This is a genomic window from Tropicimonas marinistellae, from assembly GCF_001509585.1.
In the GTDB taxonomy this organism is placed as follows: Bacteria; Pseudomonadota; Alphaproteobacteria; order Rhodobacterales; family Rhodobacteraceae; genus Tropicimonas; species Tropicimonas marinistellae.
Map to the genome: position 1 here is coordinate 57,045 of NZ_LNCI01000012.1, position 54,471 is coordinate 111,515.

Here is a 54,471-nt window from a genome sequence, read left to right on the forward strand (position 1 = left end):
CGGGTCTGCACCTCGGATGTGCATGGCGAGAAACGCTTCACCTCCACGATCGCCCGGCGGCTCGACCAGCTGGGGGCGCTCACCAAGGGCCAGCGCGAGACCGGCTCGCAAGGGATGTTCCGCGAGGAGGACAATCTGGAAAGCCCGATCGCCCGGGCGGCGCTTCGCGGGTACTACGCCGATCTGGCCGCCGGGCGCGCCGGGGCGATGAGCTACGAGCAATTCGCCGACTGGACCGCCCTGAAGCTCATCGATCAGGACGGCGTGCTGCTGGAAGAGCTCCCGCCGATCCAGCGCTTCCTCAACCGGGTGCTGGCGCTGCCGATCCATTTGCAGAACGCGCTCTTCGCCGAGTTCATGTCCCGGATCGCCGACCAGACCGAGCGGGCGCGGGCCGCCGGCACGCTCGATCTCGGCGTCGAGACGTTGCGTGGCGAACGGATCGAACGGGTCTCGACGGAGGATCTCTGGACCTGTCCGCGCTCCGGGGCGGTGACACGCATCATCGGGCTCGAGGTGACAGACCCCGTCCATGTCCTCTCCGCCGATGAGGTTCTGAATCGGAATCCGGACAAGCTGCCGATGATCAATCGCGCCTCCGGGCGCGCGGCATTGATCTCTGCTCGGCCGATGCAGATGTATGACGAGGAGATCGTCACGCTGATGCGCAAGGTGACCCGGCCCACCGGGTCGACCTATGTCGAGGAAGGGAGGTTTCAGGCGTCCGCCTGGGAAGAGATCAAACCGTCTGAGTTCTGCCGCCTCTGGAACGAGGAGGCAGACAGCCTCCCCAAAACCACCACGACCAAGCTCTATCTCCTGACCGGGCTCTTGCTGCCGATCTGGAAGGACATCCCCTCGGGCAACGAGCGCATCTACCGCGTCACGCCAGAGGGGCAGGCAAGCATGATCGGTCGCACCGTCAGCGAGGACGGTGCCGCCGCGCTCAGAGCCCGGTTCATGGTCGGCGCCCCGAAAACCCCGCAGGAGATGCTGACGGCCGCGCTCGGGTCCACCGCGCCGGTCGATCTGGGCCGGGGTCTCACGCTCACCCGCCGCCGGGTCGCCGGTGCGATGCGCCTCGAGATCGACGGGGCCGACCGGGGCACGATCGACGGGCTGAAGGCCTTGGGGTGTTTCACCGAGATCATCGCCTTCCAGCTGCGGGTCTTCGTGCCGCACGGGGAGGGCGTCGATACCGCCGCGATCCTGGGCCGGATCGTGGGGGATGGGTCTCCGACGGCGGCAGATCGCGCCGCCTGAAAGGGAAAGTGGGCTCTTGGTCCGGGGAACGCGGAAGGGGTTTTGCCCGTCCGCGTTCCGGCGCCGTGGCGGGTCTCAGGACTCCCCGGCGTTTCCTCCAAACTCAGGCACAAGGACGAGACCCATGACCGATCTCCAGATCAACTTCGCCGAGACGATGGCAAAATGGCAGGCCGAACGCGAAGCCGTTAACAAGGCCGCCAGGGGCGAGCTGCTCCCGCAACTGCGCGCCCTTGGCATCGCTGAAATCGTCGCCGAATACGAAGGCTATGGCGATTCCGGCAATATTGAGGACGTGACGGTACAGCCGGCGGGCATTGTGCTGCCGAACGACCTTATGACCAAGCTCGAAGACTTCGCCTGGTCTGTCGCCTATCACCAGCATCCGGGCTTCGAGAACAACGAGGGCGGCTATGGCACCCTGACCTGGGATATCGCCGCCGACAGCATCACGCTTGATCATGCCGACCGCCATGTCGAATGCACCCACAGCCATGACGAGGGGCTTTGACATGGCCCATCCCCTGCATCATGCCGAAAGCTCCGCCCGGAAGTATGGCGGTAAGCCCTCCGACTATCAGTGCCTGCATGAGTGGTTCGACCAGAGCAAGGAGCACCTCGCGCTCTTCGTTCACAGAGCCCATCGTCATCACGCTCTTGGAGTGTTCGAACTGGAACGCCAGTTCGGTCGAACGCTGACCAATAGCGCGGGCAGGGTCATTCCGGCCCGCTGGATCGGCGAGCAGCATGTCCGCGAGGATTGTCAGGGCCGCATCCCGTCGCTTGCCGACTGGCTTATCCGCATCCAGCCCGAGCCGTGGATGGCCAATGGCCGGATCGATTTCGATCCACCCGGGATTGTCGGCGATCCGCGGGTCGCGTGGATGGCCGAGGTGGCAGACGGCAGGACGATCCTCGGCCTCAAGGACTGGATGGAGGCGCGGGCGCCCACGGCGCCGTCGTTCATGAAACAGGAGATCGCAGAAACCGGGGAGGTAACCTGAATGGCTTCCGTAACCATCATAACGCAGCTGCATTGTGCCGCCACCGGCACGATCGACCTTCCCGAGGGGAAGACCTGGGGTGATGTGACCGACTGGTATGTCAAATGGGGTCGAGCCCACCTTACCTTCAAAGGCGGAGAAAGGGAGGAGATCGACTGCAATCCGGACATCGGGGATTCCATCGACTGGAAGCGGCCCATCCACGCGGAAATCTACGCGAACGACGCCTCCGGCGAGCCCGATTTTAGCGTCGTGCTGGATGAGAGGGGTTGATCATGCAAAATGTCCGCGGATTCTACGATTGCAGCACCGCACATCTGCCCGAGCCGACGGCCCAGGCCATCGACAGCGGGCTCTTCGCCAAATCGCCGACCATGCAGAACGAATTTGGCTGGCTGTTTTCGGTGCCCGAAAGGCTCGCCGATTTGCCGCCCGCGGTAGGCTGCGACGCCTTCAAGACCGTTATGGCGTTGGCGATGGATGCTGGGTGCGACTACGTCCTGTTCGATCGGGACGTCCCACCCGTCCCCTATCTCGAGGTCTTCGACTGGTAGATCGAATGCGGTTGCACAGAGGCCCGATCGGAGGATCGGGCCTCTCTTTTTTCCAATGCCAACACTGAAATGGAGATTCAGATGAACATTGCGGAGATCAAGGCCGCCGTGGATGCCGGCAATGCCGTCCACTGGGCGAACGACGGGTATCGGGTTCACCGGGATTGCCTCGGCCAGTATCTCATCACCTTTGTGCGGAACGGCAGCACCATTGGTCTGACCGACCGGAGCGGTCGACGGCTGAACGGGGCCGAGGCCGACTTCTTCATATCTGAGGCGAGCAAGGATGCAACGACAGAGCAGGGGAGGGAGGTGCGTGGGGCGACGTCGGACACCCGCTCGGGCGTCGGGCCGGGCTGACAGGCGGGAGAGAAAGGAGAGAAGGCTTTTGGTTTTGCGATCCCATGAGGGGTCGAAAAGCAATCCCGCGCGCTCTGGCAGGAAGCCGGGCAGCGGCAAACCCGAGGAGAAGACCCATGTTCGCAGGAACCCTGACCAAAAACGCCGAGACCGCCACCGCCGCCTATGCCGGCATGATCCATTCGACCCGGTTCGACATCGCGATTCAGCTCGAGACCCGCACGAAGATGTCCGAGCGGAGCCCGGACTATGATGTGACCGCGGTGAATAAGTCGGGCCGCAAGGTGCGCATCGGCACGGCCTGGAACGAGACCGGCAATACCACGGGCAATCCCTACATCTCGATGCAGATCGATGTCGGCCTCGGGCCGTTCCGCGTCAACGCCGTGCAGACCAAGGAAGCCCGCGAGGCAATGACCGGCGAATTCGAGATCATCCCGCTGGTCTCGAACGGCGCCATGAAGTCCGGCTCGATCTCGGGCGAACTGACCGCGATGGATGCCGATAACGCCTTCGCCGGCTACATCGCCAACATGATGTTCGACCTCGACTTCATGCTGATCGAGAACAGGTTCAAGACGGAAGAAACCCATCCCGATTACCGGATCGAGGTCAGCTCGCCGCGCGGCCACCCGATCCGTGTGGGTTCGGCCTGGATGGCGAAAAGCAACCGCACCGGGAACGACTACGTCTCGCTCCTCATCAATACGCCCGATGGCGATTTGAGGGTGAACGCCGTGCAGAACGAGGAGCAGCGCGGCGGCCAGACCTTCTCGATCATCCCCTTCGTCGAGAGCGCCGGCCGGGAGCGGTCGGACAACACCGGCCTCGCCCTGGTGGGCTGACACACAGCATTACCGCAACGAAAGGGCGTCCCGGGCAACCGGGGCGCTTTCGTCCGTGCAGGCCTGATCCTCCTCCCCGGAAACAGGTCTGACGGGGCGGTGCCGGTCCTGTCTCCGACCGGCCCGCGCCTCCTGTCCGCAAGAGGCAGGTCCCGTGAGGGGAGCCGCGGATACGCGGCTCCCCTCTTTTCGTTTCACCCCATCAGTAGGACTAAACGCATGTTCAATCTCACCCATCCCAAGCTGGTCACGCTCGCCGAGGCCGAAGGCTATGCCGATGTCGCGGACTTCCTGGAGGACCACGCGCTCGAAAGCATCGTGCCCGCGATCTGCATGGCGCCCGATTGCGACCACGCCGCCGATCTCGAGCCGGATCAGCGTGCGGGCTTCTGCGAGGCCTGCGGCCGCGCCTCCATGAAATCCGGCCTCGTCATCGCCGGCATGATCTGAGCGTCGGGGGTTGCCATGACAGTCTACAGATACACGACCCCACGCACCCGCCTGACCTGGTCTGACGTCAGCGAGTGGGTCGATGCCGCCCATCGGATCGGCAGTCGCCAGTTGAGTGCGGCGCGCAACAGGGCCTACGCCGCCCATGCGGCAGCTCTGCCCCGAGACCTCATCGACCGCGAGACGCATATCCCATCGCTGGAAGCGGCGCTTCACCTCCTCAAATACGGACATCCCAGCCTCGCCCGGCCACAGAGAGGCCATCGCGCCGGCCACCCGACCACGCCGGTCATCATGGATCTGATGAACCGTCTCGCCGTCCTGAAACGCCAGGACCAGATGCCCGCCGGGGACAACTGGACCGCCTTGTTCGGAGGCTCCGATGCGCATTCCGGCTGACATCTCCGACATGATTGACCGCGGCGCCCTTGTGGCGATCAACCATTCCGGCGGCAAGGACAGCCAGGCCATGACGATCCGGCTGATCGAGGCCGGCATCCCGCGCGACCAGCTCCTCATCGTTCACGCCACTCTTGGCGACGTGGAATGGCCCGGTACGATCAGCCATATCCGGAAGACCACGTTCGGGCTGCCACTGGTGATCGCACGACCGCGCCGGTCGTTCTTCGAGATGGTCCGGGCACGGGGTATGTTCCCATCCCCGCGATACCGCCAATGCACGTCCGACCAGAAGCGCGGTCCGATCGAGCGCGAGCTGCGGCGCTATCTCGCGGCCAACCCCCGCTTCGCCGGGCAGATCGTCAGTGCGATGGGGATGCGCGCCGAGGAGAGCGCCGCACGCCGCAGCCGTCCTGTCGTCAGCTTGAACGCCCGCAACAGTGTGGCGGGCCGAACCTGGATCGACTGGCTGCCGATCCATGGCCTGACCCGGCGGGAGGTGTTCGGTGCCATTGCCGCCGCAGGGCAGGAGCCGCATTGGGCCTATGGCCGCGGTATGTCGCGGCTGTCCTGCAGCTTCTGCATCATGTCCTCGCTCGCCGATCTGCAATGTGCCGCGCGGCTGCGACCGGACCTTCTCGCCACCTACATGGCTCTCGAAGACGAGATCGGCCACACCCTCCGTCCCGATGGGACGAGCCTCCGCGAAACCCTTAGCCGATTGGACGCAGCATGACCCATCACGATCCCAATCAGATCACCGAACGGCCATCGTCCGGGTTTTCCGAGGCCGAGATGGTGACCATCGACGCCGCCCGCACCATTCTGCGCAGGCATGCCCGTTCGACCGCCGCCTTGCAGTCCTGGACCATGCTGACCGACTATCTGGCTCTCAATGCCGTCCATGAACGGGTCGAGGTGTTTCGTGTGCTGCTGCTGGACCGGAAAAACAGGCTGATCCGCGACAGGGTCATGTCCCGCGGCAGCATCGATCACGTCCCGGTCTATGTCAGCGAGGTACTCCGCTCGGCCCTCGTTCTTGACGCCTCCGCTATCATCATGTGCCACAACCACCCCTCGGGCGATCCTGAGCCAAGCCAGGCGGACATCGAGTTGACCGGCAGGATCGTGGAGGCCTGCAAGGTGATGGAGATCGTTGTCCACGATCACATCATCGTCGGCTTCGGGCGGGAGAAGAACGCGTTCAGCATGCGGGCCGCCGGGATGATGGGCGATTAGGTCAGCGGGTTTTCCGGTATCATTCCCTTGCGCTCCTCACATTGATCGATGCGGCCCATTCGTCCAATACCTCATCGGTACTCTTGATGATCCTGTCCCGTTCCGGCTGGAACTGGCCCTGGGCGGCAACGTCGCCCACCAACGCTGAACGCGCTTCCTCCTCGCTGATCCATTCCAGGCGCTTGTGAAGGCGTTCGATTTCCGCGCGAAATCTCTCATCATCGGCGTCTGCCATCGTCCATGTTCCCCTCGTTGTCTGTCTGTTGCGCAACCTGCCGTGCGTAGCGTTCGAACGGCGCAGGAGTTGAATCTTCACCCCACCTCTGCTATATGCTGTCTCGACAGCGATGCTGTTGGCGACCCGTCATGCCGCGTGCAGGGCGAGCGTCGCGGTGACCCGAACCTCAAATGGTTCGGTTGCGAGCCGCTCCTAGAAACCGCCCTCGGGGCGGTTTTTTCGATTCAAAGCACCCGGATCCCATAGTTCTCATGTAGTCCTTTCGCATTCTCTTCGCCGCGGTGAATCCACATGCGCGCATAGGCGACCACGTCCGCGAGCTGCAGAAGACGCGATGCTGCGGAATCGATCTGGCTGATGCGGTTCACAGCCTTGAACCGCCCGTCATGCTGGCACGCCTCCGAAATCATCCGCTGGCACTCGGGGTCCGTGTTGTGGTGGTTCAGATCGAGGATGAGTTCCACGTTGCCGACGCCCTGACCGCGAATCCTGTTCAGCTGCCGGAACTGCCCGATGGCGACCTTGACGGTTTCAATGACATTTCCGGCGTAGATCGCCGGCGCCGTACCCTCGGTGACCGTTCCCAGCCTGTTCATCAAGATCATGCTCTTGGGCCTGTCCGTCTGGGCATATCGAGCCAGAAGGCTTTGCAGATACTCCCGGCTCAGGTTCGCCGCATGCAGCTCGTTCGCATTCGGCTCCAGCAAATCGCTCAAGGATTTGTCCGCGCGTCCACACTTCCGTGCCCAAGCCATCACGCATCCGAGCGCGAAGCCGGGTTCGCCGGCGGTTCCGCATTCGTCGATGAAACAGAGGATGCGCTTATTCTGTGCCGCCATCGCCCTTGGCCTTTCTGGCGCGGGCGCTGGCCCTGGCGCGCGGCGTCTCGGTCAGGGCCCGTGCTTCTTCCCGCTCCTTCCGTTCCTCCTCGAAATCCGGCTCAAGTTTCTTCAGCTTGTTGATCAGCCCTGTCAGGTGGTACCGGTTCGGCCCGTAGTCGCCGGCGCTGGTCTTCCATTGCTCGCGCGTGACGAGCCCCGCCTCCTCGAGCGCCTTGATGTTGATCCTGATCGTCTGCTCGGTGATGCCGATGCGCTTGGCAAGATCACGCTTCGTCGGGAAGGGCGGGCGGAGCGGATCGTAGTAGTAGCCGAGCAGTTGGACGATGATGGTCAGTTGCGTGGGCGTGATCCCCAGCCGGTTCTGCGCGCGCAGCAGGATGTTCGGAACGCCGGTATATCCATGCGAATAGACCTTCGGCCCGAAGATGCGTTCGGTCGAGGATTTTTCCGGCGCCGTCTTGCGCGTCTTGCTTGTTCTGGTCGTGGTTGTCTTTGCCATTGCGGGCCTCCTTACCATTCGATCTACGGAGGCTTGGGCGTCGTCTCAATGGCTTGGCCGGGCCTTCGGGTGGCGCATTTTCCACCCCACCCGAATTTCGGTATTCCGCTACTCCCGGAGTCGCGGTGATTGGAACACGCTGCTTAGGTGTACGACATCCCGCCGGAGGTGGGGTTGATAGCCCACCCTACCCGTGGGGTGGAAAACCTGTCAACGCGAAGTGGCAGGTTTCGCGCTGTTTTCGGTTCGTTGGGTAACGATTTCAAGCGTAATCGCCCGGCCAATACGGGTCAACGTCCATCCCGGAGGGCGCGTCGCCGTCGATGTAAATTCCATTGTGCCCGCCGACCGCGTCCACGATCGCATCAGAGATCGTCCATTTCAGATCGGGAACCCAGAGCCTGTCTTTCACGGTCACGGTGTAGGTCGCGCCGGCTTTGGTGTCGCACCAGATGGTTGCGAGGCGCCGGGACATGAGTTCGGGCATGGCAGCGACGATGCGCTTCATATCCTCCAACTCGCGAAGGACCGCCCATCTGCTCTCAAGCTGCACCCCCTTGTAGGTGAAGCCCGACACCGGTGCCTTCTGCCCGGACGCCGCCCGGTCTATCTCGTTTTGCCGGTGAAGGGCTTCCGCCAGGTTTGGCGGCATTTCGATGCCATCAACCATGGCTCGGCCTCCTGTTTGTTCCCATCTTGTTCCGGACGGTCTGATTGCGCAATCGAAACATGACGGTTCTGAACGCTTATGAAGCCCGCGACGTTGAACGTGGCGCCCCCTGCCTTTCAGCCTCCCCCGCTCGGCTGCGCGTGTCGCGGTGGAGATATCGGCCCCTGGCCGATCGCGCATTCGGCCATGCGGCCTCACCGCGGCGCAGCACCCGGCATCCCGCTTTGCCCGTCTCGCGAGCACGTCGCTCCCCGGCCGCTCTGCCGGATTGCGCTCTGGTCTGTTTTGGCCGGAGGCCAAAACCATCCCGCCGCTCCATCCGTCTCCCGCGTCCGGTCGCGCCGTTTGCCTGCTCGCGTCGGGCAAACCTGCCGTCAAAACACACACACATGAGTGCGGAAGCATATCCTCCGGATGGCCCCCAAATCAGCCCGCCTCAAGGATCGCAAAACTTTTCGGCGAGGGCGGCGGGGGTTGGGGGCGTCGGTCCAGTGTTTGATGGCGCGCCTGTGGTGAGCGACGCACCCGGAAAACTTTTGCGCCCGGCAAGCCGGCGGCTGCGCCGTCCCTGACCCGGGCAGATTCGGAAACCAGGCATTCGGCCATGCCACCACACTCACGTGGTGGTTCCCCGAACATCTGGAGACACTGACATGGCTTACGAGAACGCGAACGCCTACGAGACCATCGAACTTTTCGGCCTGACGGAGAAGGACGCGGAGCTGCCGATCCCCGAGGATCACATCCTGACCGACAGCATCATCCGCGAGAGCTTCGAGGCGCTGCTCGGCCAGCTGCGCGGCACCGGTCTCGAGACCGAGATCGAACCGCTGGCGCACGGTCTCGCCACCATCCTGCAGCGCCGCAAGGTCGCCTTGGCGAAGGAGCTGGACCGGACGGCCGACAAGATCGGTGCCGTGGCAAAATCGCACGACGGATCGGAGATCGCGGAGACCGCGCTCGAAGAGGCGCAGGCCCGCTTCCTGCAGCTGAGAGAGATCGTCGGCGCCATCGAAGTGATGAGCGAGGCGGCGGCGGAATGCTACGAGGTCGAGACCGGTCACGCCTTCATCCCGGCCGCGGGATCCCGGGCAAGCCTTCGCGCCCAGGAGACCGGAGCCATCTTCGAGGCAAGGCAGCTCCTGGAGCAGCATGATCGGGAGACCGCCGCGAAGTCGAAAGTCGAGGGGGTTCCCCTGATCGTCTCGGGCGCCACGGACTGGACCGATATCGACGTCATCTTCTCGACGCTCGACAAGGTTCGGGAGCGGATCAGGCAGAACCGCAATCAGGAGATCTTCCTCTGCCACAAGGGCGGCAAGCATGGCGCCGAGATGATCGCGGCCCGGTGGGCCCGGGTGCGCGGTGTCGCGCAGGCGCGTTTCGATCCGCGCTGGTCCGCACATGGGCGGGCGGCACCGTTCAAATGCAACGACGAGATGCTGGACGACAAGTTCGCCGCGACCGGGGTCGTGCTCTTCGGCGGCAACGGGGTGGCACTGAACCTCGGGCAGAAGGCCGAGGCGAAGGGGCTGACGGTCATGCGGGTCGCGGACCCGGCGAAGAAGACCGCCGAAGCGTGAATTGAGAGGGTCGCCTTCGGGCGGCCCTTTTGTCGTTTTCACGGGCCTGTCCGCAAACTGACGGCCTCCGCCGCCCGGCTGCGCATGTTGCGGTGGAGATATCGGCCTTTGGCCAATCGCGCATTCGGCCAAGGTCCTCACCGCGGCGCAGCGCCCGGCATCCCGGTTTGCCCGCCTCGCGAGCACGTCGCTCCCCGGCCGCTTCGCCGGATTGCGCTCCGGTCTGTTTTGGCCAGAGGCCAAAACGATCCCGCCGCTCCATCCGTCTCCCGCGTCCGGTCACGCCGTTTGCCTGCTCGCGTCGGGCAAACCTGCCGTCAATCACACACACATGAGCGCGGAAGCATATCCTTCGGATGGCCCCCGAATCCCCCCGCGTCAAGGATCGCAAAACTTTTCGGTGAGGGCGGGGTGCGTGGGCAGGTCAGTCCAGTGCGCGCCGTCGCGCTGGCGGCGGCGGCGCGCCTCGAAAACTTTTGCGCCCGGCAAGCCGGCGGCTGCGCCGTCCCTGACCCGGACAGATTCGGTGAACCAGACATTCGGCCATGCCACCACACTCACGTGGTGGTCCCCGAACATCTGGAGACGAGATCATGGCTTACGAGACCAAGACCGAGGACGACCTTTGCCGACATTGTGACCGCATACGCACTAGGCAGCCTGGAACGGCCGCCGGGAGGGACCATCACGATGATGGCGGTTATACCGTCCCCTGCACCGCCTGCGGCAAAGACGCGTTACGGACCGACTGGGAAACCATCGATGGCGGGAGCGTCAACTTTCACTGGCGGGAGGTCTGCACGCATTGCGGGCATGTCAGCGAGTCTCTCTTCGCCTGAACGTCACGGGTCATCAGGCGGCTCCGTCGCCCGGTGACCCTCGACTTTTCACCCGTATGTGAGACGACTGCGACACCATCCACAAGAGCAGCCCCGCCCGGCCCCTGGCCGGGCGGGGCTGCTCCGCTTTTCAACTGGCCATTGTCCCTCGGTCAGATGCAGATGACATGATGGTCGGCGGTCATCGGGTTTCCGTCATGACGGGCCCCTGCCGGCGGTTGCACCGCCGTCACCGCGCTCGCAGGTTCCGGCCGTGCCGGCCTCCACCCGGAACACGAGACTTCTGCCACGCTGAGCGGCATACCCCGGCGGCGGTCTCCTTGCGGAGCCAGCCGGCGGGGTTGCCCTCATGCGCGCCAGCAATCCCGCGATCCGCCCATCCGGGTGCAGATCGCTGGGGCGGGCGCAGCGCGTCGACCGCGCCACCCGACGACGTCGACCCGTCCGGGCCGACAACCCTGCTGTCAGACCCGAGGCTGTATCACCGCACCGGATCGCGAGACCGCGATCGGGAAGCCTAGCTTGAGGCTGAAGATCGCGACTGTGCCGATCGGGCGTACGCGAACCATCCCGCCGCCACGTTGGATGAGAGCGGCGCGGACATGGTCATGTCTGACATAACTCGACAGGACCGAAAGCGGCAGAGGAGCGGGGTGCACATTTGGGTCTCCCCTCTTTGCTCATAGATGTGGATCGCACGGGGTCGGGCGGTCCGTGCCCTCCGCTTCGCTCCGGCAAACACAAATACGGTTTCCACGCGCGGGGCGCGCGGACCCTCCGCATTTGCGTTTGCGGACCTCCCTTGTCCCCCGTGCCGGTCGATCCCCATCGCAAAGAGGAGAGACCCAAATGACGAACCACTACGTCGCCACCGTTCCCGTCAAATTCACCGACAGCGACGGCAAGGAACGCACCCGCTTCCAGCGCGTCGGCGCGATGTTCCGCAACACCCGCAACGGGGACGGCTCGGAGTTCTTCAGCCTCAAGCTCGACTTCCCGGTCGCGGTCCAGGAGCTGGTGATGTTCCCGCCGAGCTCGAAGGAACCGCAGGAGTAATCCGCCTCAAAGATGGGCCGCCCACGGGCGGCCCTTTCCCCGTTCCGGGGAAGGCGTCAGGACCGAAAGCGGTCCTGACGGGGGATAAGAGAGATCGCCTGGAACAGGTCTGCCGGCCAGCCTCAAGGGGGCCATCCGGAATAACAGTCGGGCTGAAGCCCGCCGGTTTTTCCGGCAGAGATTTGGGTGCCCAAATCTGGCCGCCCTTGACCCTGTCCGTCAGCCCCGTTGGCGCAGGTCCTGCCCCGCCCCTCGCTTCCGTCCGAACAAATGCGTGTTCGGCCAGACCCTCGGGCGCGGGCATGACAGAAGGCGGCCGGTGTGCGGTTGGAGATGGTCGGGTTTTCTGGGCCCTTCGGGCCGGGCCTCGCACCCGCGGTGCTCGGCCAGAAGCGGAATTCAAGGTCGCCTGGAGGCAATCTACGATAATATTGCATTGACCGTGAAATATAGCTTCGTATGATGGGGGCGACCTTGAATGAAGGTGGCAGGAAATAGGGGGGCTTTCTTCCGCATGACCCGGACCAGGAGACTGACAGAGCTCGAGAGGGCGGAGATCGTCCGTGAGGCCGCGGACGGGGTCTCGACATCGGAGTTGGCGGAACGGTTCGGTGTCACGGCTCGAGCGGTGCGCTATACCCTGAAAGCGGACGCGGATCGCCAGCGGGATGCGGCCGTGGCCACGGCCGCGGTGACGGTGAAGCTGACGCCAGAAGAGCTCGAGGCGCTGGATGAGGTCCTGGCCGCGGCCGGGATCGAGACCCGCACGGAAGGGCTCAGAAGACTGATCCAGGCGGCGGGCGGAACCTTCGTTCCGGACGCGCAGCTGGCGGGTGAACTGGCTCGGTTCAGGGCCTCGCTTCACGAGGTCGGCAACGGCGTCGTGCAAATCGCCAAGCAGATGGTGAAGGCCAACCGGGCGGGGCAGGGGGAAGGCTCCGCACCGAACGCAGAGTTGTCCGAATTGCGCCTCGCGCAGATGCGTGGGCTGGCGCGGTTCATCCTCGATTCCGCTGACGAGATCGACCTGCTTTTGCGTCGTCGCCGGGACGCGATGCAGCTATCCGCGACCGCCGCGCTGAGGGAGTTCGCCCATGCGGCTGAATGATGCCGTCCATGACGTCACTGGCGAGATCTTCCGGGATGGCTGGAGTCGCATCCGGGGCTCGATGCAGGGGCTGCAGGCGTCCCGGCAGAGGCAGCTCGTGCGGGCGGCTGCGGGCCACCGGGCGGCGGTCTTCAAGGCGATCCGGGGCGGGGGTACGCATACGAAATCCCAGCTGATGAACCAGCTCGATTACCTCACCACGAAGTCCTCTCATATCGTCGACTCGAGCGGTTTCCTGGACGGGAAGACCAGGCTCGAGGCGACGGAGATCAAGGACCTGACCGAGCGCTTCGCGAAGCGCTGGAGTGCGGGGTTCAAGCCCAAGCTCGGGCAGACCACCCACATGCTCATGTCCTATCCGATCGGCACGCGGGGCGAGGATGTGCGCGACATCACCGCCAATGTGGCGGAGCGGTTCTTCCAGACCGAGGAGGGGCATTTCGACTACATCATCGCGGTGCATGAGGACCGGGATCATCCCCACGCGCATATAGTATTGAACCGCCGGTCTCAGGAGGGAGAGTTCTTCTTCCTGGGCCGTGACCACCGGTTCAACTACGACGATTTCCGCCTCGCAATGGTCGAGGAGGCGGAGAAGTTCGGCGTGCGCCTCGAGGCCACAAGGCGACTCGACCGGGGTGTCGTCCACTACCCGGCCAGAACCCGTGAGGTCTACGCCGCCAGGGAAGAGGGGCGGGTTGCGGAACCCCGTCCACGGGTCGGCGCGGATCTCGATCGGGCCCTCGAAGAGATCGCAAACACCCGGATCGTCTATCATTCGCTCGCAGTGGAGGCCTCCTCCGACAATCGCGAGGACATCGCCAATGCGCTCTTCCAGTCCGGAGAGCTCCTGGCGAGGGGCGGCAAACTTGCCTCTGAAGGAGGGGTCTACATGGCCGAGGAACAGACATTCGAAGACCTGCGCACCCGCTACGCCGATCAGGTCGCACGCGTCCAGGGCATGATCGAGGAAAAGCCGGAGGCGGAGCGGCCGCGTCTCGAGCGGAGCCTCAACGAGATCCAGACGCGGCTGGCGCATATGCAGCCGCTGGGGCTCCGGTCCGTCACACTGACCGAGAAGCCCTCGGAGGGCGGGGTCTATTCCGAGACCAATATCGATGCGGCCCGGCTCGACCGCTTGCGGGACCCCGAGGTGCGGGCGCAGGTCGATACGGCACTTCGGGGAACCGGGATCAGTTCGTCCGTGGTGGTCGCGCGGATGGAGACGGGCGCGCAGAACGCCGCGCTGGAGCGGCAATGGATCGCCGACGATCTGGCGCGGGTGGCCGAGAGGGACGGTCTCAACCTCGAGCGTCGCGCGGATCTGGAGACGGCGCGCGAGACGCTCAACCGGGCCCATGTGCAGCTCGGCGTCGCGCTGGAGCGGGCAGGGGTCCTGCGCGAGGACGGTGTCGTGGAGGATCGTGCCGTGACGGAGAGGGTCCACTATCACCGGGACGCCGCTGAGGACATGGAGCGCACGATCCGCCAGGACATGCGCTCGGAAGGCCTGACCGAGGACCAGATCGAGGCGCGGGAGTGGGAGATCGCCTCCCGCGCGGAGCGGCGTATCGAGGAGGAGCAACGCAGCTACCTGGAGGCGCATCCGGAACTTCTCGCCCGGCCCGGCGACGTGATCGACCGGTCCGAACCCTTCAGGGAGCACATCACCGACGAGGCCCGGGCCCGCGAGATCACCCGCGAAGTCGACCGGATCATGGAAGGTCGCGACGCGCGGACCCCCGTTGCGGATGCCGTCACGGACGAGTTCCGCGCGCGCTATCCCGATATGCCGTCGCATCTCGCCCGCGGGCTTGGCGCGACCTATGCGGCCGTCACCGATCTGCGCGACACCGAGGCCCTCAACCAGGTCCGCCGCGAAAACGAGTTGCGGGAGGTGGCGCTCGACCTCCGCGAGGGGCGGCTTTCGGACGCGCGCGAGGGAGAAGCTGTCGAGGGCGCGCCGATTGCCGATCCGGACATCCGACGGGTCGTCGACCATGAGCGGGCCGGCAATCTGCATTTGCCGTTCCTGGATGACGGTCAGCGACTGGCCTACCGCGACGCCGTCGAGCGCGAGCTCGACGCGGCGCAGATCGAGCGGCTCCGGGACGGGGATGTCGACGTGCTGAAGACCCAGATCGAAGACCATCTCGACAGGCTATACGCCGCCAAGACCTACCTGCAGTCGGATGCGGTGACCGCCAACAGCGAGGCGACTCGCGCCGTGGTCGAGGAGATCGCCGACCGCGAGTTCGAACTTCACCGCGCCGATCTTGTCGACGGCAAGGCCGAGCGCGGGGAGACCCACTGATGGGAGGGGTGGGGAAGGGCCGCCTTGCCGTCGGCGTGGTGCTGGTCACGCTTGTCGCCATCGCCATCGGCTATGTCATCGCCTCGGCAGTCGTGACCTTTCGCAATCTCGGCTTTCGGGCGGAGATCGACTTCTTCTATATCGCGCAGAACTACCGGGCGATCGGTGCCATCCGTCCCGACGACTTCCGCCTGATCAACCTGATCATGGGCGGGGCGGGGGTGGCGGGCCTCATGATGAGCCTTGCGATGTCGGGATCGGCCCTCACCCGCTTCGGCTACACCCACTGGCAGACCCGCCGCGAGATGAAGCGGAACGGCTTCTTCGGCGCGCCGGGCACGGGTTTTGTGATCGGCAAGCTCGGCAAGCCCGGATCGCGTGCGCCGTTCCTCTGCTCCCGGACCTTTCCGCATGCGCTGATCGTGGCCCCGACCGGGCGCGGCAAGACCACCGGTTTTGTCATCCCGAACCTGCTGACCTGGCAGGGCTCAGCCGTCGTGCTCGATGTGAAGGGCGAATGTTTCGAGGCCTCGGCGCGCCACCGGGCGGCGCAGGGCGACGCGGTGTTCCGGTTTGCCCCGACCGATTGGGAGGACAGGCGGACGCATCGCTACAACCCGCTTCTCAGGATCTACGAGCTCAAGGACCCTGCGCGCCAGCAGATGGAACTGCTGCTCCTCGCCACGCTCTTCCTGCAGAACGACAACGACCGGGTGCAGGGCCTTCTGAAGGGCGGGATCGATCTTTTCGTCGCCGCCGGTCTCCTGGCCTTCCAGCGCCGCAGGCCGACGCTCGGGGAGATCTACCGCATCGCCGCCTCGGGCGGGCAGAAGCAGAAGGAATATCTCGCGCGCGCCCACGAGGTCCACAATGCGGCGGCGCGGCTGATATTCACGCGGCTGGCCTCAACCAACAACGACACGCTGACCTCCTATGTCTCGCTCCTGATGACCTCGGGTCTCGATCAGTGGCAGAACCCGGCGATCGATGACGCAACGGCGACCTCAGACTTCGACTTCCGGACGATCCGCAAGAAACCCTTCAGCGTCTACCTCGTCGTCCAGCCCCTGATGGTGAAACCGCTGGCGCCGCTGATCCGGCTGTTCTTTTCCGATCTCCTCTCCGCGCTGCAGGACAAGGAGCCGGGCCCCGACGAGTCCTGGCCGGTCATGATCATGCTCGACGAGTTCAACCGGCTCGGAAAGATGCCGATCGTGGCCGAGAGCATCGAGGTGCTGCGCCATTACCGCGGGCATCTGGCGGTCGTCACCCAGACCATCCCGGCCATCGACGAGATCTACGGCGAGAACACTCGCCGCGCGCTGCAGGGCAACGCCGGGATCAAGCTCTACCTGACGCCCTCGGACGAGAAGACCGTCGAGGAGTTGAGCAAGGCGGTCGGCAAGACCACGAAGACCGTGGTCACGCGCTCCCGCGCGGTCGGGAAGAACCCGTTCGAGGGCCGCATCCAGTCTGAGCGGACGGAAGAAGTCTCGCTCCTGCCCGAGGACGAGGCACGGCGCCTGCCGCTCGACGAAATCGTCGTCGTCGTGGACGCCCAGATGCCGGTCCGGGCCAAGCGCGTGGTGTATTTCGAGGACCCGTTCTTCAAGGGCATCCATGCCGCGCAGGAGGGAGAGCTGCCGTTCCCGACGGGGCCGGTCCCTCCGATGGGGGAACTGCCCCTGAGCGTGAGGGCGATGCCAACGGCGCCGCGTGGGTCAGGCCTGTCGGAACGCGATTTCGAGGCCAGATTGGGGCTAACAGACTCCGGAGGGAATGCCCCCATTGATCCCGGCCCGGCTCAAGCACATCGGCGCGTCCGCGCCGCAGTCCTCGCGGACGATCAGCGGCAGTTCGAGATGGAGTTCGGGCGGCAGGATGCGCTCAAGCTCGATGACCCGACCGAGCGGGATGTCGAGCGGGTCGAGGAGGCGCTTGGCGATCTGGACAGGATGGAAAGTGAACTTTCGGCGGCACCGTCGCACGCCCGGAGTTGAATTCCGCGGAATACGCATATATCCTCTTTTTGCGTATTTCGGAGGTGAACATGGCAAGCACCAGCGTGACACTCGGCCCGCATTGGGACCAATTCATCGCCCTGATGCTGAAGGAGGGCCGGTACGGGTCGACCAGCGAGTTGATCCGTGCCTCGCTGCGTCTCATGGAAGAGCAGGAGGGGCAGCGTGCCCGGCTGCGCGTCGCCCTGATGGAGGGCAAGGACTCCGGCGACGCGGGACCGCTGGACATGGCCACGATCAAACGCGAGGCGCGGGCCAGGTCCGGTACAGATGGCGCGTGAGATCCGGCTCAGTGAAGCCGCCAGAACCGATCTCATCGACATCTGGGCGGAAACATCCCGCAAATGGGGTTCCGACCAGGCGGACAGGTATCTTGACGACATCGAACATTCCCTGAACGGATTGCTCGACAATCCGCTGAACGGAACGGACTGTTCGGATCTCTTGCCGGGATGCAGGCGGCTGATCACCGGCCGCCACCTTGCGTTCTACGAGGTCGGTGGCGCCGCGATCTTCGTGATCCGGGTCCTGCATCAGTCCATGGATGTGCCGCGACATTTGAGGGATCGGTGACGGCAGCGGCATTCCGGTTGGCCGAGGGAAGAAAACGCGCGACGTGATCGAACGAACCTCGGGACGCCAACATTCGCCAACCTGAGGCATGGCAGGATTTTCCGGATGCCATGCCATGATTTGGCAAAGGCAAGACTCCTGCATCGGATTGTTATGGTGTGCAGTATGATATATTGATCGCGATGTATCAACGCGAGTGTTTCGAGATGACTGCTACCGGCCACGACCTGTTGTCCTACAGAGGCAAGATCCTGTCTCTCATCACGATCGACGGCGTGAAGGATTGGATCGCCAAAAGGGTCGGGTTCCAATGTGCCTATGACCTGGTCGGCTTTACGACAGATCGGAAGCCGAGATACCGCTGCATCTACGTCTTGAACGAAAGCTCCGAGGCGTTCGTTCTGGTCACGACTCGCGTCGGGAAAAACGGCGCGGAGGTCCGGCTGTTCAACATCTGGCCGGGGCTGTTCAGGCATCACGACGAATTCGGCGATGGCCGCAGGCTGTGTTTCGACCGGGAGTTTGGATTGACCTTCATTCCCTGACACAGCACGGCGCTACCGATCCAGGCCCGTTCAGTCGCTTGCCGCAATCGCTGCCGGCGGAAAAGGTTTGGCCCGCGAACAGCCTGTTCCCGCCAGACTTACTTCTTCTTGTCAGCGCTACCGTCGGCCCAGCCTGCTCAGACGGGCCAACTGAGCCATCATCTTTGCGCCGGTCCCGGGCGGGACCGATCCGGGGGAAACGGGTGTATTCTGGTTGACACCTGGCCTTTGCGGCATCGTCTGTACTCCAAAAAACTGCCTGGCGCGGAGCGCAGCGTACTCTGCCCCACTCGCTCCGCCAATAAGGTACCGGTTGTAGGCCTGCTGGCTTCCGCCGAGCGCCCTGCCAAACCCGTAGGCGCCACCCATCCCTGCCGAAAGCGCAGGCATCATGATGTTTCCTGAAATCGCCCTGACGATGAAGGGCGTCGCGATGATGAAGCCCTTGGCCATCAGTACCATCATGAAGAATGGGATAAGGGCGCCGATGTTCGAAGCCCCCTCCGGGTCACCGAGCTCTCCGATGAGTGCCGAACTGACGCCTGTGATTGTCGCGAACACGCCTGCGACGACGATCGGATAGAGCGCGAAGGAGACCAGCGCCGAGAGCCAGCGCGCGAAATAGTCCTTTGTCACCTCGAAGAGGGTCAGGAAGATCATTACCGGCGCGATGCCGATCAGGAGAGCGATCATCAGCCGGGATGCGACCAGAATAAAGGCAGCAAGCCCGCCCAGGATAGAAAGCAACAGGACGCCCAGGACGTCAAGCAACGCGCCGGCCATCCAGTTCAGTTCAGAACCGGCCGCGTTCAGGTATTCGCCGAGCTCGGCGATCAGCCGATCGAATTCTTCGGCGAAGGTGCCGCTGGGACCCGGCGTCCCGCCGCCGACCGACGCGACCAGCGATCCGGCGATGCTGTCAATGCCGTTCAGGATTGCGGAGGAGAAGGCGTTAAACTGCACCCAATTTGTTGCGAACACCCCTATAAGCCCGACCTTCACCGCGAGCCAGAAAGCGGTTCGTCCATCCATGGATCGGTATTGGTAGATCATGTTGACGCAGACCAGAATGACCACAAGCGTCGTTCCGAGAACCAGAATCGTGCCGACTGTCGCCGCCACCGCGCCGAACTGCGTCTCTGCGGCAGAATCCAGGTAGCCCTGGGAGGTTTCAACGAAGTAGGTGACGACGCTCATGACCCGTTACCAGTTGCCCTCGGTCTCGCAGATCGTCATCGCGTCAGGCCTCAACGCGTTGGCGCGCCGGTTGTAGGTGTCCGAGGCTTCCAGCATTTCCCATCGTTCGGTTGTGGCGAAACGCTCCCGAAATTCCGTTTCCGCCGCCTCCCAGGACGGGAAGCGTGTGTCGCAGGAGCAGAATCCGGTTTCGACGATGCGTTCGAGGTTCTGAGCACGGTATATGTCCTGCACGAGGACACGTTTGTAAGCCTCTCGCAGGTGATGTTCTGCATCCACTCAGGCTCAGCGGGCTGATCGATGCAGACATCCGACGCGCTGTCGAGAGAGGGGACGAGGTCGCGTTCGGCGGCAGCCGGAAACCCCGCAACGGTGATCGAGATGCAAAGCAAGGCGGTTCTCATTTTGCGCCAGCTCCTTCTGCAATCTCACGCTTGAGAAACGCGGTGTGGCCAAGGTGCGCAAACTCGGACGTGCTGACGGACACGACCTCCCATCCATCCCGACCGCGGGCGTTCAGGTCTTCCTGCATCTCGATCAGGCTGGTCTTCTTGTCCATCGGATAGGAGGTGATCTGGTATTCAAACCGCTTCATGCTCAGTGCCTTTCCTGCAATCCCGTGCCGGGAAGATAAAATTCGGTGATGCCGCGGGCACCGTCTTCACGGCCCGCCTGGATGATCACGTCGATGGAGTTCTCGATATATTGGATCATGTCCGCATAGGTCATCGGGATCTCGGTCTTGAGCGCGGCAATGGCGAGGCGTTGAACGGCAAGCTGCGGCGTCTCGGCATGAAGCGTGGTCATGGATCCACCATGGCCGGTGTTGATCGCCTCAAGGAAGGTCATGGCCTCCTTGCCGCGTACCTCGCCGAGGATGATTCGGTCGGGCCGCATGCGCAGCGTCGCGGTGAGCAACACATCAGCCGTTTGGTATTCTGTATCGCGGTTGGCGATGAGCGTCACCGTATTCGGCTGATGGGGAAGGAGTTCCGCGGCCTCCTCTATGGTGACGATGCGTTCATCGGCGGGCACGTGGGAGAGGATCTTGCGGGCGGCTACGGTCTTGCCGGTGGATGTGCCGCCGGAGACGATCATGTTGAGCTTGTTTTCCACGCAGAAGGCCAGCGCATCATCGATCACGCCTGAGGCCACGACCTCGCGCAGCTCTCGCGTCTTCTCGAGGCGCAACTCTTCGAGCCTGCGTTCCTTGCCATAGAGGAAACCCAGTTCGATCCCATCGAGCGGCAGGCTGGAAAAGAAGCGCAGGCAGATCGACATGGCCGAGAGCACGGCGGGCGGGGTGATGACCTGCGCGCGGATCGGCCGGTCCCGATAGGTGATCGAGACCGAGACGATGGGTCGGTCCTTGCTCATGGAGGTATTGGCCGCCGAGGCGATCTGGTTGCCGAGATCCCGCACCTCGGTTGCCGTCAATGTCGAGTCCAGCACCCGCATGAAATGATCGCCCTGGAACTCGCCCCAGCAGGTTCCGTCCGGATTGATGCAGATCTCGATGACGTCGTCGCGGGCGGCATCTTCGATGCGGTCGAGCGAGGTCTGGAGATAGCTCAGGGACATGGGGCTCAGAAGATCTCCAGATCGCGGTCGACCATGACCGTGACGCGTGCGCCCTGATCGACATAGATGACGGGGCCGATGGAGAGGTAGTCGTCGATCACGCTGTTGGTGGCGTCGGCGAAATCACTGCCGACATCGCGCAGGACGACGGCTGCGGTCTCGTCGCCCACTTCGACGGAGGCCGCCCTGGGGATGGCGGAGATCAGCGAGATGAGCGCGGCCGAGCCGAAGCGTTGGGCAAACCGCGTGTCGACAAATCCGGGCGCACCGGAGCGGCCGAGTTCATCTCCACCAAAGGAGCTGATCTGGATGGTCTGATTGTCCGGTAAAACGATCCGGTCCCAGGCGATAGTGACACGGCGTTCGGCGATATCCAGCCCCGAGCGATAGCGACCGATCAGGCGTGCGCCGCGCGGGATCAGAAGCCGCGTGCCATCGAAGCTGTAGACATCCTCGGAAACCATGGCGCGGGTCTGGCCGGGCAGGGAGCTGTCGAGTGCGGTTTCCATAACGGCCTGAATCATCGTGCCCTGGACGATGGTATTCGAGGGATTGGCGATCACTTCGGCCTGCGTGACAGAGGCGGGCAGGGCGCCGTTCAGCACGAAATCCGTGACCTCACCGAAGCTGCGTTCGGAAAGCGCGGTCTCACCTGCGCCAGCCGCGCCACCAAAGGCGATGGTGGGCGAATTGATGCGCCGGTCCTGGAAGGCGTGCTCTTCGGCGGCGCGGCGTTCAAGCTCTGCGAGGCGCCGTGCCTCTTCCTCCCGTGCGCGAAGTTCGTCCTCGCTCGGGCCGGTCGGGATGGGCGTCGGTACGGAGCGATTGGCTTCGAGCCGGGCCAGGTCGAGGTCCAGGCGCAATTGCTCGAGCTCGCGATCCCGGCTGGTCAGCTCGTCCCGGAACTGTTGTTGCGCGTCTTCCGAGGCGGCTTGAAGGGCGGCAATCCTGGCGGTCAGCGCATCGATGGCCTCGGCCGCGGCTGTATTTTCCTCGACGATGGTCTCGGGGGCGTTGCGCAATTCCTCGATCTGGGCCTGAAGGGCTTCGATCTGTGCCAGAAGCGCGGCATCGGGTTTCACGGGCTCGGGGGGGACGAGGATCACCTCGGGTTCCGGCGGCTCGGGCGCGGGGAGCGTTTCGATGGCGCCGAACCCGTCGCCCCGGTTCTGGAAGAGATCCGGTGTGGCCGTGGGCAATGCCTCTTCTTCCTCGGGCTGGGAAAGGAGATAAAGCGCCGCCCCACCGGCGACGATCAGCAGGACCACGATCAGAGCCAGGACGGCAGAGCGTCGGGGCGTGGCCGGCGCATTGCGGGCGCGGTTCTTCTCAAGCGCTGCGAGGCGTTTTTCGAGATCTGCATTTGCGGTGTCGCTCATGGTGCGGCCCCCGCAGGTGGCAGTGCCTGGATGCAGACGAGGTCCTCGCCGATCCGGAGCACCCATTGCCTGTTCACCCCGGAGACCCGGATCACACCATCTCCGGTCGTCTGCGTGTTGACCGTCCGCTCCCGCCCGTTGGCATAGCGAAATATCCCCGGGACGGGCGCATTCTTTGGGAACTCGAAATACGTGAACGTGCCGTCATCCCAGGTGCGGGACGGGGTGAACACCATGCGTGCGCTGGCGGCGTAATTGTAGTTGGGCGCCCGGGCGGCAACTGCCTGCTTCTGTCGGGTCCTGTCCTCGGGGTAACGGAACTGCACGACATAGAAGGTCGGGCTGCGGGTTTCCTGGACGTTGAAGTAATAGCTTCGACGGTTGGTATAGACGGTGACATTGGTATGAACCCCGCGCGCGATAGGCTTGATTGCGAAGGCCTGGCCGCCGGGGACACCATCGATCTCGAAACCTTCGGTGTCTCCGGCGATGATCGAGCGTATGCTTTCGCCCTGGCCGAACTCGACCGTGGTGACATGGGTGAGCGAGACGCTGAGGCGGTAGACCTGGCCCTCCTGATAGGTGGCCAGCCGCACCCGGTGATCATTGGGTCCCCCGCGCGGGATCGACTCGGCCAGTGCCAGCCCGGGCAACAGGGCAAACAGAAGCGCGCATCTGAACATTATGGACAAGATCAATTCTCCATTCTGTCGGAGCGGATGGAATATTCGAGCACGGTAAAGCCGAAAGGGTTGGTCCAGACCTCGTCGATGGAACGGCGGGTCTCCGGGCGGAACTCGAAAAGCAATGTGGCGGTGAAGAGCCCGGTCTGGACACCATTCAAGGAGGTCAGACGCTTGCGCAGGCGGACGGTGGCACGATTGCTGCCGATCCGGTTGATGGAGAGGATTTCCACGTCGAGCCGGGCATTGGGGCCGTAGGTTTTCGGGGGATAGGCCTCGTTGGCACTGTTCCAGATCTGGCGAAGCCCGGTTTCGGCGAAGCCGTCGGAGCGGCGCAGCACGCTGCGGATCCGCAGATCGTTGTCGAGCTGGTTATAGACCTCGCGGTCGGTCACATAACGGAAGACCTCCGCCTCGATGATGGCCTGGTTCTCGGTCACGGAGGTGGCGCCGACCGAGACCTCGGGCAGGGCAAAGCCGGTTTCTGGATTGTAGGGCACCACGACAGGGGGCGGATCCACATCGAGGATCGAAACACCCGCGGCACCGAGGCAGCCGAGCATGCCGAAGATCAGGCCGGTCAACCCAAGGCGCTGCCAGAGCCGCTCCCGCCGGAGCGCCCCATAGACCAGTTCCTCTTCGATGATTTCCTGTTCACTCACCACGCGTCATTCCTCGAAATCAATCTGCCCGGAGCTCGGGGAGCGTGAACTCCATGAAACGTTGCTCCTCGGCGATGGTGGCGGCATCGATCACACCGCCCGTGCCGTCGCCCACGGTCTGCACTGCCTCGAGTTGCCACATGGCAACCAGCGCGATGGCCAGTTCCGCCGTGACCCGTGTGTTGAGATCGACGCTTTCCTTCAACTCGTCCATGTCGTCGATTAGCCCCACCAGCCTGTCGACGCGTTCCAGCGACTGGCCGGCATCCTCGTAGCTGTTCTGGGCCGCGGCCGAGACCAGCGCGCCAGTAGTGGCCTGGGTCGCCACGCGGTTCGCACTCGCATTGCCGCTGGTGGCCATTTCCGACAGCGTGTCGTCGTCGAAGCCGAGATCGGCCAGTACCCGGTCCATCTGGGTTTCGATCTCGCCCGCGCCGGAGCCGGAGAGCCGCGAGAAATCGCCTGTCTTGATCGCCTCGATGGTCGCGAGGATGTCGCCGAATTCCTGATCGAGAAGCCCGTTGAGCTCCGCTTCCATTTCGGTGCGGATGATCTCGGGAAGCTCGGCCAGACGAGTGAGCGCTTCATAGGTTTTCTGGAGCTCGGCGAGTTGGTTCTTGAGTGTCTCGAACTGTTCGCGCAGCTGCGTGAGCTGCTCGTTCTGCAGAATCTCGTCTTCGATCATCTGCCGGAGTTGCTGGATGTTCTGGGTGATGTTCTGGGTGTCGACCACCGGCACGCCCTGCGCCGGCGCAGGGGCGGTCGGAATGATAGCAAGACCGATCCCGATCATCGTCGCCCGCGCAGTACGTGAAAACAAGGCTGAAGGACCCATCACTCCACCTCCTCGATTGTGAAATCCATGAATTCTCCCTCGGCCATGCGGGCGGCGGCCTGCGCCAGGTCCTCGGCCGATAGGAGGCGTGTCCGCGCGGCTTTGAGTCGGATACGGGCGCTCACGAGACGGATCAGTTCGGCGCGGGCATATGTGTTGAGGGCCATGCTCTCCTGCACATCCTCGGTTTCGGGGATCCGCTCTACTATGTCGCGGATGCGCAAGGCAGCCTGTCGGATCGCGGCAGGGGAGTTGCTTCCATAGAAGGCGGCGCCATGGCCGGTGAGCGAGAGAGTGGCATTGGCCATGAGTGCCGGGTCGATTGTGCCGAGCGCCTCGATCCCGCCGATGCGGCTGAGGTAGAGATTGTAGCGTGCGGGGATCACGGTGACGTAATGCCGGGTTTCCTCGAATGGGGGCACGCCGCCATATTCGAACACACGGCCGGGGCCCGCGTTATAGGCCGCGAGCGCGTTGATGACATTGCCGTCGAAGGTGCTGAGCTGGGCTGCGAGATAGCGTGCGCCGCCATGCACCTGCAGATAGGGGCTGTCATAATATTCCGGGTTGATGCCAAGATCGCTGGCGGTGCCGGGCATGATCTGGGTGAGACCGAAGGCGCCGACGGGCGAGCGAGCGCCGATGGTGAAGCGGCTTTCCTGCCATATGAGGGCCTGAAGCAGCGCCCGCCACTGGACGGGTGACAGGCCTGCGCGGCCCACACCGGTAAAACCGCTGGTTTCCTGCGCCACGCGAATAATGAGCTCTTCGACGTTTTCCGCGGCATCGCCGAACAGGGCTACGCCGCCGGGATTGGGATCGATCCCGGCACTGCCATAGACCGCTTCTGTCGCGCGATCCGGATCGCCGTTTCCGTCCTCCAGGCCCGCGACCATCGCCGGAAGGCCCCGACCACCGAAGCTTGTCTGGGCATCGAGGATGCGTTGCAGGGTGCCCAGTTGTTCTTGCTCGATCGCGGAGATGGCCTCGCGAGCCAAGAGCTTGTCGGCCTGGAGCGCGAGATCCGCCTCGCGGTCGCCGGTTTCCACGATGTCGCGCGCGGTCAGCCCGCTGTCATCGGTTGGCACACCCTGCGCCAGGGCGAGGACCGGCAGCAGGGAGAGGAGCAGGATATGGGGCAGGTTAGACTTCAACACCGCCCTCCCGCGCGCCAAGGGGTACGAAACTGCAATCGGTTGCGACGGAGGCCGAGGAAGCCAGGTGGGTGAAGCAATTCGCCTTCGGCTCGTGATGTTGGCTGCAGGAGACGAGTGTGCCGAGCGCGGCGAGCAGGATGAGGATGCGGGTCATGGTTCTCTCCAGAAATTGGGTCGGTCCCGGTAATCGGCGCCCACCAGCGCCTCGCCCTTCTCCATGCCGCCGAGGATGGTGAGATTGCGCCCCAAGGCAATGAGATCGGCATCGACCACGATCGAGCCCTGATCGTCGCGAATGAGCGCAAGGCGGCTGTCGCTGCCGGTGTTCAGCAGCACGTCGAGTTCCTTCTCGAAGAGGTTGAGCATCGCGTAGTCGCCAGGCTGCGCGCGGATATTGGGCAGCAGGATCTGCGTTGGCACGGCTTCGACGATGGTCTTGCCGGTCCGGGTGCGCTCGAGCTGGCTGGCATATTGCGTCATCATCACCGCGACGGTGTTCTGCTTGCGCGCCGTCACCAGCCAGTTCGACAACCGCTCGGCGAAATAGGCGTTGTCGAGCGCCTTCCAGGCCTCGTCGATAATGATGATCGTCGGGCGGCGGTCCTCGATCTCGCGTTCGACCCTGCGGAAGAGATAGGAGAGCACCGCCATGCGTTCCTTCTCCGCTTCGCTGTCGAGAATGCCGGTGAGATCGAAGCCGACCACATCCCCCTCCAGCGAGAAGGTATCCTCGAGCGTCTGCCCGAAGATCCAGCCGTAGCGGCCCTCTTCGGTCCATTCGAGCAGGCGCTGGTGCAGATCGCCGCCATCATCGGTGGAAACATAGAGCGACGCGAAATCCCGCCAGTTCCGCAAGGCAGGGTTGCTGGCCTGGGCGTTCTGGCGCACCACCTCCTGGATGCGGTTGGTCTGCGCAGGCGTGAGCGGCTTGTCGGGGCGATGGAGCAGGGTGGCGAGCCAGTCCGAGAGCCAGGCGGTGCCGCGGCTGTCGGTCTCGGTCCAGAGCGGATTGAGGCCGGTGGGTTGACCGGCTTTCAGCGAGGCATAGCGCCCGCCATTGGCGCGGACCGCCATCTCCATGCCGAGCCGGTAGTCGAAGACGAAGATCCGCGCCCCCGACCTGTGAGCCTGTGTCATGAGGAAGGCGGAGAGCACCGATTTGCCCGAGCCGGGCCGTCCCATGATCAGCGTGTGTCCGCCGGTGGGCTCTTTCTCCGGGCTCCCCTGCTCGTGATAGGAAAACCGGTAGGCGCTCTGTTCCGGGGTGGGGAACATGGTGATGACCTTGCCCCAGGGTGTCTTCTCGGCAGGCTTGCCCAACTGCGTCCGATGGAACGCCGCGAAATCCGCGAAATTGCGATTGGTGATCGCACTGGCGCGCACACGCTTGGGCTGGTTGCCGGGATGCTGGCTGAGATAATGCGCCTTTGCGGCGGCCCGCTCCCCGATCATCTTGACGCCTTCGGCCGCGGCCGCGTTGACGATTTCGGCGCTGAGGGTTTGCAACTCATCCAGCGTGTCGCAGAAGATCGTCACTACCATGTGATGTTCGCCGAAACTCTGGCGTTTGGCCTCGAGATCGTCGGCGGCGATATCGAGCGCTTCCAGCAGCGAGAGGGCTGCGTCCTGCGAGGCCTGCATCTGACGCTTTTGCCGCTTGATCCGGCCGGCCATGAGGTTTGAGTTGATCGGCGTGAAGGAATGCGTGACGATCATGTCGACCGGCAGGTTCAGCATGTCGAACATGGTGCAGGAGGTTCGTTCGGAATACTCGCCGATGGTGAAGCTCTTGCCGAAACGATGGCCCACGACACCTTCGGAGAGCTCGAAGTGATCGCCCAGGAAGGTCACCCGGGTATTGGCCACGTTGAAGGACAGGAACCCGTAGGTGCTGGCGGGATAGAGCGGCAGTTCCTGACCCGTGTTGAGTGCACCCAGAAAGCCGACCAACTCGCCGCTTCTGGCGGAGAGGATGCGGGGGGCGAGCTCCGTCAGCCCCGAGAGGAAGACATTGACTGCCTCGCCCAGGCGGCGCAGGCGCTTTTGGGTTTCCTCCCGAAAGCGCTCTGGTGCGCTGCGGTTCGCGAAGGGCAGAAAGCTCCTCCGCGGCGGCCGATGGATGATTGTCAGCGTCAGGGTCTTGTCGCGCAGCCCGCTGGTTTCCAGCTTGCGGCGCCAGAGGCGATCCACCTCGGCGGCAAAGCTCTTCTCTTGCACCGGTTCCAGTTCCGGCGCGATCGCCTTGGAGACCTTGTGAGCGTAGTAGCTGAACTCCGGCCCGAGTTGGGCCACGATCCGGGCAAAGAGCGCCGTGAGTTTGTCGAGATAGGCATCATCCGTCGTATAGCTGTTGACTCCGCCGAGGCGGATGCATTGGAAAAGTTCATTCGCCCGTGTTCGCACCGTTCGGTCATCGACCAGGCTAACGTAAGGAAGCATATGCGCGAGCCGGGTTTCGCGCGCATACCAGTCCGGCGTCAGGCTGCGGGGATCGAGCGTTTCGTCCAGGGCTTCATTAGGGCGCATAGCTGTCCCCGCCATGCACCTGTCGGTTGCGCGTCGGAGGTGTCTCCTGCAGGGCTGTCATCATCACGTCGATGAAGCGCGGATCCCAGTCGGCGGCCTTCCAGAGCAGCGGATAGGCGAGGGCGGCTATGCCCAACACCACGATATGCTGGATCCAAACGAAGAGCAGCACCGAGCCGAAGAGCCAGACCATGGCATACATGATCGGCAGGCCCAGAAGCTTGGGCGGGCGCACGAGGCCGAGAAAAAGGGGAGAGCGCTCGGCCATGGGTTACGGCCCACCGGAGAAGACTGCGGCAACGATGGTCGGGGCGGCGGCGACGCCGGCTATGCCCACGAGGACCCAGAGCGCCTGGCGCAGATCGATGATGTTGAAGAACCAGCTCAGGAAGACCCCGAGCACCGCGAGCGTGGCGATGACGACGCCGAGCGGACCGGTCAAGGCGTCCACGATGCCCTGCAGGAGGTTCTGGATCGGCGAGAGATCGATGCTCTGGGCGAGTGCGGGTCCTGCCGCGAGCAGCATCAGCGCCAGGGCTGTTGCGAAGAGGGATGTGGGGAACTTCATGAATTTGATCCTTCCAAACGGGCAACCACGGCCATGACGCGGGCCACGTGGTTCCGGGTTTCTCGAAAAGGGGGAATGCCGTCATGTTCGCGCACGGCGTCGGGGCCAGCGTTATAGGCGGCAAGCGCAAGGCGCGGATTGCCGAAGGTCTGCAGCATCATCGCGAGGTAGCGCGCCGAGCCGTCGAGGTTTTGCATCGGGTCGCGCGGATCGACGCCGAGGTCGCTCGCGGTGGCCGGCATGAGCTGTCCGAGACCGATGGCTCCGGCACTGGAGATGGCATCCTGGCGGTAGGCACTCTCCACCTCGATATTGGCGCGGTAGAGAGTCAGCCAGTCCGTGACGGAGAGCTCCGAACGGCGCAGGCCGGGATGGCTGGCATAGCGCAGGCCCGTGGCCTCGATGGCGGCGAGAAGTTCGGCGCGAGGAATGGGAACAGAAGGGGCGCGTGACGTGGTCCCTCGATTCTCGCGTGCTGCCTCGGGTTTTCCGAAGATCGCGAGCTCATTTTCCGCCGAGCCCTGGCCGACACCGTCATTGTAGTTCCGTGCAAAGCTGCTCTGAGATCTCGACGGCGACAGCGAGCCGTCGTTTCCCATGACCAGCACCATCTGTGAGGATGCAGGACTGGCCAGAAGCCCAATGAGGAGAAGGCTAGTTGCCGCCGCCCTATTCGGACGCAACAAGTTTGTGCGATGTCGACTGGCCTTCCACCAGCGGCACATCGGCATGGACAAAGCCGATTCCGATGAGGAAGGAGACCACACCGGTGATCGTCTTGAACTCACGGATCCTGATGTCGTTATTCGTGGTCCGCGTGCGTGCGGTGACCAGAAGTTTTTCCACGCCGTCGTCGGAGACGACTCGCATGACCCAGACCCCGTAATAGCTCGGGCCCTTCTTGTGCGCAGATGCCTGGCACAGGATTTCAGCGCTATGGCCGCTTTCCACGAGTTCGCGGAATCTGGCTTCCGTGACCACATTCGGTGCTTCGATGTCCCAGCTCATGGCCCGGTTCACGCTTTCTTCAAAGACGTAACGTCAGGGCGTTCCTACTTGAAGCCCAGAGTTACGATAGTATATTATTGTCCGCAAGTTATAATAATGGGACTCAAAGCGATTTTTCGCTCACAGGATGGATAAACCTTACACATGCAGTTGATCAAGAATGGTGGGGGCGTAGGCGCCTGTCGGTTGCGCCGCCTTCGGAGCGTGCAAGTCACGGCGCTGCTTCTGTTATTGGCCGGTGCAGCCAACGCCGAATCCTGCCAGGCGCCGGCCCGGCCGTTCGTTCCGAGCGATCCTCGAGTTGCGCGAGACTATGGAGACATCATCCGAAGCGATTTCGAGATCTACTTCCAGGATATCCAGGGCTATTTTCGTTGCCTCGACGATGAGCGTGCCCGAGCCTTCGAGGAAGCACGTGAGGTGAGCGAGGAATACGGGCGGTTTCTGGAACAGGTTGAGCAGTAGCAAACGCCCATTGTGGCGGCGCGCCGGTGATTGCAGAGGCCGCAGGTAGACCTGATTGGTATCCCTCAATCGCCAGGCTTGAGGAGTTTTGCCACACTGATTCCGGCGCAGAGGATGTAGGGCGGTATGGACAACGAATAGTGACCACAGTTCAATCCGAGGATACCGGGCCGGGCCCCGCTGTCCTGCAGTTTTCTCACCAGGCTTTGAGAATTCTCCGGCAGCACCACTTTGTCCCGCTTGGCCAGCACCATCTGGATTTCGAAATCTGTCCGGGCCAACCGATGCACATAGTTCTCCAGGTTGAGCGGAGCCCAGGCGCGTCTCAGTGTTTCCAGGTCGATCTCAGGCGCAAGACTGTCGCGTATCGACCGGGTCGCGCGACCGGTCCAGACCATGTCGGCAAGACTTCCGCCCGTCAGAAGCAACGCTGCCTTCGACACCGATGGATCATGTGCCGCGACCAGCCCCGCAACCCAGGACCCCAGACTCATTCCGAGTACGGAGATCTCTTTGTATCCGTCGCTCTTCAACCACCTTATGAGCTTTCGCCCATCCAGGACCGCCTGTCTCACGGACTGGATCGTCAGGCCCAGATTCGGACTGAGCATAGAGTCGGCATGCAAGGATCCCGGACGGCTACGCTCGAAATGATAGGGCATCGCAATCTCGAAAACCGTGATCCCGCGCCGCGAAAAAAACCTTGCAAGCTGGCGATACCGTTTACTTGCATTCCAGTGGTGAAAGACAACCAGCGCCTGATCGCGCGAACCGCATTCGGTGACCTTTGCCCAGACGGAGTTGTTTTCCTCAACCTCTGTGGAAATACTCGATGGAAACTTGATCCATCCATCCTTGTTTTCCGGCCTGAGAGCGGATCGATCCGGTTCTTCAAAAAACGTCTTGTCCGCAACGGCCAGGTTTGCAAGGGCACAAAAATCGGCAATGCTCTCCATGCGCCCTGCGCCTGGAAAGGCGAGTTCCGACCCCAGAGCGAAGTCGGTTACATCTTTGACATCATCTCCTCGCTTTGCCCGTCGTTCATCCCAGCGATCCAGCCAACTATGGTACACCTTGGCGATCTCCCTGGTCGTTGGTTTGTCGCCTGCCAAACTCTGGATCGAACAGGCCGTAAATCGCCAGCAATAGCCCAATGCCCAGCAAGACCGAAAATCCGGGAAAGGCTCCAACAGACATGTAGGTAGCGGCGAGCAAAGCAATGATCGCGGTCATGAAAGGTATCGATCCTCGGCGCGGGAGTTTTCCGACAACCGAGTGGCGTCTCCAGACAGCCTGGACACGGACAGAACCATGAAAGAACACCACACATGCGGCCATCGCGACAAGAAGACTGCTGAAATGCGTAGGCCGGATGTGGGAGTTTCCGTCATTCAAGCCATTTCCTACACCGGTTCCCGGAGCAAAGTTGCTGTACAGCCAATCAAAAACGTTAGGGTTGTTCGACGCCAGATAGGCGCTTTGGAGCTTCATGCTTATGGCGATAAGGAGTGCCAGAACAGTACAGCGAAAAATCGACCGCATTATCCTGGTTCCGACATCGATGGCGCTGAAATCACCCGTCAGATTCGGGCGATGTGTCGACGAGTCGCTGATCTCCCAGTAATCCTGGGCCAATGAATAGAGCAAGATGAAGCCTGCGAAGAAAAGGTAGAAGAAAACGCTCATGTAAAGGTATGCGAGACCTGTGAATGTGATCGACCCTCCCACGGATACTTTTTCGGGGCTCACAACGGCGATGGTGCCCCAATCGATGACGTAGTCTGCGGTATCTCCTGTCATCAGCGGGATCAGATTTCTTGCAACCCACTGCAGCAGACCGGCGAAGAGAATACAGATCAGGAAAACCACCCAGTAGGTGACAGAATAGGCATCGACCTTCCGCGCCCAGCTGTTTTCGCATTCTTCTGTCAGTGAAGGCCGGCCGGCCGTCTTCCAGAACGCCAGCAACTCCACGACGAACGCGAAGTACAGTGGCAGGAACAACATGAAAACGAGGGTCCAGTTTGCCGTCCAAAGGAACCCAACCTGTTTAACCTGGCCATCCGCCTGGATGTAGTTGACGCTGTGAATGCCAAGAAAATATGAGACAAACCCAAGTGCAACCGCACCTGCGAACACCGAGGCCGCTAGATCCAGCGGAGAACCGCGACCGAATATCGCTTCCGATTTCGCCGCCAGACCGAACCGTCGCCTTGGCTCGCTCACGTCGGTGTCCTGGCTTAACTCAGCCGGTAGCTCCCCTTCACTTCTGAGGGCAACACGCGCGTCACCATCCGAAGGAAGCTGGCCGTCGCCGTTTTTCGACTTCTTGCGCTGTGCTCGCCTTTTTGCCACCAACCGCGATTGAGCCGCGCTGAGTTCCGTCTGCCACTTGCTGGTCGCTTCCGGGTCGTTGCACCCGAATATTCTTGCCAGCCAGCGAATATTCTCTGGACTGATGCCTTTGTCGTTGTCCTGAAACCAAAGCTGAACCGTTCGTAGCTCGATCCCGGATTTATTGGCGTCAATCTGCGAGATCGCCGCCGCAAGGAGTTCGGGCGTCCAGGGCCCCATTGGAATCCCGTGCTTGTCCACCGGCCGACCCGCGCCGGCCGCGGCAAGCCGCCTGAGCAGCTCCTTGAGATCGCTACCGTCATCTGACGGCGGAACATAATATTTGTCACGTTTTATCAAAGCAGTATCGAAAATGATTTCGTTCGGTTTCGCCGACTTTCGCACCATATCGTGATTTTTTCCCGCATCAAGGTGCACCTGTGGGCCGAACGATTCGGCGGCTGATGACGCGTGGTGCGCCTTTGGCGTCCGCCCACGGAAGATGAAGAAATCAGGAGCAACGGTTTGGTGGCAGGCAATCAATGGAGAAATTCGGGGAAGCGTGGCAGCGGCAGGATCAGGCTCTCGAGGTCTGTGGTGATGCCGCCAACGCTGCCTTGTGCCACATCAATCGACAAGATGGACACCGGCTTGATCGTACCAGCCGTGGTTGGCGAAGATCATCATGTCTCCCGGATAACAGGATCGGAGTGACTCTAAACGTGTCTCTGGAAAAGAAAGAAGCAACGTGTATTGCACGTCTGCTCGCGAAAAATGGCACGCGTATCGTCGGATGGGTGTATCTCTGGAACACCTCTGAGCTTTCGCTTTTCTGGAAAGATCGGAAGGCGGAAACAGAATTTATAGATCCCCCCATTCATCCTGAAACGCTGACGAATGCCAAGGGCGCAACGCCAGTTGAAGTGATGAGGTTTCTTGATGAGCTGCCGGCGGTCGCGCCTGAAGGTTCAATTTCGAAGCCGTAGCGTTTCGACAGAAGTGTCTCCGAAATCCCATATCAACCCTGGCAAGGGAGAAATTGCAGTACATGATATCTTTGGTTTGGACCCCCGCCGGAAGTAAGGCGAAACCGATCAACCAGCCTGGCGGGCCCGTCATCGGAGCAAAGCGATCTATTTCTCGGATGATTGGATCTGGCAAAAGGTTCCACTCGATCCATTCGGCTGCGCGATCCACATTGGTCTCGGTACCCTGCGCGCGGACCAGTTCCGAGCCGACAAGTTGGGTTTCGTTTTCCCCCGGCGCCGAAATGTCTGTCAGGCTATTGGAGTATTTGGCAGAACGAACGACGAAAAAGAATGGTACCGTGAGGCTCAACCTGTCGAAGTCTTGTTTGGATGTTCTGATCGCAGAGCGTCGGGCGGGATACAGGGCACGGGTTGCGTCGCGTAAAGCATTGAAGGCTTTGGCCCTCTGGTCCTTCGCCTCTCTGCCAACCAACGCGTCAGCCTATGACATGGACTGCAAGGTCATCCTCTGCCTCGCCGGCGGTTTCCCGGCCGCCTGTTCCGATGCCTATGCCTATATGATCTCGCGTTTGACCCGGACGCCGCCGCTGCCGCCCTTTGGCTATTGTGAGATGTCTAGCGGTGGCGTCTACACCGCGTTCGATGTTTCAGCTCGCTTCATCGGCAGCCATGAGAGCTCTGGCTACATCTGTCCAGAGGGGAGTAATCTGGAACATATTCCTGCCGACGAGGACGGAACCCAGGAAGAGTGGTTTTGCTACACGCATGTGGGAACGGAACGGTACCGCGAAGATGGCGATTGGTACGAGAAAACCGTCTACTACGGCAAAACCACTCCAAACCGGGTCAACTACCAGATACGGATCACTGTCGAGCCGGGAACCGCGCAGGCCTATTCAAGTCCGACCTACCGGATCAATCTGGGGACAGGCTTCGTAGATCCGCCGACCGGATGGTAAGGTAGAAGAGATTACATAAAACGAATTATCGGTACATGGTTTGTAGCTGGGGCACATTCTAAATTGATGGATTGGATGCCCCTCCTGCCGGTTCATTATTGAACCGTCCGAGCTGCTTCAGCTCGTGGATTTTGCAGGAGAAAAAAATGTCTGAAGTTTTCATCGTCGGCGTCGATTTGGCGAAGCGCGTCTTTCAAGTGCATGGTGCCACAACAACAGGTGACGTGCTCTTCCGAAAGAAGCTGAGCCGGGCGCAGTTCGCCAAGTTTCTTGGTGATTTGCCAGCGCGTATAGTCGCGATGGAGGCATGTGCTTCAGCGCACTACTGGGGTCGAGAAGCCCAAACTGCCGGACATGAAGTACGGCTTGTACCGGCTGCCTATGTGAAACCGTTCGTCAAACGGCACAAGAGCGATGCTGTTGATGCCGAAGCCATTTCTGAAGCGGCATTGCGCCCGTCCATGCGATTTGTGCCGGTAAAGACTCCAGAGCAGCAATCTCAGGCCATGTTGTTCCGAACCAGAGAGATGTTTGTTCGCCAGCGAACCCAGACGATCAACGCGATCCGGGCCCATCTTGCCGAGTTCGGAATTGTGCTTCGGCTCAGGATCCGAAATCCGGATACATTTGCGCACGAGGTCGAAGAACGCGTAGCTGCGTTGCCAGAACTGGCTCGGGCGTTGGCCGACCGCCTACTGGAACAGATTGCAACGATCAGCAAACAAGTCTCTGCGCTCGATAAGAAAATCAAGGCACATGCCAGGTCCTCTCATGATGCGCAGCTGATGCAGACCATGCCGGGTGTCGGCCCGATGTCCGCGATGGCGGTTGAAGCTTTCTGCCCGCCCGCGAAGAACTTTCGCAGTGGGCGCGACTTTGCTGCTTGGCTGGGTCTTGTTCCCAGACAGCATTCGACCGGTGGCAAAGAACGGCTGGGCCGCGTAACGAAGATGGGCCAAAAGGATGTGCGGCGGCTCCTGATCATCGGTGCAATGTCCGTGATCAACTCGATTGAGCGACGAAAGCGTTGTGTTGAGCCCTGGCTCGCCCGTATGCTTGAGACGCGGCCAAGAATGGTCGTGGCCGTTGCATTGACAAATCGAATGGCGCGCCGGCTTTGGGCGATGATGGCGACAGGCCAAGTATACCGAATTCCGGGCGCCGCTGCATAAGGCAGAACCCGGAGACCGGCAGGTATGTGAGGACGAAAGGATCGAATAAGGAAAGCGGATCGACGAGATCGAGTTTGGGAAAACCAGTGCAACCCTTCGTGGCCAAGAGCCCGATAAACTGATTTGGACCCGAGTTCGCGCATCTCCATAAAGGCCAGCGGTCACATGCGCCGCACAAACAGGCCGGACACGTGACAGCACCCGATCATGCTATCCAGACCTCGAGACTTCCCTCTCATAGACCGGGGCATCCACACGTGGGTTGCGACAAGTCCCCTATCTTGCTGAAAAGCAAGGAGAACGGAACATGGCCCACACAGAGCTGGATCTGCGCGGACGGCGTGCGATCGGAAATTTGCTGAACGTCAAGGTGTCGGTAACTCAGATAGCGACACATTTCGGCAGACATCGTTGAAGCGTCTATCGAGAGATTAAGATAAACGGAAATTGAATCGCCCGGGGTTCGCCGGGGTCTCCGGGGGCTGCATTTGGACAATCAACGTAATTCCAGTCCCGACAAGTCGGCTGAAATCTTGCTGGACGTATCGTCGCTGTCACCCGAAATCGCCAAACCGAACAACACTCCTGGCATCGTTCGGAACAGTTTGCGGAAATCGGCATCGAGATTGACGGACTGTTGGTCGGTGCCGGGCTCGGCTGGCTGCAGCGGTATGGTCATACCTCGAGGACCGAGATAGGGGCTGATGATCGGAAGGCCCACCTGGTGCGCTCCACCGTGAACATAGACCAGCGCGCGCGCCTCTCGGTTTCGTAGAACTCTCGAAAGGCTCGCCCCTTCCATCTTCTTAGCCGACTGCTCCGGGAGGAACAGGAAGTAAAGTGCCAGGTTTCGGTCGTCGCCACCCTTCCGGGTCAGGTCTGTCGGTGGAACGGATTCCTGGACGCTCCATTGCCAGGACGCATTGCGCGCGCGCCAGAAGCTCGAGTCCAGTTGGCGATAGATCAAGGACACGCTGCCTTCTGATTGAAGACCAAGCCTCTTGCTTCCAAGAAACCAATCGTTTGGTGCCTTGAACGGAAATGTCTGTTCTCGCCAGACTCGATCAAAAGGAATCTCGGCCGCATCCGCCTGAGCCACATTTGCCACCAGGGCCGCGGCGGCAAATACTGCTAGTGGTGGTCTCACGAGTTGGCGGCCTTCGCGACCGTCGCCTCCCCTGCGATTGCGGTCGAAAGGTCGTCGAGGATCGGGCAGTCGGGGCGGTTGTCGCCGGCGCATTCATGCACGAGATGGGTGAGGGTCTTCTTCATCTCGATCAATTCCTTGATCTTTGCGTCAACCTGATCGAGATGCTCCCTGGCGATCTTTTTGACGTCCGCGCTGGCGCGTGAGTTGTCCTCGTAGAGTTCGAGCAGATTTCGGCAATCGTCTATCGTAAATCCGAGCGAGCGGGCGCGGCTGAGGAAGGCCAGCTTGTGCAGGTCGCTCTGCCGGAACGAACGGTAGCCATTGGTGCTGCGCAGCGGTGTTACGAGGCCGATATCCTCGTAGTAGCGGATGGTCTTTGCGGGCAGGCCCGAAAGGCGGGCAACGTCTCCGATGTTCATGAGGTATCTCCTATTCGGCTGGAGCGGGGGACAGGGGGAGCTTGGAGGCGTTCCGGGCTTCATCCGCAGCCAGAACAGGCTGCACGCGGCGCAGGCGCAGCGCGTTGCTGAGCACGAAGACAGAGCTGAGCGCCATGGCACCGGCCGCAAGCACTGGCGACAACAGGATGCCGAAGGCCGGGTAGAGCACGCCTGCAGCGACGGGGATCAATGCAGTATTGTAACCGAAGGCCCATCCGAGGTTCTGCCGGATGTTGCGCATCGTCCGACCCGAGATGTCGAAGGCATTCACCACGCCACGCAAGTCCCCGGTCATCAGCACAACATCGGCGCTCTCGATTGCGACATCGGTGCCGGTGCCGATGGCGATGCCGATATCGGCGTGGGCCAGGGCGGGCGCGTCGTTGATCCCATCGCCGACAAAGGCGAGCTTGCGGCCACCTTCGCGCAGCGCTTCCAGCGCGGCGACCTTTCCGTCCGGCAGTACCTCGGCGACCACGTGGTCGATGCCAAGTTCCCTGGCAATAGCATCCGCGGTTGCTTTAGCATCCCCGGTGATCACCGCGACTTTCAGGCCAAGATCGTGCAATGCCGCTATGGCTGTTCGAGAGCTGGCCTTGATCGGGTCGGAAACGGCAATCACGGCTGCGATCTCGCCATCGATGGCGGCAAAGAGCGGGGTCTTGCCGGCAGCCGCAAATGTTTCGCCCTTGGCTTCGAGCGTGCCGAGCGCGACGCCTTCGCGTTCCATAAACCGCCGAGCTCCGACCAGAATCTCCATGCCATCGACCGCGCCGCGCACACCGAAACCGGTGATCGAGGTGAAGTCCTCCACTTGCGGCAAGCTCACACGCTCGCCCGCAGCGCGCAAGATCGCCTCGGCTACAGGATGCTCTGAACTGGCTTCGACGGCGGCCACGAGGCGGAGGACACTATCGCGCTCCTGCCCAGCGGCCATTTCCATGTCGGTCAGCGCAGGTTTGCCCTCCGTGATGGTGCCGGTCTTGTCGAGCGCGACTACCTGCACTTCCTGAAGCCGCTGCAGCGCATCGCCTCTCCGGAAGAGCACGCCCAACTCGGCCGCGCGGCCCGTTCCGACCATGATCGAGGTCGGCGTAGCCAGCCCCATTGCACATGGGCAGGCAATGATCAGCACCGCTACTCCGGCCACCAGCGCATAGGTCAGCGCCGGATCCGGCCCGAAGAACAGCCAGACAAGCACCGTCAGCGCCGCTAGGGTCATCACGGCTGGCACGAACCACATGGTGATCCGGTCCACCAGACCCTGGATCGGGAGCTTGGCGCCCTGCGCCTCTTCCACCATGCGGATGATCTGCGCCAGCATCGTGTCGGCGCCCACGGCGGTCGCCCGGAAGGAGATCACCCCGGTACCATTGACCGTTCCGCCGACCACCGTGTCGCCCACGCCCTTGCCGACCGGGATCGGCTCACCCGTCAGCATGCTTTCATCAACATAGGTGCTGCCCGAAATTACCTCGCCGTCCACTGCGACGCGCTCTCCGGGACGCACGCGGATCACGTCACCCGTAGCGATCTGGTCGATGGGAAGCTCGACCGGACCGCCTTCGCGCTCCACCAGCGCGGACTTTGCCTGCAGGCCCACGAGCTTTCGTATTGCCTGCCCGGTACGGCCCTTGGCGCGCGCCTCCAGCCAGCGGCCCAGAAGGATCAGCACCACAATCACCGCTGCGGCCTCGAAATAGACAGCGCGTGTCTCCGCGGGCAGAAGCTGCGGCAGGAAGGTCGCCACGACCGAATAGCCATAGGCGGCTGAGGTGCCGATGGCGACCAGGCTGTTCATGTCCGGTGCACCGCGCAGCAGCGCAGGATAACCCTTGAGATAGAAACGTCGCCCCGGCCCGAATAGCACGATGCTTGTCAGCACGAACTGGACCAGCCAGCTCGCCTGATGGCCAATGGTCTGGCCGATCAGCGCGTGGAAGCCGGGGATCATGTGTCCGCCCATCTCCAGCAGGAAGACCGGTAGCGCCAGCGCGCCTGCAAAGTGAGTGAGGCGCTTCAATTCGTCAGCTTCCGCTGCCTTGCGTTCACCGGCATCCGGCGCGTCCGAAGCCACCTCAGGCAAAGTGGCCGGATAGCCCGCATCAGTCGCGGCGCGCGCCAGCAATTCGGGCGTCACCTGACCTTCGAGATAGCGTACCCGCGCGGTTTCACTGGCAAGGTTTACAGAGGCTTCGAGGACGCCTGGAACCTTGGCCAGGGCCCGCTCAACGCGGCCTACACACGAGGCGCAAGACATGCTTTCCACCCGCAAGGCGACATCGCCAATGCGCGCCGGATAGCCCGCCTTGTCCAGCGCCGCGGTGATCTCCGCCACGTCCGCCGGGTCGGAAAATTCAACCTTCGCGCTTTCGTTCGCAAGGTTCACGGCCGCCTCCCCGACACCGGGAAGCGCCTTCAGCGCCCGTTCGACCCGGCCAACACAGGAGGCGCAGGACATGCCTTTGACGAAGAGATTAATCGTGCTCATTTGGTCACCAGCGACTCAGTTTCGTTCGGTTGACCCATTAGATAAGGGTTCTACCTGCTGGAAGGTCAAGAGCGGCGTGACGCGAGTTCCCGATACAGCGCCTCGCGGCTGACGCCGAGTTCCGCGGCGAGGTCCTGCCAACGTCCCTTTGCCGGAACTGCGCCACCGGTTTCCAGCCAGGCGTCCAGCCGCCCGCCGACGGTCCGAATGGTCCGGATCTCGGCGCGTCGGCGCGCCGCCTGTAGCCCGCGCGCCAGCTTGGCGGCCCAGTCCAGTGCAAGCTCCGGGTTCGCTGCGAGCACGGAAAGAAAGGATTCAACGGGCACGGCAAGGGTGTCGCTGTCTTCCAACGACTGCGCGTCACAATGATAAGCTTCGGCGAAGGCGGCGGCTTCGGCCACCACGTCTCCTGCGCGAGCGACATTAAGGATCAGATCGGCGCCGGATCGCGTGACGCGACGAAGCGCGACCTCACCGGTGAGACAGAGATGAACCACGCGAACAGGATCGCCCGAATGGAACAAGTAGTCACCAGCCGCATACGCACGGGCAATCGCATGGCGCTCAAACAAGTCTCGCATCAAACATGACATGATTGAAATCATGTGCCAGCGAAGAGTCTTCTGCAAGTCTGCTCGAACAATCCGATATGGAGACGTGCATGAGTTCCCACATTTCAGTCCTTGCAGTGCTGCTTGGCCTTTCGACATCCGCGATGGCGCAGGATCACTACTCCCACATGCAACACATGGAGCCCAAATCCGGTGTTTCTGAACCGGGACAATCCGCCTTTGGCGCAATTCAGGAGATCGTTGATGCCTTGCAGGCCGATCCCAAAACCGATTGGAGGCTTGTCGATATAGACGCTTTGCGCGCCCATCTGGTCGATATGGACAACGTCACGCTGTGGGCAAACGTCACGACGCACCCGATCGACGGTGGCGCGGAGTTTCGCGTCGCATCCAGCGACCCATCGGTTCGCGCCTCCATTCAGGCTATGGTCACTGCCCACGCCGCGACGATGAATGGCAGCGGCGGGTTGGAACAGGTGGCGTCACGGACCCCGGGTGGCGCCATTCTGCGCGTCACCGGCGAGGCCGGAGATAAAGACCGCATTTTTGGGCTGGGCTTCTTCGGCATTCTGAGCCTTGGCGCCCACCATCAGGCGCATCACCTTGCGATGGCCCGTGGCGAGGCACCGCATTTTCACGGTATTGATTAGGGCGGAAACATACTTGACCTTCCAGCGCAGGAACCAAAGAGAGTCGCACCAAAGGGAGACCGACATGACCCGATTCACCGTACCAGAAATGAGCTGCGGTCACTGCACGGCCGCCATCGAAAAGGCGATTAGAGAGGTCGATGCGGCCGCAACGATCGATTGCAACCTCGATGACCACTCCGTCACGATTTCCAGCGACCTTCCCACAAAGGCGCTGCAATCGGCCATCTACGAGGCCGGCTACAAGTCCGAAGCCGCATGACAAAAAAAGGCCGGTGGCGCGATGCCACCGGCAAGTTGAAAACCCCATGTCCAAGGGTTTCCGGGATCAGTTTTCTGCGCGGGTCTTTTCGACCAGATCCTGCAGCTGTTTTTTCTCGACGTACCCCGGCACAAGTGCCTCTCCGATCACGAAGGATGGCGTTCCGGAAAAGCCGAGCGCCTGCGTCAGGGCCATCGAAGTCGCAATATGTTCTTCGATTTCCGGTGCATCCATGTCTTCCCAGAGCTTGTCGATATCGAGCCCGACCTTCTCTGCGGCCTGCAATACCGACGCCTCGTCGGCACGTCCTTTCAACTCCATGAGCGCCCAGTGAAAGGCCTCGTATTTCCCCTGACTGCGTGAGGCAAGCGCGGCGCGGGCTGCAAAGACGGAACCTTCGCCGAGGATCGGCCATTCGCGGTAGACGATGCGAATATTCCCATCGTCGGCCATGAGCGCCTTCACCTCGTCTGCGGCACGTTTGCAGTACGGGCAGTTGTAGTCGAAAAACTCGACCACCGTGACGTCACCATCCGGGTTTCCGATCACAGGCGCGTTGGGATCGTTCTCCAGCGTGTCTCGATGCGCGGACAGAACTTGCGAAGCGGCGGCGGCCTGTTGCTCGGCCTCCTGCGCCTGAAGCAGTTCCACCGCTTCCATGACGATGCCGGGGTTTTCCCGGATCGCTTCGTAGACCAGTTCCTTGATCCGTTCTTCGCTGAGATCACTAGACATGGCCGGAAGTGGTCCAAGAAGGGCGAGCGCCACGCCGGCGGCGGTAAGGAGAGTTTTCATCTGTTCAGTTTCCCTGTTGTCTGCGTTCTGCTTCTGTCCGGACCGACTGGATTTCGCGGATCCGGTCCGACCAGATGGATTTGATGAAGGCGATGATGTTCCAGATCTCCTGATCGCTCAGGCCATCGCCGAAGCCAGGCATGCCGCTCTCGAATTCCATCCCCTGCCGGGCCAGCGTCTCGGCGCCACCAAGCTGGGTGTAGGTAAAGAGCAGCATGTCGCCGTGATGCCAGGTGTGACCGGACTCGTCGTGCGGCGGTGCGGGCAACAACCCATCCTCGCCGGGGCTGCGCCAGTCCTCGGTCTGCCCTTCGAGATTTGCGCCGTGACAGGAGGCGCAGTTTTCCGCGTATAGCGTTGCCCCCGCCGCGATATCCACGTCTTCCGGTTGCCCGAAAGACCGTGCCGAACTGCCGGAGACAACCCATGCCGCGGCACCCGCGAGGAGCACGCCGCAGCCAAGCGCCGCGGCGCCCTTGAGCAGCCTGTTCATGCCAGCACCTTGATGCGGGTCATCATGCCCGAGGCGGCGTGGGTCAGCATGTGGCAATGGAACACCCAGTCGCCGGGGTTGTGGGCGACAAAGGCGATTTCGCGGGTCTCGTCACCGAACATCAACAGGGTGTCACGCAGCGGCCCGAGGGTGCCGTCCTCCAGCACTTCGCGGAAGTGATGTCCGTGCAGGTGCATCCCGTGCGGAAACATCGTGTCGTTCTTTATCACTACCCGCACCGTCTGTCCGCGCTCGGCGACCAGCAATGGTTCGTCGGGCATTCCGACCATGCCATTCATCGCCCAGAAATTCATGCTCTGGGCGGCTTCGCGGAAGCCGACCTTCCGCCCATCCATCATCGCCGACTGGAAGCCGCGCATCGCGCCGCCTTCCATGTGGAGCGTGCTACGCAAAGCATCGTCCAGACCCGCAACCTCCATGTCGGGATTTGGCGGCAAGGGCGCGGGCGCCGGGCGGCGGCTTTCGGATGCCCGGCCCTTCACCTCGAACAGGATCTGGCTTAAGGCTTCTTCGCGGTCGAGCCGGATCAGATGTGCCTCGCCGCCATCCTCGGCAGTCACATCGACGATGATGTCGGCCCTTTGCGCAGGGGCCAAAAGCAGGGTCTCGGGCAAAGGCTGCGGCACCTCCAGCGGCATCCCGTCGAACGCCACGACCCAACCTTCGAGGCCCTGCAGTTGCAGCTGGAAGATCCTTGCATTGGCGGTGTTCAGAAGGCGCAGGCGCAGGCGTTCGTTCTGCTTCACCGAAAGCGTCTTGTTGAAGACGCCATTGGTGACCGCGATGTTGCCGAGCCGTCCGCCATGGCTGAAATCGTGCATGTTGTCGAAGCCCGCGATCTGCCCGGTCTCCGGGTCGAGGCGAAAATCGTCGAGCACCAGTACCTCTTCGCGGTCCACATCCGGTGCATCGGTTTCCTCGACAATCAGCGCTCCCTGAAGGCCGCGCGCGACCTGTTCGTAGGATTGGTTGTGCGAATGATACCAGTAGGTCCCCGCATCTCTCAAATCGAACTCATAGAGGAAATCGCCCCCCGGCGGCACCGCCTCCTGCGTGACACCCGGCACCCCGTCCATCGCATTGTCGATGCGAATGCCGTGCCAGTGCAGTGTGGTCGGCTGCTCAAGCGAATTGACCAGCCTGCGACGCAACCGGTCCCCCTGCCGCGCACGGATCTCGGTGCCGGGCACCGCGCCGCCATAGCCCCATATCTCGGTCTGCGGGTAGCCCTCCGGCGCGATCTGGACCCGCGCCGCGGCGGCCTCCAGGATCTTCGCTTCGGGGCCGGCGGCAAACAGGCGGCCGGGCAACAGTGGCGCCGCAGCGGCCGCGGCAGCACCTGCCAGCAAGGTTCTGCGTGTGAACATCAATCTGGTCCCTTTCTGGATCCTGCGGACCGGAAGCGGCCCGCGGACAATATCATTCGGCATCGAGCACATAGGTCGCCATCGCGGTCAGGTCGGCGTCACTCAGGAAAGCCGTGCCACCCTGAACGACCTCGCCCATGCTACCACCAAAGGCGTCGCCGTCCGGCATCACACCGGTGCGAAGCGCGAAGGCGAGGTTGTCGACCGTCCAGCCGCGGGCCTTGAGATCATCGGGCAAGATCGAGGGCGCCTTGTCACCACCCGGCAGGTCTTCGTTTCCGGCAAAGGCGGCACCGCTCATCCGGCCACCGGCAAGGTTGCGCGGCGTGTGGCAAGCAGCGCAATGCGAGGCTCCCTCCACCAGTTCCCGCCCACGGTTCCAGGTCGCACTCCTCCCATCGACAGGTTCGGTCTCCGGAGGTTTCAGAAAGGCAGCCCGCCAGAGCTTCATGCCCCAACGCTGGTTGAAGGGGAAAGCCACCTCGTGCGCCGGCGCGGGTTCACCAACGGCCGGAACGGTCTGGAACGCCGCCCAGAGATCGGCGATGTCCTGATCGGAAAAGTTTGAGTAGAACGGATAGGTGAAGGTCGGGAAATAGGGTTCGCCGTCAGGTGAAACCCCCTGTCGGACAGCTTTCGCGAAATCCTCGACCCTCCAGTCTCCGATGCCATGCTTAGGGTCTGTCGTAAGATTGGGCGGGTAATAGGCGCCGAAGGGCGTATCCAGCGGTGCCCCGCCCGCGAGCGGCGCGCCACCGCCGGAGATGTCGGTGTGACAGGCGATGCAACCGCTGGCGCGCGCGAGATAGGCGCCACGGTTCACATCCCCTGTCAACTCGATCGGAGCAGGGTCCCGCCCTGCCGGCCAAAGCATCAGGCCGATCACGAAGACCCCGCCCGCCACGGCCGCGAGAACCGCAAGGCGTAACAGTGCCAGCACGTCATTTCTCCTCGGCGCGGAACTTCGTGTGGCAAGCGGTGCAGGCCTGACTGACCATGGCAAAGGCCATGCCGGAGGGCATCTGGCCGATATGCTCGGCGCTCATCATTGGCGCGCCGCCGCCCATCATGCCTTGGCCGCCCAGCATTCCAGAGCCCATTGCGCCGCCGCCCATTATGCTTTCGCCGCCCATCATACCGCCCTGAGCCGGCATGCCACCGACACCATTGTCAGCCGCACGTTCCAGCCCCTTGGCGAAGATCTCCAACTGCTGCGCTAAACCGGAGAAGGCATCCCAATCCTGCCAGATCTCGGGCTTGGCTTCAGAGGGCATCCCATCGGTGCCTTCGGGGAATTTCGAGGTGAGAGCCTCGCCGGAATGCTCGGCGATTTTCGCGGCGCCCGCGCGCACCGCATCAGCATCGTAGGCAACCGTGCCCTGCATCATCGGCGCAAGCGCCTTCATCACATCCGCCATAGCGGACATCCCGTCCATACGTTCCTTTACGACGCCGGTCGCGCCGCCATGAGCGAGCGCTGCAATGGCAAAGATAGAAATACCGGCGGCGCCGGCGGCAATAGCTGAAAGTTTCATGGATCTGATCCTGTATGGTCCTGTCTCTGATGGTCTTGCGAAATCAGGACAGGCCACGCGGCGGCGGCGGGTCAAAGCCCCGTATCAAACCCTTGAGGCTCTTGTCAGGCGCCAAGCCCGACAAGGCACTCGTTTCGAAGGTCGGTTCAGGAATGGCTTGAAGCGCTACAACTGCCTGGAAAAAACAGTCTAGTCCCGGGTGGCAGTGATCGTCCTTGTCGATGTCAGGTGTGTCGTGATGATGCCCACCCTGATCGGTCCGATCATGCGTATGAGAGTTTTCAAGGTCATTCGAAGCGTGGGCCGGTTCGGGGGCGGACAGGGATGGCTCGGCAAGCGCAAGGCATAGTAGCGCCGCGCAGATTCGATGCCAGAAACCTGTGACGCCCCGACGCCCCATCAATTGATCCCGTTCTCGCGCTGCAACTCGCGCACGTAAAGCGTGATATAGGCCACCTCGCCATCAGTAATGTCATCGACTGGAGGCATGTTGCCAAACTTCCAGTGATGCGCCCGGACACCGTTTTTCGCGGCGAGCTGGAAAGAAACGTCGCCGTGATGGCTCGGCTCATAGATTTTGTGCACAAGCGGCGGTGCCACACCGTTTTGTCCAGCCGCGTTCTCTCCGTGACAGGCGGCGCATTTGGCATCAAACCCGGTCTTGCCGATCTTTGCGTTTTCCGAAAGCTCGGCAGGCACCCGAACCTCGGCAATTGGCGCGCCTTCGGCAATCTTAGATGTATCGGGCGGCGTCATCGAATGACCAGCCGTTTCGGGTGGGTTGAGGGTTTGCATGACGAATACCGCGATACCGCCAAGCAGAATGGCGACGATGCCAATCGGAAGTAACTTGTTCATGTCCCGTTCGTTTCCTGTCCGCGCGCCTCACAATGGTGCGCGTTTTCCCTATTCAGATCAACTTCACCTGCGTGCCGACCTTTGCCAGCGCGAAGAGTTCCTCGATCTGTTCGTTGTAGAGCCCGATGCATCCATTGGAGGATTTGCGGCCGATCTTGCGCGTGTCGTTGGTCCCATGGATCCGATAATATTGCCATGAAAGGTATAACGCATGCGTTCCAAGTGGGTTGTCCGGCCCTGGCCCAACGAAATCCGGCCAGTCGGGATTCCGCTTCTTCATATCGGGGGTGGGGCGCCAACTCGGCCCTTCGACCTTTCGAACCACCGTGGTGTATCCAAGCCTCGTGAGATCATCTGAAAGGGGCACGCTGGTGGGATAAATCTTCCGGATGCTTTCATCCTCTGACCAGTATTGCAGCATCTTGGAGGTCGTGTCAGACAGGATCACTCCACCCTTGAGACTGTCAAAATGGTCGCGCCAGTCATGCACGCGAAACGACGAGACGTTTCGTTGAGTGGCCGGGCTGGCGAGCCTGTCATCCGGTATTGTCTGTGCCTTGAGAAGAGCTGGCGACGATACAGCGAGTGCGCCGCACGTCCCACCAAAAATGAAGTTGCGTCTGCCCATTCGGACAGATTGCCTGTTTTGCACTGCCATGCCTCCGGCTTTCTTTCCTGTTTCGCGGAAGTCTTGAACCACCTTCCAGCGCTGGAGGGTCAACAGGACACCGATAACGAAACGGTGAACGGGACAGTATTGACCTTCCCACGCCGGAAGGTGGCACGAACGCTTTTGTAAACAAGCTGCGAAAGGGACAATGCCTTGAAAGACAACGTGAAAGCCGAGAGCGGAAGCAAACTCGCAAAATATGGGATGTGGGCCTGCTGCATCGTCATGCTGGTTCCGGTCGGCGCATACCTGCTGGCGGGTGGCGCAAGTGGCGGTACTTTACAGACGATCACAGCCTTCGCTCCTCTTGCCCTGTGTCTTGGTTTGCACCTCGTGATGCACAAGATGATGGGGCGTTCCTGCCATGGCCATTCCGACAAGACAGCTGACGAGGTCCCTGCAAAACCAGCACTCCTCGAGCACAGACCGGACGTAAAGGGCAGATCAATCGCAGCGGAATGAAAGCAATGGTCTTCAGCAGCGTCCGTCGGCTGGCGCTGCTCTTGAGTCCAGTGGTGCTTGCCGGATGCGCCACCAACGGTGTTTGCACCGGAGAATTGCCGAAGACGCCGGTTGCCCGTCAGAACCTCATGACGCTTCCGGATGGATGCGCGGTGAATTCCTACGGCGTCGGTGGCGTAGCTCGACTCGACTGCGACGGTGGAAGGATCGGATTTGCAATTGTCGACACTTCGGGTGGGCAATAGCAACAACACGAACTGACAGGGAAGTGTTTCATGGGTGTTGATCGTCGACTCGTCTTGTCCGGCATTGCGCTTGCCGCCGGAGGCTTCGCGGCCTGGGAATACGGGCCTGCCTTGTTCGAAGGACCGCTGCAGTTCGAGCCCATCGATGATCCAGCCGGATTCCGCAAGATCGAGGGGGGCGACCGAAGCACCGCTTTCGACCCGTTTGTCGGCCTGTCTTCGCAGGAATCGGATCCCAATGAAGCGATTGCAGAGGCGCGTGTGCGTGCCGATATCTGCTCGGCGCTCTACGGAGGAGAAACGGGCTCGGCCGATGTCGTTCCGGTCGCTTCGTTTTCCGACTACTACTGCCCCTATTGCCGCATTCAGACGCAGAAACTCGCAGAGATCGAAAACAGATCCGGCGGTCGCGTAAAGGTGGTCTGGCATGAACTCCCCCTTCTCGGTGAGACCTCCGATCTGGCCGCCAAAGCCGCGCTGGCAGCAAAACGTCAGGGCGCTTATGTCGCGTTCCACAAGCGCCTCATGAAATCCGCCTTTCGTGCGACACCCGAATATCTGCGCCTGCTTTCCGATGACATCGGCATCGACCACGACCGCATGGTGGCGGACATGGCCAGCGAGAGTATCCAGGAAGAGCTATATGACAGCGCGGCGCTCGCGGGGATATTTGCCTTTGTGGGCACCCCGGCCCTGGTGATCGGAAAGACTGTCATTCAGGGCCAAATCAGCGACCGCAGGATCGAACAGTTGATCGAACTGGAACGAACCGAAGGGATCGACAGCATATGTTCAACCGCCTGATCCATTTCGGTGGCATTGGCGTTGCCATCGTCTTCGTGTTTGCGTTGTCGATCATGGGCGCCCGCGACGCTGGCGCCGCTGTGTCTGATGTTCACACCTCCCCTGCCGTCGAAGCCAGGATCATCACGGCAGAAAACGGGATTGCCGCCGGCGCGCGGTCGGTTTCCGCCGCCCTGGATCTTGAGCTTCGTGCCGGTTGGAAAACTTATTGGCGCTCGCCAGGCGAGGTCGGGATTCCTCCAGAGATCGATTGGTCAGAATCGGAGAATGTGAAGGAGGCAGAGATCCTGTGGCCAGCGCCCAAACGGTTCCGGGCCTTCGGCATCGAGAATTTCGGTTACGAGAAAGAAGTGGCTCTGCCGCTTCGGATAACGCTTGAACGCCCCGGCGACGCGGTGATGCTTCGGGCAGCGGTGAACCTGCTTGTCTGTTCCGACATCTGTGTGCCCGAGATTTTCGAGCTGTCGCTGGATCTGCCAAAGGGGGGCGGGATTGACGCCCAATCGGCCACACGGATCGCCGATTTCGCTGGCAAGGTTCCCGATGACGGTTCGGCAAGTGGATTATCAATCGCCGCCGCCGCCATCGCCAAGGATACATCCGCACTGGTTCTGACGGCGCGTAGCGAAACAGGCTTCTCCACGCCGGACATTTTTCCGGAACTGGGGCCGGAGGTCGCATTCGGCGCACCGGATATCCGGCTCAGCGATGGTGGCCGTGCCCTTTGGGCAAGTGTTCCAATCCTCTATGCCGGCCCGACGCTGCCGGAGCTTCGGGTTACCATCACCGACGGCACCGTTGCCGCAACCCAAACTCCCGATCTTACCGAAGACCTACCGAAACCGCCATTCACATTACGAAAAGCCGTCCCGGGACTGGGAGATGTGCTGGCGATCACGCTCGTCGCCTTCATTGGCGGGTTGATCCTGAACGTCATGCCCTGCGTGTTGCCAGTCCTGTCGATCAAGCTCAGTTCAGCTCTCAAGTCCGGAAACCAGACGCGGACGCGGATCCGGTCGGGTTTCCTGGCCTCTGCTCTGGGTGTGCTTGCCTTCATGTGGGCTCTGGCCGCAATCACATTGCTGTTGCGCAGCCTCGGCCTGTCTGTCGGCTGGGGGCTGCAATTCCAGAACCCGAGCTTCCTGTCAGTTATGTTCCTGATCCTGGCGCTCTTCGCGGCCAACCTGTTCGGGATGTTCGAGATCAACCTTCCGTCATCCTTTCAGACCCGCTTAGCGCGGGCCGACGGTACACCCGGCCATATTGGCGATTTTGCCACGGGGGCCTTTGCGGCTGTTCTCGCAACCCCTTGCTCGGCCCCGTTTCTCGGCACGGCAATCGCCTTCGCACTCGCGGGACGAGGCATCGACATTTTGTTGATCTTCACGGCGCTCGGTCTCGGCCTCGCAGCACCTTATCTGCTGGTGGCCGCCCGCCCTAAGCTTGTCTCGCGAATGCCGAAGCCCGGCCCCTGGATGATCTGGGTCAAGATGCTTCTTGGGGCCTTGCTCGCCCTCACCGCGCTCTGGTTGCTGTGGGTGCTGGTTGGCGTTGCCGGAACACGCACCGCCATTTTTGTGACCTTGGGAACGCTTGTGCTGGTCGCAGGTTTTTCATCCGGCCGGTTCCGCGGACGCATCGGCATGTCCGCGGCGGCCCTTCTGGCGATAGCGGTACTTATCGGGCCCGGTTTCCTGACCACACCGGCACCAGCGGCGTCACCGGTTAGCGCAACCACCTGGGTCGCCTTCGATCGCAGCGAGATTGCCCGGCTGGTCTCCACTGGCGAGACGGTTTTCGTCGATGTCACGGCCGACTGGTGCCTGACCTGCAAGGCCAACAAGGCGCTCGTTCTGGATCGTGACTCGGTCGCCTCCGCGCTGGCCGCACCGGGGGTGGTCCCCATGCAGGCCGACTGGACCCGGCCCGATGAGCGGATCTCTCGCTACCTGGAAGGATTCGGCCGGTTCGGCATTCCCTTCAACGTCGTCTACGGACCGAACGCACCGGAAGGGATCGTTCTTTCCGAACTGCTGAGCAGTCAGGAGGTGCTTGACGCGCTCGAACGCGCGTCCAGCGGTAGTGAACTTACCCGCGCCGAGTGATCCCGGCGCGGGTTTCAACATCATCGAAAAGCCGCCATTCCTGGCAATCCAGCTTGTATCGCGCCTTTGTCCTCAGGCCAGTGCTTCTTCACGAAGCCGAGGATCGCCACAATATCCGAGTCCGTCAGCACACCGTCAAAGGCGGGCATGTCGCTCTCGTACCCCGGCACGACGGCATCGATACCCAGTTTTGTCATCGCGAATAGATCCGGGTCGGAATGGGTGAAACTGTGGCCGGTGCCGTCCTGCGGCGGGGCGGGCATGCGACCGCTCTCCAGACGCCGGCGCCAGTTGGGTGCGCCTTCGCGGTTCACGCCGTGACAGTCGGCGCAGTATTCGCCATAGAGCACCTCACCTTGCCGGATCGTGGCATCCGGAACTGTTTCGCCGAGGAAGGTCACCTCTTCGGCAAGGGATGGACCTGACACCGCCCCCGAGCAGATCGCAGCCAACAGAGCGCCCCCGGTCGCCTTGCGGCAACCGGGAAAGGCGCGAAAGTCATTCATTCGAATACACCTCTATTCCGTCCGGTCCGTAGGAATAGACCTTGAGCGTTCCGTATTTCTCGCGCGCCATGCCCGGCGAGTTCTGGGGCATGCCTGGCAATATCAGTCCCGTGATGTTCGGCTTCTCCTTCAGAAGCCGGGCGATAATCTCCTCAGGGATATGGCCGTGCACTTCGTAACCACCGATCTCGGAATGATGGCAGGACAGGCCCTTTTGCGGCACACCGGCCGCCATCGCCCGTTCGGCGACATTGGGATCGTTGACGATCTTCACGTCGTAACCACGGTCTTCCATGTATTCAGCCCAAAGGCCGCAGCAGCCGCAGCTGGGGTCGCGATAGACAGTGACCGGTTCGGAGGCGAGCGCAGGGGTTGCGATCAGGGCAAGAGCGGCGAGGGTGATTTTCTTCATTATCATTACTCCTTCAGAGGATCGCGGAGACGACCCAGGACTGGCCGCCATCGCGGCTGTGGAAAAGGTCGGCCGGCGTAGCAGCTACGAGTGTGTCGGCGTCAGAGGGATCAACGGCCAGGGCGGTTGCCACGAAGGGAGCGGCTTTGGACCAGATCACGCCGCCATCCGCCGACGCCCAGACGCCCGAAGGCAGGGCCGCATAGAGCCGTTCCGGCGACGCTGCACAGGAAACCAGAGCATTGACGGGCTCGCCTTCCGGCAACGGCATGACGGTCGGGGCCTTCTCGCCCTCGACAAGCGCGTCCAGCGCACCCTGCGGTTGCACATCCTGCCAGCGGCAGAAACAATCGGGCACGCGCTGTAGACCCGCGCTTGTGCCGGCATATAGCCATATTCCGCCCATGCCACTGGCGAGATCGACTGAAGCCAATGTTCGTACGTCCTGTTCGCTCCCCGAGAGGAACGGGCGGTCCATGACGAACTCCCAGGTTTCGCCCGCGTCTTCGCTGCGCCAAAGGCCGTCTCCGCCAATAGCCGCATAGAGCGTATCGGGGTTCTTGGCCGAGTTGGCTAGTGCATCGAGCGTCCGGTCAGGAAGCCCCTGCCCTTGCCGTCGCCAGCTCTGGCCGAAATCTTCGGACACTTCGACCCCGCCGCCTTCGATAGAAACGAAAAGGCGTCCCGGCCTAGCGGGATGGCTGGTTACGGCCGCAGGCTGCCCGTCGGGAACCGGGTGTGTCGTCCAGGTCGCCCCCCGGTCCGAACTGCGCAAGGACCGGTTGCCAAAGGCAAGGACATCGCCCCCGGAAAAAACGAGCCCTGTGACGGCTGTGCCTGCTGGCTGAGCCCATAGTCCCGGGGCGTGTATTGCAGCCCAGAGCCCTGCGGCGGACCCGAAAAAGGTACGCCTGGACATCGGGGCGGAATGATATTCTGACATTTCTAGATCGTCCGATGTGGATGGCCGGGGCCGCTTGATGTCGGTACCCAAGCCGGATCGCTTTCCATGCGCCGGAAATCGGCGCGGCGGTTTACATCAGAATTTCTGGCGCGGCGGTGTGAAGGCTGGCGGGTCTCCCCGGCTTTCGCTCCATGCTGTGGAACGGGTCCGAAGCAAAGCGCGAGGCTCCGCCGATCCGTCCCATATGGCCGGTAGCGCCGCCAAGGTCAGTGAGGCACACCCGTCAGTGCATCCTGCCCCGGCATGACCGTCCAAACCCGGACAATCCTCGCAGAGCGCATCTGACATAGCACCATGCTCGTCCACCGCAATCTGTGATGCCATGGCCCCGACAGACCCTGTCTGCACGACCGTGCCGACGGCAAAAGCCAGTAGCAAAGTGATGCACAGAGTTTTTAGCAGACGAGACATACGCGTTTTATGCGGTTTCGCGACTGGAATGTCGATAGGGCAACTTGGCAGGACTCGCGTCCGATCGCCCGAATAATCTCGCCGGTTTCGGCCCTGAGTTCCGGACCAAAACGCACGAACCTTTGAACAGACTCAGTAAAGTCCGAGATTGCTTGCCCCGGCCAATTTGAGCACCATTGAGGCTCTGGTTTTAGCCCGTTTCAACAAGGATATCGGTATGCTGACACGACGCCATTTCATCGTTACCACCGCAGCGATGTTTTCGACGCCGATTGTTCCAGCAGTGACAGGTGGCGCTGCGGCATCGCCATCAAACTGGTCCAGCTGGGATGCCCAGGTGACGCCGGCGTACTACGATCCCGCCATTTCAAATCCCTGGGGATTGAATCCACGCTTCTTGCCACGTCTTGTCGAGACGAACCGTAATCTAACGTCTGGCGATATCCACGTAGATGCCGTGGCGCGCTATCTCTACCACATTCAACCCAACGGAACCGCGATGCGCTACGGCGTCGCCATCGGCCGTGGAAACCTCTATGAACCGGGCACCTACACGATAAACCGCAAAGCCAAGTGGCCGTCCTGGACACCCACGGCGAACATGATCCAGCGCGAGCCAGAGATCTATGCCAAGTTCGCTGGCGGCCAGCCCCCGGGGCCCGACAACGCCCTGGGGTCCCGGGCGCTCTATCTCTACGTGGGCTCGCGCGATACGTATTTGCGCATCCACGGAACCCCACTTCCGCGCTCGATCGGATCACGCGCATCTTCCGGATGTGTGCGCATGGTCATGCCGCATATCAATGGATTGTACGAGTTCGTGGACATTGGCGCGACAGCCATTCTCTATCCCGGAGAGGAATCGCTCACCGCGCGCAGTTGATCCGGTGTGTTCGTGCGCGGTGATTGCCGGTCAACGAGACAACTCACACCTGGCACGCGCTCGGCGGCAAGGCCGGCCTTACCTCGTGCAGATCGGCCGTCCGTCTACCGTCCGTACCGGCAGGTAGGTTGTTTCCACGTGGCCAATCCACTTGTACCAGTAACAGCCATCCTCCGGCTGGATCCTAACGGATGTGAGGTCCTGATGCGGAGCGGCCAATGCCAGCACCTCCGCGGGCAATTCCTCCACATCGTTCGGGGCGCTTCCCGAGATACCGGCGTCGGGCACGGTTGCACAAGCAGATAATAATAGCATCGCCGCAATCGCTGGCCAGGATTTCTCCGATCTCATGAGAGCTTCTCCGTCTTTTCCTCATACCTCGCCTGGCAGGCGCAACACGTAGCAGGTGACTGACCCGGCAGGGATCACGCGCAAGCCCTATGGCTTTCCCGACCCTG

General features: G+C 62.1%; 66 protein-coding genes (1 of these 66 cut by a window edge). 30 read left to right on the plus strand and 36 right to left on the minus strand.

All coding sequences use genetic code 11. The features are described 5' to 3' along the window. The 11 genes from ARC39_RS21565 to ARC39_RS21615 form a co-directional block, all read left to right on the plus strand. Positions 1–1,263, plus strand: the 3' end of a protein-coding gene (locus tag ARC39_RS21565; protein WP_068117763.1) for a strawberry notch family protein. Its footprint begins 2,997 nt before the window's first position; only the last 1,263 of its 4,260 coding nucleotides appear in the window; the start codon falls outside the window, past its left edge; the stop codon is at positions 1,261–1,263. Positions 1,264–1,387: 124 nt separating this feature from the next. Continuing rightward, positions 1,388–1,774 (plus strand): DUF6878 family protein, encoded by a 387-nt coding sequence (locus tag ARC39_RS21570; protein WP_068117765.1) that lies wholly within the window; start codon positions 1,388–1,390, stop codon positions 1,772–1,774. Position 1,775: 1 nt separating this feature from the next. Then, positions 1,776–2,267 carry a DUF6915 family protein gene (locus ARC39_RS21575; protein ID WP_068117768.1) on the plus strand — a complete coding sequence of 164 codons (492 nt, stop codon included), beginning with the start codon at positions 1,776–1,778 and terminating at the stop codon, positions 2,265–2,267. Continuing rightward, entirely contained in the window at positions 2,268–2,540 is a 273-nt protein-coding gene (locus ARC39_RS21580; protein ID WP_068117771.1) for a hypothetical protein, read from the plus strand. Positions 2,541–2,542: 2 nt separating this feature from the next. Further along, entirely contained in the window at positions 2,543–2,821 is a 279-nt protein-coding gene (locus ARC39_RS21585) for a DUF5983 family protein (protein WP_068117773.1), read from the plus strand. Between the two features lie 81 nt (positions 2,822–2,902). Beyond that, complete coding sequence (locus ARC39_RS21590) at positions 2,903–3,181, plus strand: hypothetical protein (protein ID WP_068117776.1); 279 nt, start codon at positions 2,903–2,905, stop codon at positions 3,179–3,181. 116 nt (positions 3,182–3,297) lie between these two features. Then, positions 3,298–4,026: a DUF736 family protein gene (locus ARC39_RS21595; protein ID WP_068117779.1), complete on the plus strand. Its 729-nt coding sequence runs from the start codon at positions 3,298–3,300 to the stop codon at positions 4,024–4,026. A gap of 219 nt (positions 4,027–4,245) precedes the next feature. Beyond that, positions 4,246–4,476, plus strand: coding sequence for a hypothetical protein (locus tag ARC39_RS21600; RefSeq protein WP_068117781.1), 231 nt, complete (start codon positions 4,246–4,248; stop codon positions 4,474–4,476). Between the two features lie 15 nt (positions 4,477–4,491). Continuing rightward, on the plus strand, positions 4,492–4,875 hold the full coding sequence (locus tag ARC39_RS21605) for a hypothetical protein (RefSeq protein ID WP_068117785.1): 384 nt from the start codon (positions 4,492–4,494) through the stop codon (positions 4,873–4,875). Next, positions 4,859–5,611: a phosphoadenosine phosphosulfate reductase domain-containing protein gene (locus ARC39_RS21610; RefSeq protein ID WP_068117787.1), complete on the plus strand. Its 753-nt coding sequence runs from the start codon at positions 4,859–4,861 to the stop codon at positions 5,609–5,611. Before ARC39_RS21605 ends, ARC39_RS21610 begins: the two co-directional genes overlap by 17 nt. Further along, the gene (locus tag ARC39_RS21615; protein WP_078059406.1) at positions 5,608–6,114 is read left to right on the plus strand and encodes a JAB domain-containing protein; all 507 of its coding nucleotides are present in this window, start codon (positions 5,608–5,610) and stop codon (positions 6,112–6,114) included. Before ARC39_RS21610 ends, ARC39_RS21615 begins: the two co-directional genes overlap by 4 nt. Before the next feature lie 19 nt (positions 6,115–6,133). Here the strand turns inward: ARC39_RS21615 and ARC39_RS21620 are convergent, their stop codons facing one another. The 4 genes from ARC39_RS21620 to ARC39_RS21635 form a co-directional block, all read right to left on the minus strand. Continuing rightward, positions 6,134–6,349, minus strand: a complete 216-nt coding sequence (locus tag ARC39_RS21620) for a hypothetical protein (RefSeq protein WP_068117789.1) — start codon at positions 6,347–6,349, stop codon at positions 6,134–6,136. A 227-nt stretch (positions 6,350–6,576) separates the two neighbouring features. Further along, positions 6,577–7,191 (minus strand): DUF3800 domain-containing protein, encoded by a 615-nt coding sequence (locus tag ARC39_RS21625; RefSeq protein ID WP_068117792.1) that lies wholly within the window; start codon positions 7,189–7,191, stop codon positions 6,577–6,579. Then, positions 7,175–7,693, minus strand: a complete 519-nt coding sequence (locus ARC39_RS21630) for a helix-turn-helix domain-containing protein (protein ID WP_068117795.1) — start codon at positions 7,691–7,693, stop codon at positions 7,175–7,177. The genes ARC39_RS21625 and ARC39_RS21630 overlap by 17 nt, the downstream gene beginning before the upstream one ends. A 262-nt stretch (positions 7,694–7,955) precedes the next feature. Next, positions 7,956–8,363: a hypothetical protein gene (locus ARC39_RS21635; protein WP_068117797.1), complete on the minus strand. Its 408-nt coding sequence runs from the start codon at positions 8,361–8,363 to the stop codon at positions 7,956–7,958. A gap of 653 nt (positions 8,364–9,016) precedes the next feature. Between ARC39_RS21635 and ARC39_RS21640 the strand changes: the two genes are divergently transcribed. From ARC39_RS21640 to ARC39_RS21685, 8 genes are all read left to right on the plus strand, one after another. Beyond that, positions 9,017–9,946, plus strand: a complete 930-nt coding sequence (locus ARC39_RS21640; protein WP_068117800.1) for a DUF2493 domain-containing protein — start codon at positions 9,017–9,019, stop codon at positions 9,944–9,946. A gap of 1,688 nt (positions 9,947–11,634) precedes the next feature. Further along, on the plus strand, positions 11,635–11,841 hold the full coding sequence (locus ARC39_RS21655) for a hypothetical protein (RefSeq protein WP_068117809.1): 207 nt from the start codon (positions 11,635–11,637) through the stop codon (positions 11,839–11,841). A 514-nt stretch (positions 11,842–12,355) separates the two neighbouring features. Then, positions 12,356–12,949: a helix-turn-helix domain-containing protein gene (locus ARC39_RS21660; RefSeq protein WP_068117813.1), complete on the plus strand. Its 594-nt coding sequence runs from the start codon at positions 12,356–12,358 to the stop codon at positions 12,947–12,949. Beyond that, positions 12,936–15,263: a relaxase/mobilization nuclease domain-containing protein gene (locus ARC39_RS21665; protein WP_068117815.1), complete on the plus strand. Its 2,328-nt coding sequence runs from the start codon at positions 12,936–12,938 to the stop codon at positions 15,261–15,263. The genes ARC39_RS21660 and ARC39_RS21665 overlap by 14 nt, the downstream gene beginning before the upstream one ends. An 8-nt stretch (positions 15,264–15,271) precedes the next feature. Beyond that, positions 15,272–17,263, plus strand: coding sequence for a type IV secretory system conjugative DNA transfer family protein (locus tag ARC39_RS21670; RefSeq protein WP_068117971.1), 1,992 nt, complete (start codon positions 15,272–15,274; stop codon positions 17,261–17,263). A 50-nt stretch (positions 17,264–17,313) separates the two neighbouring features. Further along, positions 17,314–17,565 (plus strand): type II toxin-antitoxin system ParD family antitoxin, encoded by a 252-nt coding sequence (locus ARC39_RS21675; protein ID WP_068117974.1) that lies wholly within the window; start codon positions 17,314–17,316, stop codon positions 17,563–17,565. Next, complete coding sequence (locus ARC39_RS21680; protein WP_068117818.1) at positions 17,555–17,857, plus strand: type II toxin-antitoxin system RelE/ParE family toxin; 303 nt, start codon at positions 17,555–17,557, stop codon at positions 17,855–17,857. Before ARC39_RS21675 ends, ARC39_RS21680 begins: the two co-directional genes overlap by 11 nt. A gap of 158 nt (positions 17,858–18,015) precedes the next feature. Continuing rightward, positions 18,016–18,402, plus strand: coding sequence for a hypothetical protein (locus ARC39_RS21685; protein WP_236545340.1), 387 nt, complete (start codon positions 18,016–18,018; stop codon positions 18,400–18,402). A 117-nt stretch (positions 18,403–18,519) separates the two neighbouring features. Here ARC39_RS21685 and ARC39_RS21690 read toward each other — a convergent pair whose 3' ends face one another. From ARC39_RS21690 to ARC39_RS21755, 15 genes are all read right to left on the minus strand, one after another. Beyond that, a complete protein-coding gene (locus ARC39_RS21690) occupies positions 18,520–19,599 on the minus strand; it encodes a TrbL/VirB6 family protein (protein WP_068117822.1) in 1,080 nt (359 codons plus the stop codon). A gap of 6 nt (positions 19,600–19,605) precedes the next feature. Next, positions 19,606–19,878 (minus strand): hypothetical protein, encoded by a 273-nt coding sequence (locus tag ARC39_RS21695; RefSeq protein ID WP_236545342.1) that lies wholly within the window; start codon positions 19,876–19,878, stop codon positions 19,606–19,608. A gap of 121 nt (positions 19,879–19,999) precedes the next feature. Then, entirely contained in the window at positions 20,000–20,194 is a 195-nt protein-coding gene (locus tag ARC39_RS21700; protein WP_068117824.1) for a hypothetical protein, read from the minus strand. A gap of 2 nt (positions 20,195–20,196) precedes the next feature. Continuing rightward, on the minus strand, positions 20,197–21,180 hold the full coding sequence (locus ARC39_RS21705; protein ID WP_068117827.1) for an ATPase, T2SS/T4P/T4SS family: 984 nt from the start codon (positions 21,178–21,180) through the stop codon (positions 20,197–20,199). 5 nt (positions 21,181–21,185) lie between these two features. Continuing rightward, the gene (locus tag ARC39_RS21710; RefSeq protein ID WP_068117831.1) at positions 21,186–22,559 is read right to left on the minus strand and encodes a TraB/TrbI/VirB10 family type IV secretion system protein; all 1,374 of its coding nucleotides are present in this window, start codon (positions 22,557–22,559) and stop codon (positions 21,186–21,188) included. After that, positions 22,556–23,242: a TrbG/VirB9 family P-type conjugative transfer protein gene (locus tag ARC39_RS21715; RefSeq protein ID WP_149866519.1), complete on the minus strand. Its 687-nt coding sequence runs from the start codon at positions 23,240–23,242 to the stop codon at positions 22,556–22,558. Before ARC39_RS21715 ends, ARC39_RS21710 begins: the two co-directional genes overlap by 4 nt. A gap of 11 nt (positions 23,243–23,253) precedes the next feature. Then, a complete protein-coding gene (locus ARC39_RS21720) occupies positions 23,254–23,907 on the minus strand; it encodes a VirB8 family type IV secretion system protein (protein ID WP_068117834.1) in 654 nt (217 codons plus the stop codon). 16 nt (positions 23,908–23,923) lie between these two features. After that, positions 23,924–24,739, minus strand: coding sequence for a type IV secretion system protein (locus ARC39_RS21725; protein WP_068117836.1), 816 nt, complete (start codon positions 24,737–24,739; stop codon positions 23,924–23,926). Further along, positions 24,739–25,893: a lytic transglycosylase domain-containing protein gene (locus tag ARC39_RS21730; RefSeq protein WP_201455788.1), complete on the minus strand. Its 1,155-nt coding sequence runs from the start codon at positions 25,891–25,893 to the stop codon at positions 24,739–24,741. Before ARC39_RS21730 ends, ARC39_RS21725 begins: the two co-directional genes overlap by 1 nt. Further along, positions 25,883–26,050, minus strand: coding sequence for a hypothetical protein (locus ARC39_RS26045; protein ID WP_201455789.1), 168 nt, complete (start codon positions 26,048–26,050; stop codon positions 25,883–25,885). Before ARC39_RS26045 ends, ARC39_RS21730 begins: the two co-directional genes overlap by 11 nt. Further along, on the minus strand, positions 26,047–28,422 hold the full coding sequence (locus ARC39_RS21735) for a VirB4 family type IV secretion/conjugal transfer ATPase (protein WP_068117839.1): 2,376 nt from the start codon (positions 28,420–28,422) through the stop codon (positions 26,047–26,049). Before ARC39_RS21735 ends, ARC39_RS26045 begins: the two co-directional genes overlap by 4 nt. Next, entirely contained in the window at positions 28,412–28,690 is a 279-nt protein-coding gene (locus tag ARC39_RS21740; RefSeq protein ID WP_068117843.1) for a VirB3 family type IV secretion system protein, read from the minus strand. The genes ARC39_RS21735 and ARC39_RS21740 overlap by 11 nt, the downstream gene beginning before the upstream one ends. A 3-nt stretch (positions 28,691–28,693) precedes the next feature. Further along, on the minus strand, positions 28,694–28,990 hold the full coding sequence (locus ARC39_RS21745) for a TrbC/VirB2 family protein (protein ID WP_068117844.1): 297 nt from the start codon (positions 28,988–28,990) through the stop codon (positions 28,694–28,696). Then, complete coding sequence (locus ARC39_RS21750) at positions 28,987–29,601, minus strand: lytic transglycosylase domain-containing protein (protein WP_068117847.1); 615 nt, start codon at positions 29,599–29,601, stop codon at positions 28,987–28,989. The genes ARC39_RS21745 and ARC39_RS21750 overlap by 4 nt, the downstream gene beginning before the upstream one ends. 58 nt (positions 29,602–29,659) lie before the next feature. Beyond that, a complete protein-coding gene (locus ARC39_RS21755; RefSeq protein ID WP_068117850.1) occupies positions 29,660–29,998 on the minus strand; it encodes a hypothetical protein in 339 nt (112 codons plus the stop codon). A 204-nt stretch (positions 29,999–30,202) separates the two neighbouring features. On the opposite strand from ARC39_RS21755, the gene ARC39_RS21760 reads away from it, so the two are divergent. Next, positions 30,203–30,463 (plus strand): hypothetical protein, encoded by a 261-nt coding sequence (locus tag ARC39_RS21760; RefSeq protein ID WP_068117986.1) that lies wholly within the window; start codon positions 30,203–30,205, stop codon positions 30,461–30,463. 65 nt (positions 30,464–30,528) lie between these two features. Here the strand turns inward: ARC39_RS21760 and ARC39_RS21765 are convergent, their stop codons facing one another. Next, entirely contained in the window at positions 30,529–31,536 is a 1,008-nt protein-coding gene (locus tag ARC39_RS21765) for an alpha/beta hydrolase family protein (RefSeq protein WP_068117853.1), read from the minus strand. After that, positions 31,526–33,340: an RcgA family putative transporter gene (locus ARC39_RS21770; protein ID WP_236545345.1), complete on the minus strand. Its 1,815-nt coding sequence runs from the start codon at positions 33,338–33,340 to the stop codon at positions 31,526–31,528. Before ARC39_RS21770 ends, ARC39_RS21765 begins: the two co-directional genes overlap by 11 nt. Between ARC39_RS21770 and ARC39_RS25720 the strand changes: the two genes are divergently transcribed. From ARC39_RS25720 to ARC39_RS21785, 3 genes are all read left to right on the plus strand, one after another. Continuing rightward, positions 33,340–33,783: a hypothetical protein gene (locus ARC39_RS25720; protein WP_149866510.1), complete on the plus strand. Its 444-nt coding sequence runs from the start codon at positions 33,340–33,342 to the stop codon at positions 33,781–33,783. The two genes, ARC39_RS21770 and ARC39_RS25720, sit on opposite strands and share 1 nt — an antisense overlap. 368 nt (positions 33,784–34,151) lie before the next feature. Then, on the plus strand, positions 34,152–34,745 hold the full coding sequence (locus ARC39_RS21780) for a hypothetical protein (RefSeq protein ID WP_149866511.1): 594 nt from the start codon (positions 34,152–34,154) through the stop codon (positions 34,743–34,745). Positions 34,746–34,891: 146 nt separating this feature from the next. Next, positions 34,892–35,917, plus strand: a complete 1,026-nt coding sequence (locus tag ARC39_RS21785; RefSeq protein WP_068117862.1) for an IS110 family RNA-guided transposase — start codon at positions 34,892–34,894, stop codon at positions 35,915–35,917. Positions 35,918–36,413: 496 nt separating this feature from the next. On the opposite strand, the gene ARC39_RS21790 is transcribed toward ARC39_RS21785, so the two are convergent. From ARC39_RS21790 to ARC39_RS21805, 4 genes are all read right to left on the minus strand, one after another. Beyond that, on the minus strand, positions 36,414–37,016 hold the full coding sequence (locus tag ARC39_RS21790; protein ID WP_161471003.1) for a DUF3047 domain-containing protein: 603 nt from the start codon (positions 37,014–37,016) through the stop codon (positions 36,414–36,416). A gap of 44 nt (positions 37,017–37,060) precedes the next feature. Next, positions 37,061–37,486, minus strand: coding sequence for a Cu(I)-responsive transcriptional regulator (gene cueR, locus ARC39_RS21795; protein ID WP_068117868.1), 426 nt, complete (start codon positions 37,484–37,486; stop codon positions 37,061–37,063). A gap of 10 nt (positions 37,487–37,496) precedes the next feature. Beyond that, complete coding sequence (locus ARC39_RS21800; protein ID WP_068117870.1) at positions 37,497–39,998, minus strand: heavy metal translocating P-type ATPase; 2,502 nt, start codon at positions 39,996–39,998, stop codon at positions 37,497–37,499. A gap of 65 nt (positions 39,999–40,063) precedes the next feature. Next, a complete protein-coding gene (locus ARC39_RS21805; protein ID WP_161471004.1) occupies positions 40,064–40,579 on the minus strand; it encodes a Crp/Fnr family transcriptional regulator in 516 nt (171 codons plus the stop codon). Between the two features lie 80 nt (positions 40,580–40,659). On the opposite strand from ARC39_RS21805, the gene ARC39_RS21810 reads away from it, so the two are divergent. Together ARC39_RS21810 and ARC39_RS21815 are read left to right on the plus strand one after the other, a co-directional pair. Continuing rightward, complete coding sequence (locus ARC39_RS21810) at positions 40,660–41,220, plus strand: hypothetical protein (protein WP_068117876.1); 561 nt, start codon at positions 40,660–40,662, stop codon at positions 41,218–41,220. Positions 41,221–41,284: 64 nt separating this feature from the next. Further along, on the plus strand, positions 41,285–41,482 hold the full coding sequence (locus tag ARC39_RS21815; RefSeq protein ID WP_068117880.1) for a heavy-metal-associated domain-containing protein: 198 nt from the start codon (positions 41,285–41,287) through the stop codon (positions 41,480–41,482). 66 nt (positions 41,483–41,548) lie between these two features. On the opposite strand, the gene ARC39_RS21820 is transcribed toward ARC39_RS21815, so the two are convergent. The 7 genes from ARC39_RS21820 to ARC39_RS21850 form a co-directional block, all read right to left on the minus strand. Beyond that, complete coding sequence (locus ARC39_RS21820) at positions 41,549–42,277, minus strand: DsbA family protein (protein ID WP_068117883.1); 729 nt, start codon at positions 42,275–42,277, stop codon at positions 41,549–41,551. A 4-nt stretch (positions 42,278–42,281) separates the two neighbouring features. Continuing rightward, positions 42,282–42,770 carry a c-type cytochrome gene (locus ARC39_RS21825; RefSeq protein WP_078059410.1) on the minus strand — a complete coding sequence of 163 codons (489 nt, stop codon included), beginning with the start codon at positions 42,768–42,770 and terminating at the stop codon, positions 42,282–42,284. Further along, the gene (locus ARC39_RS21830; RefSeq protein WP_068117997.1) at positions 42,767–44,158 is read right to left on the minus strand and encodes a multicopper oxidase family protein; all 1,392 of its coding nucleotides are present in this window, start codon (positions 44,156–44,158) and stop codon (positions 42,767–42,769) included. Before ARC39_RS21830 ends, ARC39_RS21825 begins: the two co-directional genes overlap by 4 nt. 52 nt (positions 44,159–44,210) lie before the next feature. After that, a complete protein-coding gene (locus tag ARC39_RS21835; RefSeq protein WP_438273277.1) occupies positions 44,211–45,098 on the minus strand; it encodes a c-type cytochrome in 888 nt (295 codons plus the stop codon). A 1-nt stretch (position 45,099) separates the two neighbouring features. Continuing rightward, the gene (locus ARC39_RS21840) at positions 45,100–45,693 is read right to left on the minus strand and encodes a c-type cytochrome (RefSeq protein ID WP_068117886.1); all 594 of its coding nucleotides are present in this window, start codon (positions 45,691–45,693) and stop codon (positions 45,100–45,102) included. 399 nt (positions 45,694–46,092) lie between these two features. Then, positions 46,093–46,551 carry a c-type cytochrome gene (locus ARC39_RS21845; protein WP_068117889.1) on the minus strand — a complete coding sequence of 153 codons (459 nt, stop codon included), beginning with the start codon at positions 46,549–46,551 and terminating at the stop codon, positions 46,093–46,095. Between the two features lie 52 nt (positions 46,552–46,603). Then, complete coding sequence (locus ARC39_RS21850) at positions 46,604–47,209, minus strand: L,D-transpeptidase (RefSeq protein ID WP_438273278.1); 606 nt, start codon at positions 47,207–47,209, stop codon at positions 46,604–46,606. Positions 47,210–47,374: 165 nt separating this feature from the next. Here ARC39_RS21850 and ARC39_RS21855 point away from each other — a divergent pair, with 165 nt between their 5' ends. The 4 genes from ARC39_RS21855 to ARC39_RS21870 are packed head-to-tail and all read left to right on the plus strand — an operon-like array spanning position 47,375 to position 50,837. Next, positions 47,375–47,683, plus strand: a complete 309-nt coding sequence (locus tag ARC39_RS21855) for a DUF2933 domain-containing protein (RefSeq protein WP_236545347.1) — start codon at positions 47,375–47,377, stop codon at positions 47,681–47,683. Between the two features lie 5 nt (positions 47,684–47,688). Then, positions 47,689–47,928 carry a hypothetical protein gene (locus ARC39_RS21860; protein WP_068117894.1) on the plus strand — a complete coding sequence of 80 codons (240 nt, stop codon included), beginning with the start codon at positions 47,689–47,691 and terminating at the stop codon, positions 47,926–47,928. A 30-nt stretch (positions 47,929–47,958) separates the two neighbouring features. Beyond that, on the plus strand, positions 47,959–48,732 hold the full coding sequence (locus ARC39_RS21865; RefSeq protein ID WP_068117896.1) for a DsbA family protein: 774 nt from the start codon (positions 47,959–47,961) through the stop codon (positions 48,730–48,732). Then, positions 48,717–50,837, plus strand: coding sequence for a protein-disulfide reductase DsbD family protein (locus ARC39_RS21870; protein ID WP_068117899.1), 2,121 nt, complete (start codon positions 48,717–48,719; stop codon positions 50,835–50,837). Before ARC39_RS21865 ends, ARC39_RS21870 begins: the two co-directional genes overlap by 16 nt. A gap of 20 nt (positions 50,838–50,857) precedes the next feature. Here ARC39_RS21870 and ARC39_RS21875 read toward each other — a convergent pair whose 3' ends face one another. The 3 genes from ARC39_RS21875 to ARC39_RS21885 are packed head-to-tail and all read right to left on the minus strand — an operon-like array spanning position 50,858 to position 52,401. After that, the gene (locus tag ARC39_RS21875) at positions 50,858–51,343 is read right to left on the minus strand and encodes a c-type cytochrome (protein WP_068117902.1); all 486 of its coding nucleotides are present in this window, start codon (positions 51,341–51,343) and stop codon (positions 50,858–50,860) included. Then, complete coding sequence (locus ARC39_RS21880) at positions 51,336–51,755, minus strand: DUF411 domain-containing protein (protein WP_068117905.1); 420 nt, start codon at positions 51,753–51,755, stop codon at positions 51,336–51,338. Before ARC39_RS21880 ends, ARC39_RS21875 begins: the two co-directional genes overlap by 8 nt. A gap of 13 nt (positions 51,756–51,768) precedes the next feature. Further along, positions 51,769–52,401, minus strand: coding sequence for a WD40/YVTN/BNR-like repeat-containing protein (locus ARC39_RS21885; RefSeq protein ID WP_149866512.1), 633 nt, complete (start codon positions 52,399–52,401; stop codon positions 51,769–51,771). Between the two features lie 946 nt (positions 52,402–53,347). Between ARC39_RS21885 and ARC39_RS21890 the strand changes: the two genes are divergently transcribed. Then, the gene (locus tag ARC39_RS21890) at positions 53,348–54,013 is read left to right on the plus strand and encodes a L,D-transpeptidase (RefSeq protein ID WP_068117908.1); all 666 of its coding nucleotides are present in this window, start codon (positions 53,348–53,350) and stop codon (positions 54,011–54,013) included. A 78-nt stretch (positions 54,014–54,091) separates the two neighbouring features. On the opposite strand, the gene ARC39_RS21895 is transcribed toward ARC39_RS21890, so the two are convergent. Then, entirely contained in the window at positions 54,092–54,364 is a 273-nt protein-coding gene (locus ARC39_RS21895) for a hypothetical protein (RefSeq protein ID WP_068117911.1), read from the minus strand. Between the last annotated feature and the right edge of the window lie 107 nt (positions 54,365–54,471).

Coding starts and splice junctions, on each gene's coding strand:
- ARC39_RS21570 (WP_068117765.1), top strand. CDS start 1,388: ATGACCGATCTCCAGATCAACTTCGCCGAGACGATGGCAAAATGGCAG.
- ARC39_RS21575 (WP_068117768.1), top strand. CDS start 1,776: ATGGCCCATCCCCTGCATCATGCCGAAAGCTCCGCCCGGAAGTATGGC.
- ARC39_RS21580 (WP_068117771.1), top strand. CDS start 2,268: ATGGCTTCCGTAACCATCATAACGCAGCTGCATTGTGCCGCCACCGGC.
- ARC39_RS21585 (WP_068117773.1), top strand. CDS start 2,543: ATGCAAAATGTCCGCGGATTCTACGATTGCAGCACCGCACATCTGCCC.
- ARC39_RS21590 (WP_068117776.1), top strand. CDS start 2,903: ATGAACATTGCGGAGATCAAGGCCGCCGTGGATGCCGGCAATGCCGTC.
- ARC39_RS21595 (WP_068117779.1), top strand. CDS start 3,298: ATGTTCGCAGGAACCCTGACCAAAAACGCCGAGACCGCCACCGCCGCC.
- ARC39_RS21600 (WP_068117781.1), top strand. CDS start 4,246: ATGTTCAATCTCACCCATCCCAAGCTGGTCACGCTCGCCGAGGCCGAA.
- ARC39_RS21605 (WP_068117785.1), top strand. CDS start 4,492: ATGACAGTCTACAGATACACGACCCCACGCACCCGCCTGACCTGGTCT.
- ARC39_RS21610 (WP_068117787.1), top strand. CDS start 4,859: ATGCGCATTCCGGCTGACATCTCCGACATGATTGACCGCGGCGCCCTT.
- ARC39_RS21615 (WP_078059406.1), top strand. CDS start 5,608: ATGACCCATCACGATCCCAATCAGATCACCGAACGGCCATCGTCCGGG.
- ARC39_RS21620 (WP_068117789.1), bottom strand. CDS start 6,349: ATGGCAGACGCCGATGATGAGAGATTTCGCGCGGAAATCGAACGCCTT.
- ARC39_RS21625 (WP_068117792.1), bottom strand. CDS start 7,191: ATGGCGGCACAGAATAAGCGCATCCTCTGTTTCATCGACGAATGCGGA.
- ARC39_RS21630 (WP_068117795.1), bottom strand. CDS start 7,693: ATGGCAAAGACAACCACGACCAGAACAAGCAAGACGCGCAAGACGGCG.
- ARC39_RS21635 (WP_068117797.1), bottom strand. CDS start 8,363: ATGGTTGATGGCATCGAAATGCCGCCAAACCTGGCGGAAGCCCTTCAC.
- ARC39_RS21640 (WP_068117800.1), top strand. CDS start 9,017: ATGGCTTACGAGAACGCGAACGCCTACGAGACCATCGAACTTTTCGGC.
- ARC39_RS21655 (WP_068117809.1), top strand. CDS start 11,635: ATGACGAACCACTACGTCGCCACCGTTCCCGTCAAATTCACCGACAGC.
- ARC39_RS21660 (WP_068117813.1), top strand. CDS start 12,356: ATGACCCGGACCAGGAGACTGACAGAGCTCGAGAGGGCGGAGATCGTC.
- ARC39_RS21665 (WP_068117815.1), top strand. CDS start 12,936: ATGCGGCTGAATGATGCCGTCCATGACGTCACTGGCGAGATCTTCCGG.
- ARC39_RS21675 (WP_068117974.1), top strand. CDS start 17,314: ATGGCAAGCACCAGCGTGACACTCGGCCCGCATTGGGACCAATTCATC.
- ARC39_RS21680 (WP_068117818.1), top strand. CDS start 17,555: ATGGCGCGTGAGATCCGGCTCAGTGAAGCCGCCAGAACCGATCTCATC.
- ARC39_RS21690 (WP_068117822.1), bottom strand. CDS start 19,599: ATGAGCGTCGTCACCTACTTCGTTGAAACCTCCCAGGGCTACCTGGAT.
- ARC39_RS21700 (WP_068117824.1), bottom strand. CDS start 20,194: ATGAAGCGGTTTGAATACCAGATCACCTCCTATCCGATGGACAAGAAG.
- ARC39_RS21705 (WP_068117827.1), bottom strand. CDS start 21,180: ATGTCCCTGAGCTATCTCCAGACCTCGCTCGACCGCATCGAAGATGCC.
- ARC39_RS21710 (WP_068117831.1), bottom strand. CDS start 22,559: ATGAGCGACACCGCAAATGCAGATCTCGAAAAACGCCTCGCAGCGCTT.
- ARC39_RS21715 (WP_149866519.1), bottom strand. CDS start 23,242: ATGTTCAGATGCGCGCTTCTGTTTGCCCTGTTGCCCGGGCTGGCACTG.
- ARC39_RS21725 (WP_068117836.1), bottom strand. CDS start 24,739: ATGGGTCCTTCAGCCTTGTTTTCACGTACTGCGCGGGCGACGATGATC.
- ARC39_RS26045 (WP_201455789.1), bottom strand. CDS start 26,050: ATGACCCGCATCCTCATCCTGCTCGCCGCGCTCGGCACACTCGTCTCC.
- ARC39_RS21735 (WP_068117839.1), bottom strand. CDS start 28,422: ATGCGCCCTAATGAAGCCCTGGACGAAACGCTCGATCCCCGCAGCCTG.
- ARC39_RS21740 (WP_068117843.1), bottom strand. CDS start 28,690: ATGGCCGAGCGCTCTCCCCTTTTTCTCGGCCTCGTGCGCCCGCCCAAG.
- ARC39_RS21745 (WP_068117844.1), bottom strand. CDS start 28,990: ATGAAGTTCCCCACATCCCTCTTCGCAACAGCCCTGGCGCTGATGCTG.
- ARC39_RS21750 (WP_068117847.1), bottom strand. CDS start 29,601: ATGGTGCTGGTCATGGGAAACGACGGCTCGCTGTCGCCGTCGAGATCT.
- ARC39_RS21755 (WP_068117850.1), bottom strand. CDS start 29,998: ATGAGCTGGGACATCGAAGCACCGAATGTGGTCACGGAAGCCAGATTC.
- ARC39_RS25720 (WP_149866510.1), top strand. CDS start 33,340: ATGGAGAAATTCGGGGAAGCGTGGCAGCGGCAGGATCAGGCTCTCGAG.
- ARC39_RS21785 (WP_068117862.1), top strand. CDS start 34,892: ATGTCTGAAGTTTTCATCGTCGGCGTCGATTTGGCGAAGCGCGTCTTT.
- cueR (WP_068117868.1), bottom strand. CDS start 37,486: ATGAACATCGGAGACGTTGCCCGCCTTTCGGGCCTGCCCGCAAAGACC.
- ARC39_RS21800 (WP_068117870.1), bottom strand. CDS start 39,998: ATGAGCACGATTAATCTCTTCGTCAAAGGCATGTCCTGCGCCTCCTGT.
- ARC39_RS21805 (WP_161471004.1), bottom strand. CDS start 40,579: ATGCGAGACTTGTTTGAGCGCCATGCGATTGCCCGTGCGTATGCGGCT.
- ARC39_RS21810 (WP_068117876.1), top strand. CDS start 40,660: ATGAGTTCCCACATTTCAGTCCTTGCAGTGCTGCTTGGCCTTTCGACA.
- ARC39_RS21815 (WP_068117880.1), top strand. CDS start 41,285: ATGACCCGATTCACCGTACCAGAAATGAGCTGCGGTCACTGCACGGCC.
- ARC39_RS21820 (WP_068117883.1), bottom strand. CDS start 42,277: ATGAAAACTCTCCTTACCGCCGCCGGCGTGGCGCTCGCCCTTCTTGGA.
- ARC39_RS21825 (WP_078059410.1), bottom strand. CDS start 42,770: ATGAACAGGCTGCTCAAGGGCGCCGCGGCGCTTGGCTGCGGCGTGCTC.
- ARC39_RS21830 (WP_068117997.1), bottom strand. CDS start 44,158: ATGTTCACACGCAGAACCTTGCTGGCAGGTGCTGCCGCGGCCGCTGCG.
- ARC39_RS21840 (WP_068117886.1), bottom strand. CDS start 45,693: ATGAAACTTTCAGCTATTGCCGCCGGCGCCGCCGGTATTTCTATCTTT.
- ARC39_RS21845 (WP_068117889.1), bottom strand. CDS start 46,551: ATGAACAAGTTACTTCCGATTGGCATCGTCGCCATTCTGCTTGGCGGT.
- ARC39_RS21850 (WP_438273278.1), bottom strand. CDS start 47,209: ATGGCAGTGCAAAACAGGCAATCTGTCCGAATGGGCAGACGCAACTTC.
- ARC39_RS21860 (WP_068117894.1), top strand. CDS start 47,689: ATGGTCTTCAGCAGCGTCCGTCGGCTGGCGCTGCTCTTGAGTCCAGTG.
- ARC39_RS21865 (WP_068117896.1), top strand. CDS start 47,959: ATGGGTGTTGATCGTCGACTCGTCTTGTCCGGCATTGCGCTTGCCGCC.
- ARC39_RS21870 (WP_068117899.1), top strand. CDS start 48,717: ATGTTCAACCGCCTGATCCATTTCGGTGGCATTGGCGTTGCCATCGTC.
- ARC39_RS21875 (WP_068117902.1), bottom strand. CDS start 51,343: ATGAATGACTTTCGCGCCTTTCCCGGTTGCCGCAAGGCGACCGGGGGC.
- ARC39_RS21880 (WP_068117905.1), bottom strand. CDS start 51,755: ATGAAGAAAATCACCCTCGCCGCTCTTGCCCTGATCGCAACCCCTGCG.
- ARC39_RS21890 (WP_068117908.1), top strand. CDS start 53,348: ATGCTGACACGACGCCATTTCATCGTTACCACCGCAGCGATGTTTTCG.
- ARC39_RS21895 (WP_068117911.1), bottom strand. CDS start 54,364: ATGAGATCGGAGAAATCCTGGCCAGCGATTGCGGCGATGCTATTATTA.